The sequence below is a fragment of the Terriglobus roseus DSM 18391 genome (genome assembly GCF_000265425.1).
GTDB lineage: Bacteria > Acidobacteriota > Terriglobia > Terriglobales > Acidobacteriaceae > Terriglobus > Terriglobus roseus.
Genome location: NC_018014.1, coordinates 1,206,364 through 1,264,034 on the forward strand (window position 1 = coordinate 1,206,364; position 57,671 = coordinate 1,264,034).

General features: G+C 59.7%; 48 protein-coding genes and 1 tRNA gene (1 of these 49 running past the window's edge). 27 read left to right on the forward strand and 22 right to left on the reverse strand.

Annotated elements, in window-relative coordinates:
- The first annotated feature begins 234 nt into the window (after positions 1–234).
- Positions 235–486 (forward strand): hypothetical protein, encoded by a 252-nt coding sequence (locus tag TERRO_RS23070; protein ID WP_157178255.1) that lies wholly within the window; start codon positions 235–237, stop codon positions 484–486.
- A 427-nt stretch (positions 487–913) separates the two neighbouring features.
- Here TERRO_RS23070 and sdhB read toward each other — a convergent pair whose 3' ends face one another.
- From sdhB to TERRO_RS05270, 4 genes are all read right to left on the reverse strand, one after another.
- Entirely contained in the window at positions 914–1,723 is an 810-nt protein-coding gene (sdhB, locus tag TERRO_RS05255; RefSeq protein ID WP_014784962.1) for a succinate dehydrogenase iron-sulfur subunit, read from the reverse strand.
- 296 nt (positions 1,724–2,019) lie between these two features.
- Positions 2,020–3,798, reverse strand: a complete 1,779-nt coding sequence (gene sdhA, locus TERRO_RS05260) for a succinate dehydrogenase flavoprotein subunit (protein WP_014784963.1) — start codon at positions 3,796–3,798, stop codon at positions 2,020–2,022.
- 131 nt (positions 3,799–3,929) lie between these two features.
- The gene (locus TERRO_RS05265) at positions 3,930–4,820 is read right to left on the reverse strand and encodes a succinate dehydrogenase cytochrome b558 subunit (protein WP_245536218.1); all 891 of its coding nucleotides are present in this window, start codon (positions 4,818–4,820) and stop codon (positions 3,930–3,932) included.
- 183 nt (positions 4,821–5,003) lie between these two features.
- Positions 5,004–5,612 (reverse strand): non-canonical purine NTP pyrophosphatase, encoded by a 609-nt coding sequence (locus TERRO_RS05270; RefSeq protein WP_014784965.1) that lies wholly within the window; start codon positions 5,610–5,612, stop codon positions 5,004–5,006.
- A gap of 51 nt (positions 5,613–5,663) precedes the next feature.
- On the opposite strand from TERRO_RS05270, the gene TERRO_RS05275 reads away from it, so the two are divergent.
- Complete coding sequence (locus tag TERRO_RS05275; RefSeq protein ID WP_014784966.1) at positions 5,664–6,806, forward strand: acyltransferase family protein; 1,143 nt, start codon at positions 5,664–5,666, stop codon at positions 6,804–6,806.
- A 120-nt stretch (positions 6,807–6,926) separates the two neighbouring features.
- Here TERRO_RS05275 and TERRO_RS05280 read toward each other — a convergent pair whose 3' ends face one another.
- Positions 6,927–7,883, reverse strand: coding sequence for a carbohydrate kinase family protein (locus tag TERRO_RS05280; RefSeq protein ID WP_014784967.1), 957 nt, complete (start codon positions 7,881–7,883; stop codon positions 6,927–6,929).
- A gap of 197 nt (positions 7,884–8,080) precedes the next feature.
- Here TERRO_RS05280 and TERRO_RS05285 point away from each other — a divergent pair, with 197 nt between their 5' ends.
- From TERRO_RS05285 to TERRO_RS05295, 4 genes are all read left to right on the forward strand, one after another.
- Positions 8,081–9,415: an inositol-3-phosphate synthase gene (locus tag TERRO_RS05285; RefSeq protein ID WP_014784968.1), complete on the forward strand. Its 1,335-nt coding sequence runs from the start codon at positions 8,081–8,083 to the stop codon at positions 9,413–9,415.
- 89 nt (positions 9,416–9,504) lie between these two features.
- Positions 9,505–9,819, forward strand: coding sequence for a hypothetical protein (locus TERRO_RS05290; protein ID WP_014784969.1), 315 nt, complete (start codon positions 9,505–9,507; stop codon positions 9,817–9,819).
- Positions 9,816–10,148 (forward strand): type II toxin-antitoxin system RelE/ParE family toxin, encoded by a 333-nt coding sequence (locus TERRO_RS23900; protein WP_014784970.1) that lies wholly within the window; start codon positions 9,816–9,818, stop codon positions 10,146–10,148. The genes TERRO_RS05290 and TERRO_RS23900 overlap by 4 nt, the downstream gene beginning before the upstream one ends.
- 76 nt (positions 10,149–10,224) lie before the next feature.
- Positions 10,225–11,475 carry a M48 family metalloprotease gene (locus TERRO_RS05295; RefSeq protein ID WP_014784971.1) on the forward strand — a complete coding sequence of 417 codons (1,251 nt, stop codon included), beginning with the start codon at positions 10,225–10,227 and terminating at the stop codon, positions 11,473–11,475.
- 97 nt (positions 11,476–11,572) lie between these two features.
- Here the strand turns inward: TERRO_RS05295 and TERRO_RS05300 are convergent, their stop codons facing one another.
- The 3 genes from TERRO_RS05300 to TERRO_RS05310 are packed head-to-tail and all read right to left on the reverse strand — an operon-like array spanning position 11,573 to position 13,271.
- On the reverse strand, positions 11,573–11,776 hold the full coding sequence (locus tag TERRO_RS05300; RefSeq protein WP_014784972.1) for a hypothetical protein: 204 nt from the start codon (positions 11,774–11,776) through the stop codon (positions 11,573–11,575).
- An 11-nt stretch (positions 11,777–11,787) separates the two neighbouring features.
- Entirely contained in the window at positions 11,788–13,083 is a 1,296-nt protein-coding gene (locus TERRO_RS05305; RefSeq protein ID WP_014784973.1) for an Nramp family divalent metal transporter, read from the reverse strand.
- Positions 13,083–13,271 (reverse strand): hypothetical protein, encoded by a 189-nt coding sequence (locus tag TERRO_RS05310; RefSeq protein WP_014784974.1) that lies wholly within the window; start codon positions 13,269–13,271, stop codon positions 13,083–13,085. The genes TERRO_RS05305 and TERRO_RS05310 overlap by 1 nt, the downstream gene beginning before the upstream one ends.
- Before the next feature lie 349 nt (positions 13,272–13,620).
- On the opposite strand from TERRO_RS05310, the gene TERRO_RS05315 reads away from it, so the two are divergent.
- From TERRO_RS05315 to TERRO_RS05345, 7 genes are all read left to right on the forward strand, one after another.
- Positions 13,621–13,896: a metal/formaldehyde-sensitive transcriptional repressor gene (locus tag TERRO_RS05315; RefSeq protein ID WP_014784975.1), complete on the forward strand. Its 276-nt coding sequence runs from the start codon at positions 13,621–13,623 to the stop codon at positions 13,894–13,896.
- 100 nt (positions 13,897–13,996) lie between these two features.
- Positions 13,997–14,890: a TIGR03435 family protein gene (locus TERRO_RS05320; protein ID WP_157178257.1), complete on the forward strand. Its 894-nt coding sequence runs from the start codon at positions 13,997–13,999 to the stop codon at positions 14,888–14,890.
- A 324-nt stretch (positions 14,891–15,214) separates the two neighbouring features.
- Positions 15,215–15,658, forward strand: a complete 444-nt coding sequence (gene queF, locus TERRO_RS05325; RefSeq protein ID WP_014784977.1) for a preQ(1) synthase — start codon at positions 15,215–15,217, stop codon at positions 15,656–15,658.
- Positions 15,659–15,746: 88 nt separating this feature from the next.
- Entirely contained in the window at positions 15,747–16,097 is a 351-nt protein-coding gene (locus TERRO_RS05330) for a hypothetical protein (protein WP_157178258.1), read from the forward strand.
- Between the two features lie 18 nt (positions 16,098–16,115).
- On the forward strand, positions 16,116–17,369 hold the full coding sequence (locus tag TERRO_RS05335; RefSeq protein ID WP_014784979.1) for a spinster family MFS transporter: 1,254 nt from the start codon (positions 16,116–16,118) through the stop codon (positions 17,367–17,369).
- 37 nt (positions 17,370–17,406) lie between these two features.
- The gene (locus TERRO_RS05340) at positions 17,407–17,790 is read left to right on the forward strand and encodes a nuclear transport factor 2 family protein (RefSeq protein WP_014784980.1); all 384 of its coding nucleotides are present in this window, start codon (positions 17,407–17,409) and stop codon (positions 17,788–17,790) included.
- A 71-nt stretch (positions 17,791–17,861) separates the two neighbouring features.
- Positions 17,862–18,881: an LLM class flavin-dependent oxidoreductase gene (locus TERRO_RS05345; RefSeq protein WP_014784981.1), complete on the forward strand. Its 1,020-nt coding sequence runs from the start codon at positions 17,862–17,864 to the stop codon at positions 18,879–18,881.
- A gap of 68 nt (positions 18,882–18,949) precedes the next feature.
- On the opposite strand, the gene ispG is transcribed toward TERRO_RS05345, so the two are convergent.
- Entirely contained in the window at positions 18,950–20,194 is a 1,245-nt protein-coding gene (gene ispG, locus TERRO_RS05350; RefSeq protein ID WP_014784982.1) for a flavodoxin-dependent (E)-4-hydroxy-3-methylbut-2-enyl-diphosphate synthase, read from the reverse strand.
- A gap of 62 nt (positions 20,195–20,256) precedes the next feature.
- Between ispG and TERRO_RS05355 the strand changes: the two genes are divergently transcribed.
- The 3 genes from TERRO_RS05355 to TERRO_RS23385 all read left to right on the forward strand — a co-directional run bounded on the left by TERRO_RS05355 (position 20,257) and on the right by TERRO_RS23385 (position 23,907).
- A tRNA-Arg gene (locus tag TERRO_RS05355) sits at positions 20,257–20,333 on the forward strand.
- A 555-nt stretch (positions 20,334–20,888) separates the two neighbouring features.
- Positions 20,889–23,561: a hypothetical protein gene (locus TERRO_RS05360; RefSeq protein ID WP_014784983.1), complete on the forward strand. Its 2,673-nt coding sequence runs from the start codon at positions 20,889–20,891 to the stop codon at positions 23,559–23,561.
- Between the two features lie 142 nt (positions 23,562–23,703).
- A complete protein-coding gene (locus TERRO_RS23385) occupies positions 23,704–23,907 on the forward strand; it encodes a hypothetical protein (protein WP_014784984.1) in 204 nt (67 codons plus the stop codon).
- 143 nt (positions 23,908–24,050) lie between these two features.
- Here TERRO_RS23385 and TERRO_RS05370 read toward each other — a convergent pair whose 3' ends face one another.
- From TERRO_RS05370 to TERRO_RS05400, 7 genes are read right to left on the reverse strand one after another with little or no spacing between them, the layout of a single operon-like run.
- On the reverse strand, positions 24,051–26,279 hold the full coding sequence (locus TERRO_RS05370; protein WP_014784985.1) for a glycoside hydrolase family 3 C-terminal domain-containing protein: 2,229 nt from the start codon (positions 26,277–26,279) through the stop codon (positions 24,051–24,053).
- 26 nt (positions 26,280–26,305) lie between these two features.
- Complete coding sequence (locus tag TERRO_RS05375; RefSeq protein ID WP_014784986.1) at positions 26,306–27,181, reverse strand: NAD(P)-dependent oxidoreductase; 876 nt, start codon at positions 27,179–27,181, stop codon at positions 26,306–26,308.
- Between the two features lie 34 nt (positions 27,182–27,215).
- Positions 27,216–28,238: an AraD1 family protein gene (gene araD1, locus TERRO_RS05380; protein WP_014784987.1), complete on the reverse strand. Its 1,023-nt coding sequence runs from the start codon at positions 28,236–28,238 to the stop codon at positions 27,216–27,218.
- 10 nt (positions 28,239–28,248) lie between these two features.
- Positions 28,249–29,421, reverse strand: a complete 1,173-nt coding sequence (locus TERRO_RS05385; RefSeq protein WP_014784988.1) for an L-rhamnonate dehydratase — start codon at positions 29,419–29,421, stop codon at positions 28,249–28,251.
- Positions 29,418–30,659 (reverse strand): MFS transporter, encoded by a 1,242-nt coding sequence (locus tag TERRO_RS05390; RefSeq protein WP_014784989.1) that lies wholly within the window; start codon positions 30,657–30,659, stop codon positions 29,418–29,420. Before TERRO_RS05390 ends, TERRO_RS05385 begins: the two co-directional genes overlap by 4 nt.
- Positions 30,660–30,679: 20 nt before the next feature.
- Complete coding sequence (locus TERRO_RS05395) at positions 30,680–32,437, reverse strand: GH39 family glycosyl hydrolase (RefSeq protein WP_014784990.1); 1,758 nt, start codon at positions 32,435–32,437, stop codon at positions 30,680–30,682.
- Between the two features lie 33 nt (positions 32,438–32,470).
- Positions 32,471–35,794, reverse strand: coding sequence for a carboxypeptidase-like regulatory domain-containing protein (locus tag TERRO_RS05400; RefSeq protein ID WP_245536219.1), 3,324 nt, complete (start codon positions 35,792–35,794; stop codon positions 32,471–32,473).
- A 281-nt stretch (positions 35,795–36,075) separates the two neighbouring features.
- Here TERRO_RS05400 and TERRO_RS05405 point away from each other — a divergent pair, with 281 nt between their 5' ends.
- The gene (locus TERRO_RS05405) at positions 36,076–36,891 is read left to right on the forward strand and encodes a FadR/GntR family transcriptional regulator (protein WP_014784992.1); all 816 of its coding nucleotides are present in this window, start codon (positions 36,076–36,078) and stop codon (positions 36,889–36,891) included.
- Between the two features lie 62 nt (positions 36,892–36,953).
- On the opposite strand, the gene TERRO_RS05410 is transcribed toward TERRO_RS05405, so the two are convergent.
- A complete protein-coding gene (locus TERRO_RS05410) occupies positions 36,954–38,828 on the reverse strand; it encodes a heavy metal translocating P-type ATPase (protein ID WP_217164453.1) in 1,875 nt (624 codons plus the stop codon).
- Positions 38,829–38,981: 153 nt separating this feature from the next.
- Between TERRO_RS05410 and TERRO_RS05415 the strand changes: the two genes are divergently transcribed.
- From TERRO_RS05415 to TERRO_RS05430, 4 genes are all read left to right on the forward strand, one after another.
- The gene (locus TERRO_RS05415; RefSeq protein ID WP_014784994.1) at positions 38,982–39,830 is read left to right on the forward strand and encodes a universal stress protein; all 849 of its coding nucleotides are present in this window, start codon (positions 38,982–38,984) and stop codon (positions 39,828–39,830) included.
- Between the two features lie 19 nt (positions 39,831–39,849).
- Positions 39,850–40,425, forward strand: a complete 576-nt coding sequence (locus tag TERRO_RS05420) for a hypothetical protein (RefSeq protein WP_014784995.1) — start codon at positions 39,850–39,852, stop codon at positions 40,423–40,425.
- A gap of 69 nt (positions 40,426–40,494) precedes the next feature.
- Positions 40,495–43,224: a cation-translocating P-type ATPase gene (locus tag TERRO_RS05425; RefSeq protein WP_014784996.1), complete on the forward strand. Its 2,730-nt coding sequence runs from the start codon at positions 40,495–40,497 to the stop codon at positions 43,222–43,224.
- Between the two features lie 93 nt (positions 43,225–43,317).
- A complete protein-coding gene (locus TERRO_RS05430) occupies positions 43,318–44,343 on the forward strand; it encodes an AI-2E family transporter (RefSeq protein ID WP_014784997.1) in 1,026 nt (341 codons plus the stop codon).
- Positions 44,344–44,435: 92 nt separating this feature from the next.
- Here the strand turns inward: TERRO_RS05430 and TERRO_RS23075 are convergent, their stop codons facing one another.
- From TERRO_RS23075 to TERRO_RS05450, 5 genes are all read right to left on the reverse strand, one after another.
- Entirely contained in the window at positions 44,436–44,612 is a 177-nt protein-coding gene (locus tag TERRO_RS23075; RefSeq protein ID WP_014784998.1) for a hypothetical protein, read from the reverse strand.
- Positions 44,613–44,651: 39 nt separating this feature from the next.
- Positions 44,652–45,518, reverse strand: a complete 867-nt coding sequence (locus TERRO_RS05435; RefSeq protein WP_014784999.1) for a sulfotransferase domain-containing protein — start codon at positions 45,516–45,518, stop codon at positions 44,652–44,654.
- Entirely contained in the window at positions 45,503–46,348 is an 846-nt protein-coding gene (locus TERRO_RS21850; RefSeq protein ID WP_014785000.1) for an HPr kinase/phosphorylase, read from the reverse strand. Before TERRO_RS21850 ends, TERRO_RS05435 begins: the two co-directional genes overlap by 16 nt.
- Positions 46,345–46,941 (reverse strand): adenylyl-sulfate kinase, encoded by a 597-nt coding sequence (gene cysC, locus TERRO_RS05445; protein WP_014785001.1) that lies wholly within the window; start codon positions 46,939–46,941, stop codon positions 46,345–46,347. Before cysC ends, TERRO_RS21850 begins: the two co-directional genes overlap by 4 nt.
- A gap of 79 nt (positions 46,942–47,020) precedes the next feature.
- Positions 47,021–48,916: an asparagine synthase-related protein gene (locus TERRO_RS05450; RefSeq protein WP_014785002.1), complete on the reverse strand. Its 1,896-nt coding sequence runs from the start codon at positions 48,914–48,916 to the stop codon at positions 47,021–47,023.
- A 501-nt stretch (positions 48,917–49,417) separates the two neighbouring features.
- Between TERRO_RS05450 and TERRO_RS21855 the strand changes: the two genes are divergently transcribed.
- From TERRO_RS21855 to TERRO_RS05480, 6 genes are all read left to right on the forward strand, one after another.
- Entirely contained in the window at positions 49,418–50,866 is a 1,449-nt protein-coding gene (locus tag TERRO_RS21855) for a DNRLRE domain-containing protein (protein WP_217164455.1), read from the forward strand.
- A 146-nt stretch (positions 50,867–51,012) separates the two neighbouring features.
- Positions 51,013–51,276, forward strand: a complete 264-nt coding sequence (locus TERRO_RS05460; RefSeq protein WP_014785003.1) for a PqqD family protein — start codon at positions 51,013–51,015, stop codon at positions 51,274–51,276.
- Between the two features lie 247 nt (positions 51,277–51,523).
- Complete coding sequence (locus TERRO_RS05465) at positions 51,524–53,932, forward strand: TonB-dependent siderophore receptor (protein WP_014785004.1); 2,409 nt, start codon at positions 51,524–51,526, stop codon at positions 53,930–53,932.
- A gap of 3 nt (positions 53,933–53,935) precedes the next feature.
- Positions 53,936–55,081 carry a PepSY-associated TM helix domain-containing protein gene (locus tag TERRO_RS05470; protein ID WP_014785005.1) on the forward strand — a complete coding sequence of 382 codons (1,146 nt, stop codon included), beginning with the start codon at positions 53,936–53,938 and terminating at the stop codon, positions 55,079–55,081.
- 146 nt (positions 55,082–55,227) lie between these two features.
- Positions 55,228–56,796 carry a PAS domain S-box protein gene (locus TERRO_RS05475; RefSeq protein WP_014785006.1) on the forward strand — a complete coding sequence of 523 codons (1,569 nt, stop codon included), beginning with the start codon at positions 55,228–55,230 and terminating at the stop codon, positions 56,794–56,796.
- Between the two features lie 92 nt (positions 56,797–56,888).
- Positions 56,889–57,671, forward strand: the beginning of a protein-coding gene (locus tag TERRO_RS05480; RefSeq protein WP_014785007.1) for a glycosyl hydrolase. 1,911 nt of this gene lie beyond the right edge of the window; 783 of the gene's 2,694 nt are visible here — the first part of the coding sequence; it begins with the start codon at positions 56,889–56,891; its stop codon lies beyond the right edge, outside the window.

The window sequence follows — 57,671 nt, forward strand, 5'->3', positions numbered from 1 at the left end:
TGCGACGCCGCCAACCGCACCCAACGATGCCCGATCGAGCGGCCACGGGTCAAAGTGGCAGGCGCGAGCTCAAAGCCCTCCGTGTCCCATTTCACGCTTGAGCAAAGAAAGCGAACACGTCCGAAGCACGCGTGCCGCCCGTGAAAACACACGCTGGGAAACATATCGCCACACAATCTCGCTTGTGTCGGAGAGCTGACGGACATCCCCCAACCACCAGGCTAAGATCGAGCGGTGTCGCGCGGCCTTCACTCTCTCTTCAGTTATTTCCTGGTCACAACTCTGCTGACGGTAGCCGGCCTCGCACTCAAACCGCAGGACGCGCCCCCCTGGGAGTGCGAAGACGACCTCCCGCTCAAACCCGCCGACGCATCCAACACGATCGCCCCACATCCTGCCGCCACACCTCATGCCGAAGACCCGCAAACAGTGCGCGACGAGGAGCTGGTTGCGCTGAGTTCTCCGGCGTCTTGCCCTGAGTTATAACCGCGCAGCGCCTCTCAGGTTTGGCCCTCAGCGATCAGGCTGCACCGCATCCCTCCGAAGTCCTCATGGCCAGAGGCGATGTAAAGCCCTTCTTCGAAATGAACCTGCAACGCACCAGTCGGCATGCCGAAAGACTAGGGCCCACCAACAGCAAAGGCAAGGCTCACGCCCTGCCTTTGCTCACGACACCGCAGCGCTCGTAGCCGACCAACGGAAGGCCTAGTCACACGGTTGAAGATGGAACCAAACACCGACGCTTGTTGATCGGAAGGGCACAGCTTCAGCTGTGCCAGAACGACTCCCAACTTTGGAGCTCGGCTTTAGCCTCTGAGGCTTAGCTTTCTTTAGAGGCGGCTCGAGCGAAGTCATACCTCAGAGGCTAAAGATCGGCTTGCGAGTCCGACGATACCGACGAGGCTGAAGCTATCTACCGTACGAAGAAGTCCTTCACCTGCTGCAGGATCACGTCACGGCTGATGTCGCTGATCGCTTCCGTCAGCGGCAACTGCTTCGGGCAGGCCTGCACGCAGTTCTGCGCATAGCCACACTCCTGCACACCGCCGTCACCAGCCAGCGCTCGCAGACGCTCTTCCTTCAGCACGGAACCCGCAGGGTCCATGTTGAACAGGCGAGCCTGCGCAATGGTTGCAGCACCAACGAAGTTGGTGTCGTCATTGAACTGCGGGCAGACCTCCATGCAGATCGTGCACGAGATGCAGTTCGACAGCGGATACCGCTGCTCCTGAATCTGCGGGAACTGCCGAGGTCCCGGCCCCAGGTCGTAGCTGCCGTCGATCGGCACCCAAGCCTTCACAGCCTTCAGGTTCTCAAACAGAACGCTGCGGTCGACCGCGAGATCGCGCACCACGGGAAACTTCGACAGGGGAGCCAGCGTGATCTCGCCATTGCCGCTCTCCGCCAGCATCGTGTCGACCAGGGCACTGCACGCCATGCGTGCCTTGCCATTGATCAGCATCGCGCAACTGCCGCAGATCTCCTCCAGGCAGTTCGAGTCATACGCAATGGCCGTCGTCGACGCGCCCGATGCATTGATCGGGTTAGCGGCGATGTCGCCGAGCACGCTGGTAATGTTCAGGCCGCTGCGATAGGGCAGATTGAAGACCTCGGTCGTCGCCGCCGCATCCGGCGTCGCCTGCCGCTTGATCGTCACCTTGTAGGTCGAACCCGTGTACGCCTTCGCCTTACCGCTATGCCCGTTCTTCGTCTTCGTCGACATAATTCCTCGCTCTGCCCTGCGATCCGGAGAAGGCAGTGGCCTTCAGGCCACTGATAACGCCGGTGTTCAAAAGGGGCTTTAGCCCCGATACTGCTGCCGGTCGGGGCTAAAGCCCCGCTTGCGGCAATGTTTGTTTCAGCGATCCGAAGCTCGCTGCTTACCGGAGAAGGCAGTGGCCCTCAGGCCACTGATAACCGGGTGTTCCAGAAGTGCTTCAGCCCCGGTGCCTTCCGGAGAAGGCAGTGGCCTTTAGGCCACTGATCACACCGGTGTTTCAAAGGGGCTTTAGCCCCGGATTACGAACTCGTATAAACCCGTGGGCGCGGCTTGATCCACTGCGTATCCACTTCTTCGTACCCAATCACCGGCGCATCGTTCGCCGAGTCATAACTAGCCATCGTCGTCTTCAGGAACTGCTCGTCATTACGATCCGGGAAGTCCGGCTTGTAATGTGCGCCACGGCTCTCGTCGCGCTTCTCCGCACCCTGCACAATCACGCGTGCCAACTGCAGCATGTTGTAAAGCTGCCGTGTGAAGGCGAACGAAGTATTCGCCCACTGGCTCTTATCGGTCAGGTTGATGTTGCGATAGCGCGCCAGCAGTTCGACGATCTTCTCGTCGGCCTCGCGCAGACCCTTGTTGTAACGAATGATCGTGGCGTGCCGCGTCATCGTCTCACCCAGCTCGCGCCACAGCTTAAACGGATTCTCAGTGCCCTGGTTGCTCAGCAGGATGTTGTTGAACTCCATCTGCCGAACCTTCTCGGCAGCGTGTCCGCCATCACCCGTCTGCGCCGGCAGGCTCTTCGCATACGTCATCGCCTGCGGCCCGGCAACAAAGCCGCCGTAGATGCAGCTCAGCAGGGAATTCGCACCCAGGCGGTTCGCTCCGTGGATCGAGTAGTCTGCCTCACCCGCGGCGAAGATGCCGGGGATGTTCGTCTGCTGGTTAAAGTCCACCCACAGGCCGCCCATCGTGTAGTGCACACCCGGGAAGATCTTCATCGGAACTTCGTGCGGATCTTCGCCGACGAACTTCTCGTAGATCTCGAGGATGCCTTCGATCTTCTTCTCCAGCACCTCGCGCGGGATGTGCGAGACGTCCAGGTAGACCATGGGCTGTCCGTCGATACCCAGGTCCTGCTCGTACACAATCTTGTGGATCTCGCGCGTCGCAATGTCACGCGGCACCAGGTTGCCGTACTTGGGATACTTCTCTTCCAGGAAGTAGTAGCGGTCGGCCTCGGGGATGGTCTTCGCCGGGCGAGGATCGCCCTTCTTGCGCGGCACCCACACGCGGCCACCCTCGCCACGAGCCGACTCCGACATCAGCCGCAGCTTGTCTTCACCGGGGATCGCCGTCGGGTGAACCTGGATGAACTCGCCGTTCGCATAGAACGCGCCCTGCTGGTACAGCGCAGACTGCGCCGATCCCGTGCAGACGACGGAGTTCGTGCTCTTACCGAAGATGGCGCCGTTGCCGCCGGTGCAGATGATGATGGCGTCCGCAGCAAACGTGCGCACTTCCATCGAACGCAGGTCCATCGCGCAGATACCGCGCGCAACGCCCTGGCTATCGAGCACGGCCGACAGGAACTCCCATCCCTCGTACTTGGTGACCTTGCCCTCTGCCTCGAAGCGGCGAACCTGCTCGTCCAGCGCGTACAGCAACTGCTGACCGGTCGTCGCGCCTGCATAAGCCGTGCGCTGGTACAGCGTGCCACCGAAGCGGCGGAAGTCCAGCAGACCTTCCGGCGTGCGGTTGAACGGCACACCCATGCGGTCCAGCAGATCGATGATCGCCGGGCCCTGCGCCGTCATGTTCTTGACGGGCGTCTGGTTCGCGAGGAAGTCGCCGCCATAGACGGTGTCGTCAAAGTGCTTGTCGACCGAGTCGCCTTCGCCCTTCAGATCCTTGGCCGCATTGATGCCGCCCTGCGCGCAAACCGAGTGCGAACGCTTGACCGGAACGATCGAGAACAAATCGACCTTGCCACCGGCCTCAGCGATCTTGATAACCGCGGAAAGACCGGCAAGACCGCCACCGACAACGATGATTCTTGGCACTGCTGCCATCTTCGAAACTCCGTTCTTGTCAGAGGGTGAATGGAACCACCGCTCTCAATTCTTTCGGAAGGGCACAGCTTTAGCTGTGCCGAAAATCCTGCATATAGCCAGGGGCCTTAGCCCCTGAGGTACGCTTTCAACTACTGTTGCGGCACCGCACTCGGCTGCACCGGCTGCCCGGCTGAATCATTCTGAAGCTGACCATTGCTGCCATTCGGCAAGCCATTGTCCGCGGGATACTGTGCTCCCGGTCCGGGCTGCGCAGGCAGCACCACACCCGTCGGCTGCGCCGGCATCACGTCCACCGGGCTATAGGGAATCGCATAAGCCACCCAGAAGATCGAAACCAGGCCCATCGCGCAGAGCACTGTGCCAAACAGACCGCAGACATAGCCAAACTTCTTGCGCGCCTGATCGCCGGGCGTAATGCCCCACTTCGCCGCAAACAGCCAGATGCCATAGCTGAAGTGCCAGCAGGTAGCGATCATCGCGATCACATAAACGGCCAGCATCCACGGGTTCAGCAACTCATACTGCACCTTGGCATAAGCCAGTCCCGGATGCTCCGGGAGCGACACACCCGCGAAGCGCTGACGCCAAACATGCTGAATGATGTAGACGAACGCGATCAAACCCGTCACGCGCTGCGAGATGTACATCCAGTTGCCGGCCCACGGATAGACGTTCACATTGGCGCGACCGCGGAAGGCGATCCATACGCCATACAGTGCATGGAAGGTCAGCGGAATAAAGATGAACGCCCACTCCAGCACGCGAGCCAGCGGCAGCCCGTTCAGGAACTTCACCTGCTGCGCGTAAGCCAGCGGTCCATGCACGATCTCAAAGTTCGAGAGGATGTGTTCGACCAAAAACGCGCCGATCGGGATGATGCCCGACAGCGAGTGCAGCTTGCGCCAAAGGAACGAGTGACCTTCGCCCGCGCGCAGCGGTTTCACGCCCTTGCGGCTGCTGTTATCGGGTGGTGCGACTGCTGCTGCGCCCATGGGTACGCGCTCCTGCTCGTGCTGCAAAATGGTCTCCGTGTCATCTGTCGAAACGACAGCAGCACGCGGAGAAAGGCACGCACAGTATCCGGTGCGGCGAAAACGCTAGTCAATGCAACTTGTCGGCGGCGTTCGAATAACGGCCATTGCAGCCGATAAACGAAATCGGCCTACTTCTGCTCTGAGACGATTCAAAGCTGCGCAACCACCTCAGCAGGCGCGCCACTGACGCAGCAAAGAAGCCAGCGCACGGCCCCGATGACTCACACGCATCCGGTCCTCCAGACCCGCCTGTGCCATCGTGCAACCAAGCTCTGGAGCATAGAAAAGCGGGTCATACCCGAACCCACCAGCGCCCTCCGGATCGGTCAGAACCTCGCCCTCCAGCTTGCCGTGCGTCACCATCTCAACCCTGCCATCCACAGCAAGCGCCAGCACACACCGATACCGCGCCGTGCGATCCGTCTGCTCAATCATCGCCAACGTTAGCGCCAGATTGTTGTCCGCATCCAGTCCGTCACCACTCTCCACACCGCCAACATCCTGCGAAAACCGGGCAGAACGCACGCCAGGCCGCCCATCCAGCGCATCCACTTCCAGGCCGCTGTCGTCCGCAACCACCCACGCCCCCGGCGCAAACTTCGAGTAATACATCGCCTTGGCCCGCGCGTTTCCTTCAAAGTCAGGAGCATCTTCTGCAGGCGCCGGAATGTCAGCGAGGCCAGGAAGAGGCTCAATCGAAATGCCAGGAAAAGCATCTGCGGCCGAACGGAAATCGCGCAGCTTGCCAGGATTCGAACTTGCTACATAGACGATCAAAGGGTGTCCAGGCTTTCTATGTGGTACGTTGAGCAACCAAGTGTTTGAAATATGGAAGAGCGAACCCCCTCGCATCCGCACATTCCTGCATTGGACGGCCTTCGGGGCGTTGCGGTGTTGCTCATCATTGTCTTTCATTTCGGTGGCGGAGCCGCTGATTCCAATCCAGTCGTACGGTCGATCGGGCAATTGATTCGAATCGGATGGACGGGCGTTTCACTCTTCTTTCTGCTCTCAGGATTCCTGATTACAGGCATTCTCTGGGCAGGCCGCACCAGGGTGGACCGTTGGCGAACCTTCTTCGTGCGGCGGGCGCTTCGCATCTTTCCGCTGTATTACGCAATGATTCTTGTCTTACTTGTGGCTGTGCTGTGCGCCGGGCAGGCGAGCCAGGCCTGGCACCTGCTGATCTACGCAGCCTATGCGCAGAATCTGGTACCCGATGGCTCGCATCTGCTGGACGTGCCGGGAATCTTCCCCGTGTACCACCTGTGGAGCCTCGCGGTTGAGGAGCAGTTCTACCTGGTCTGGCCATTCCTGATCTGGCGCATGCGCACACTGGAGCAGGCTCGGAAACTGTGCCTCGCGGTCTTTCTCCTGTCGCTGCTATGCCGCATCGTGTCGGTACCACTCGGCTGGTATGACTACGGCTTCTCCTTGTCCCGCTCAGGCGAACTGGCAGTGGGCGCGTGGATCGCTTTGTCGGTGCGCGCACAGTCACCCCTGCTGCTGGTGTGGAAGCGCCAGGCCGGCTCCGTTCTACTGGGGTCCGCTATAGTCGTCGCGACGATCGCTGCAGTGGCAGGACCAAGCTCGAGCGGGCGGTTGATGTGGACCGTTGGCGTACCTGCGATCTCGCTCTTTTATGGTTCCTTGCTGCTGTTGGCTTTGGAGCCCGGTCGGGTGGCCCGTATCCTGTCTTCGGCACTGCTGCGCTTTTTTGGCAAGATCTCTTACGGGCTGTATCTCTTCCACGTAATGCTGTCGAGAGTGGCACTCATGGTGGTCCACCGCTTCGCACCCCATGCGACGCACAATCTTCACGATGGCCTTCGGCTGCTGATGATCTTCCTCATCTGCATACCAGCGGCCATCGCGTCATTCCATTTGTTCGAAAAGCCGTTCCTGCGTCTGAAGGAGAAGCTCGCCGGGCACAGTCCGGCCCCACTTCCTCTCAGCTACAAGTCGTCCTGAGCACAATTGGAGCGACAGTGCGTAGGTCACACTTAGCCTGCGCGTGTCTGCCGGCAAGCGCAGGCAGCCGCGAAGCTGCGCAGCTTGCTGGTTAAGCTTGCTACTTAGAGAACTCGAGCCTTAGGCGAAGATGGTGTTTTGCGGTGCCGGATACACGGCGGGATACAGAGTTCCCGTTTGCATCAGGTCTTCAATGACATCCACAGCCCGAATACCGCCACGAGCGCCAGACGCCGTGCAGTTCAGCGCCGCAGCCGCACACGCAAAGTCCAACTGGCGGTCCAGCTCCCAGCCGGCAAGCAATCCGTAGATATACGCCGCATGAAACATATCGCCCGCACCCGTCGTGTCCACCACAGGCACCAGGTATGCGGGGCGGTAGTGGAACTCCTTACCGTCCCATGCCAGCACACCGTCATGACCCAGCGTCGCCGCCGTAATCTTGCTGCCGTAGTCTGCACGCATCTTCTTCAGCGCCTTTTCCAGATCCGGCTCGCCCGTAAGCCGTGCAGGGAAGTCTCGCGACACGATCAGGTGATCGATCAGCGGCAGCAGGTCATGCACGCCAGGATAGATCTCATCCAGATCGGCGATAACCGGCACACCATCCTCACGAGCCCACGTAGCGGCCTGCGTCGCAGCGGCGGTATCAAAGCCGTCCACATGCAACGCACGAGAGCCGGCGATCCAGTTCCGCCGCAGATCCTTCGGCTGCAGACTGAGGCGCTCATCGCGCTTCAACAGCACCGTCCGCTCGCCCGATCCATCCACCAGAATGATTGACTGCGCGCTGGAGGTGTTCTCCGCCGTCAGGATCTGAGCCTCAACGCCGGCGCGGTCAAACGCCGCACGATGGATCGCAGCGGCAGAGTCGTCGCCCAGCTTGCCGACGTAGCGCGTCTGCAGACCCCACGTCTGGCACGCCACCACGGCAGACGCAGTCTGGCCGCCGGGCAGGATGTGGACAGTCTGAAACTCTACCTTTTGTCCAATGGAAGGGAACCGGTCAAGCGCGATCAAGGTGTCCGTAGCGTTCAATCCAACTCCGACCACGTCGACCGTTACAACATTTTGCATGCCTCCATGCTACGCCGTACCGTGAAAAAATCTGCAATTTCTCGACACCGCTAACTACATGGCAAGTTACCGGTAACCCCGAAAATAAGGGGTCAAATCGTTCTCTATGTATGGTTTACAGATTTTTTCCAATGCGTATGTTGAGAACTGCGGACGCGATTTACAACTCCACTCGCGCATCCTCCGCAGGAGAAGCAATGACGGAATCACCCACACCGCAGGCGGCTGCGATCGCACCGGCGCAAGGCAAGCTCGGCATCATGATCCCCGGCATGGGCGCCGTTGCCACCACCCTGATCGCCGGTGTCGAAGCCGTGCGCCGCGGCATGGCGAAGCCCATCGGCTCCATGACCCAGATGGGCACCATCCGTCTCGGCAAACGCACCGACGACAACACGCCGCTCATCAAGGACTTCGCGCCCATCGCGCAACTCGAAGACCTGGTCTTCACCGGCTGGGACATCTTTGGCGGCAACCTCTACGACGCAGCAAAGACCGCGCACGTACTGGACCGCGATCAGCTCGAAGAGATGCGCCCCTTCCTCGAAGGCATCGAGCCCATGCCAGCCGCCTTCGACCAGCGCTACATCAAGCGCCTGGAACCGAAGAAGATCAAGACCGGCAAGAACAAGTGCGACCTCGCCAACCAGATCCGCAACGACATCGCCGAGTTCAAGGCGAAGACAGATCGCCAGGTCATGATCTGGACCGGTTCAACCGAGATCTACATCACGGAATCAGCCGTCCACCAGTCCCTCGCCGCCTTCGAAAAGGGCCTGGTCGAGGATGACGAAAACATCGCTCCGTCCATGCTGTACGCCTGGGCCTGCCTGAAGGAAGGCGTGCCCTTCATCAACGGCGCGCCAAACCTCTCGTGCGACATCCCCGCCCTGCGCGAACTCTCCAAAACCATGGGAGCGCCCATCGCCGGCAAGGACTTCAAAACCGGTCAGACCTTCATCAAGACCGTCCTCGCACCCGCGCTCAAGGTCCGTCAGCTCGGCCTCGCCGGCTGGTACTCAACCAACATCCTGGGCAATCGCGACGGCGAGGTGCTCGACGATCCCGACAACTTCAAGACCAAGGAAGAGTCGAAGCTGGGCGTGCTCGAGTACATCCTGCAGCCCGACAAGAACCCCGATCTGTACAAGGACTTCTACCACAAGGTCCGCATCAACTATTACCCGCCGCGCGGCGACAACAAGGAGGGCTGGGACAACATCGACCTCTTCGGCTGGCTTGGCTACCCCATGCAGCTCAAGGTCGACTTCCTCTGCCGCGATTCGATCCTTGCCGCCCCGCTCGCGCTCGACCTGTGCCTCTACATGGACCTCGCAGCACGCACCCCGGCGCTCAAAAACCTCGGCATCCAGGAGTGGCTCAGCTTCTACTTCAAAGCACCAGACACCGCCCCCGGCGTCTACCCGGAGCACGACCTCTTCATCCAGAACATGAAATTGAAGAACACACTGCGCCACATCATGGGCGAGAGCCTCGTCACACACCTCGGCCTCGACTACTACGGCGAGTAGTTCCGAATCGAAACCGAACAGGGAAGGCCGCCAGCGCTGGCGGCCCTTCGTCCCTTGACTTCAGTGGAGGAAGGGGAGAAATTATTGCCATGTCGACGATCCTCAGCGCCGAAACGGAAGCCGCTCTTGACCGTATCGTTGCCCGCTCGGGCAGGTCGCGGGATCAGTTGGCGAACGATGCGTTAATGAGCTACGTCGCGTGGTACGAGACGGAAGAGACCGCGGACTCCGAAGCTCGCGGCCAAGAGGCGCAACGCGATAAGGAACGCTACGAGGCGAACTTTATCGACGCAGTCAAGACAGGGTTGAACGACGAAGCTTCCGGGCGTGTGATCGATCACGATGAATTCTTTGAACGGTGGCACGCAGACCGGCCCGATGGTCCTCGAACGCATACCGAGTGAAGATCCTCTGGACAGAGTCCGCTTCTCAGTCCGCGGAGCACTATTACGAGTTGATCTATGCAAGCAGTTGGGATGCCGCCGCACGCTTCCGTCGGCGTTTACAGAGCCATGTTGAGCGCTTGGCAGCCTATCCGATGAGCGGAAGAGAAGGACGTGTCTCCGGCACGCGTGAGATCACGCTTGCTCCCTGGCCCTACATTCTCGTGTACACAGTCCATCCCGACCGCATCGTGATCTCCGCAGTTCGTCACGGGGCTCAACTTTGGCCACCACACAGATATATTTCTCCGCAACGACCGGATCCCCGCTCCCCTGCAGTCCCACAATGACAACCCGTAACTTCCGGGCGTAACCTGCGTCTAACAAGCAAGGGTGAAGGTGCGTCTTCTCCCGGGAGCCATCCCCATGAATCTGAAAAATCTCGTTCTCGTCGCGACCCTCTCCGTGGCAGCTCCGTTCGCGTTGAGTGCCCCGCTGGTCGCCCAGCAGAGCCCGACCTCGACAACTCCGGGTACCAGCACACCTCCGTCGACCACGCCCGGCACCAGCAATCCCAACCAGACCAACCCGGGTGGCAACCAGCCCTCGACCACGTCCAAGACCGGCAACGGTCCCACCGGCGAAGGTCCGGTGACAGCGACCAAGGAAGACTTGGAAAAGGCGCGCCTCGAGGCTGCTAAGAGCAACAACGAACCCATCCCAGAGCCCGGCGACGACCTTCGCAAGGACATCAAGAAGGGCTCCGCGGACGACGTCAGCGCGTCCGGCACCCGCGAAATCGGTGGCAGAGGCATGGGCAACTGGTTCTCGACTGACTGGGAAGTCCGCAACGGCAAGGGCTACGCCGTTGAGATCGAGCGTTCCTCGCACCTGGTCACCGACCCCGTCATCGTGGAGTACGTGAACCGCGTCGGCCAGAACATCGTCAAGAACTCCGACGCAAAGGTACCCTTCACCATTAAGGTGCTTGACTCGGACGAGATCAACGCCATGGCCCTGCCGGGCGGCTTCTTCTACGTCAACAGCGGGCTGATCCTTGCCTGCGATGAAGAGGCGGAACTTGCCGGCGTCATGGCGCATGAGATTGCGCACGTCGCCGCGCACCACGCGGCACGCCAGATGACGCGCATGCAGTACGCACAGATTGGCATGGTGCCGCTGATGTTCGTTGGAGGGTATACGGGCTACGGCATCTACCAGGCCGCTCAGATCGCCGTACCACTCAGCTTCCTGTCCTTCTCTCGAACCTTTGAGGCGCAGGCGGACTGGCTGGGCGTGCAGTACATGTATCGCGCAGGCTACGATCCGCAGGCCTTCGTCCAGATCTTTGAAAAGCTGCAGGCACTTGAGAAGCGTAAGCCCGGCGTCCTCGCCCGCGCCTTCTCAGACCATCCGCAGACACCTGACCGCATCGCCGACTCTGAAAAGGAGATCGCAACCATCCTCCCGGCTCGCCCCGACTACGTCGTCAGCGGCTCCGAGTTCGATGAGATCAAGGCACGCCTCGCGCGCATCCAGAACAAGCGCAAGGTCGACGGCGGCAAGGACGGCAACAAGCCCACGCTGCGCCGCACCTCGGCCAGCAACAACGACCCCAACAGCACCACGCAAGATAAGAGCACAGACGATCGCCCCACACTGGGCCGACGCGAATAGCAAAGCGGGAAACCGCAGAGCAAAGGCCGAGCGAAAGCTCGGCCTTTTACTTTGTGTAACGAAGCGTAAAAACGATGCCATCCAAGGGCGACTCAACTCAGTGCGCCCGGTGTAATAGTCCAGATAAATCCAGCACGTGATAACCCAGCATCAGTGTCATGGCGATCAGGTAGGCCCGCAAGACACCAAGCGAGATACGCACCGCTCGAGTCATCCTGATCTTGCCAAGCCCATCCGTGGAGCATTTCTCTTCCTGCACGTCATCCAGCGGATGGACTACGCGATATTCAGTCGTTGTCATCACATCACTCCTCATTTCGGAAACAGATTCGGCAGGATCACCTGCGCTGCAAGTAGCAGTGACAGCGCGAATAGCACGACGATGATCGTCCAGTTAACGATGTTGTTCCACGGCCGATTGACCCAGCGCTCGCCCAGCAGTTCGCGGTCGTTCAGCAGCAGTTGAAGAAAGATGATGGCTGACGGCAGGATCAATCCCGCGAACACCTGCACGCTGATGATGACCAACTGCAGCGGCACATGCGGTATCAGCACGATCGCCGCCGCAGCTCCAACGCAGGCAATGTACGTCGCGTAAAAGCCGGGCGCCTCCCACAGCTTCTTATGCAGTGAGTGTTCCCATCCCTGCACCTCGCCATAGGCCCATGCACTCGCAAGCGAAATCGCAGTCGTGCCCAGCACAGCAGCGTTCACCATCAACAGCAACACGCCGTTGCGAACGAAGGTTCCCGCAATGGGGCCCAGCGCCAGTGCAAGCTGCGCCGGATCCTGAAACGCAATCTTGTGCTCAAAGCCATAGTTTCCGACCAGCATCATCGCGCCGGCCACACACACGGTGAACACCGCACCGATCAGCGTATCCAGCCGCGCCCACTTCAGATCGGCAAACCGCAAACGCTTCTCCGCGACACAGCTCTGCTGAAAGAACAGCTGCCACGGCGCAATCGTCGTCCCAACGATCGCAATCACCAGGAACACCAGGCTGCTGGTAATGCCACCGGCTGGCACGGTTGGCCGTATTGCGTTGCGCGCGACCATCGCCCACTGCGGATGCACCACAAACGCCAGAACGAACCACGTCAGGTCCATCAGGCACAGCGCGATGACGATCCGCTCCCAGCGCAGATAGCTGCCGGTCACCACCATCATCGTCAGGCCAACCGCAGAGCCCGGAACGGACACATAGGGGCTAATGCCAAGAGCACTCAGCGCAAGTGAGATCGCCGCAAACTCAGTAATCAGCGTGAGAAAGTTTACGGCGAGTAAGTCAATCAGGGAAAACCGTCCCCACCACTTACCAAACCGCTCATAGATCATCGCAGCGTGGCCTTTGCCCGTTGCGATGCCCAGGCGCGCAACCATCTCCTGGATGAAGTAGCAGATGGGTAGCAACACCACCAGCAGCCACAGCAGGTGTAGACCATACTGTCCGCCCGCCTGCATGTAGGTCGACACCGCACCCGCATCGTTGTCGGCCTCCATAACGATCAGGCCCGGGCCAAAGACCATCAGGAAAGTCATGATGCGCCGCTGCCACTCGCCTCGCACCACGACACCCTTCTCTTCGTTCACTGCTTCCGCTTCCATCACGCGCACAGTAATCCTCCGGCCTGCTCGCTCTTCTGCTCCGCAGTGGTCATCTCAATCGCCGCGGCATTGGCCATAACCCAGCTGCAGACCAGGGGAGTTCCAGCTCCGCCGGTCGAACGCCATACGCGGATCAGGTGGCTGGGCTTGCGGACAGCAAACATCTTGTTGTTCTGGACGTTGTTCATCGTTCCTCCTCGCACGATCCGGCCGCACGTTCGCACCGGCTGCGCACAAGGGCACAGTCGCGAGGAGGACGCTGCAGGATCATCGGTTGGGAGGGTGTAAGGCTGGCCCATCGCGGGCCCGTCTCACGCGCTCAAATCACAGGTCGTATGCTGGATGAGCGGCGTGGGATCGTCCCATAGCAAAGCTAAAGGCGGTCGTCCGTTCGTTCACCACAACACAGGGAAGCGCTCGTTCTACTCGGAGGCTCTTGTGCGGAATTCATACTCATAGGTTCTCGGGTTCTCTCACGAGAGAAACTCTCGTCTCTCACTTTGTACCATACCCCCCTAGGGTATACACAAGGAGAATATGGCCGTCGTTGAAAAGGAAAGACAGAAGCTTGTCGCACGCATCAAGCGGATTCGCGGACAGGTCGACACCATCGAACGCTCGCTCACCACAGGCGACGATTGTGCCGACGTTCTGATGCTGCTCGCCAACGTTCGCGGCGGCATCAACAGCCTCATGGCAGAGGTGTTGGAAGACCACATTCGCCACCACCTCTTGTCCAACGAACGCAGCTCAGCCCCGCCCCATGAACTGGCGGAGGACATGATCGACCTGGTCCGCGCGTATCTGAAATAGAGCGTGGAATCACGGAAGAAGGGGAAACTGGATGATCTCTCTCAGGCAAGCCAGACAGCAGCGATCGTGGTCCGCTGCTCACGTGATTCATCTCATGCTGATGCTTCCTCTTCTCGCGCCTCACGCGAGCGGTCAGTCGCAGCCGGCCACGCCACGGCTCAGCTTTGACACTGCATCCCTACACGAGACAAAACCCGGTTCCGAAGAACAGAACTCAAACGTGCCGCTCGGTCCCGGCAATGTCTACAGCCCGACGGGCGGCTTGCTCGTGATTCACAACTACCCTCTGGTGGGCCTCGTCTCCTTCGCCTACCGCATGACCTCCGGACAGCTGTCCACATTCGAAAACATGGCGCCCGCATGGGTGCGTGACACGCATTTCAGCGTCGTCGCCCGCACCGAGAAGACTGACGTCACCAAAGACGAATTGCGGTTGATGATGCGGTCTCTCCTGGCCGAACGATTCGCGATGGCTGTGCACTATGAGTCGCGCCAGACACCCGTCTTCGCCGCACAGCTCGTGAAGCCCGGCCAGCCCGGGCCACGTCTGCGGCCACATCCAGCAGACGGCTGCTCGCACGCCTTCCCGAAGGATGCGGCAAACGGTGCACTCCCACCACCGGACACTATCGCGGGCGGCTTTCCGGCAGTCTGCGGAGGCCTGCTGATGATGTCGTCCAGTACACCCACCCACTACCTCATCGGCGCACGCGATGTGCAGGTTGTGACCATCACCAACGCCATGGCAAGCTGGGGCGATCTCGGGCGGCCCGTTGTCGACCAGACCGGCCTCACCGGCAACTACGACTTCGCACTGGACTTCATACCCAAGCGCGCCGACCCACCACCCGGCACACCAGCACCGCCCACCGAAGGCGAAGAACCAAACTTCCTCTACGCGGTCCGGACACAGCTCGGTATGAAGCTGGAAGCGCAAAAGCAGCCGGTAGAAGTTCTGCTGCTGGACCACATCGACCATCTATCGGACAACTAGAGGAATGCGGCAGCTCTGCTGCTGGCCCTCTGCCCGGAGACGGAGCATTGTCGTCGGCGGAACCTGTCAAGCCCCCAAATCACGTATCTCCAACATTCCACGGCAAATACAGTTGGCGGGCAATTTCCACCGAAACAACTAAAATAGAAGACAGGGCACGGTGGTCCGCTCGTCTGCGCCGCTAAGTCCAATAGAATCTAATTTTTGCCCGTAACCCCAATAGAATCTAATTTTTAGCGGCAGGCAAAAAGCTAACTCCTTTCGAATCTAATTTTTACGATTTTAGGGGGGAGGGGTACCCCCTCCCGGCCAATAAGGAACACAATGAAGCCCATTCCCGATAACCGGATGAACAACACCAGCCCTCTCTACACGGACGAGCACGCGGCCGCCGGCCTTGACGTCGCCATGCCCGAGATCGAGACCTGGCAGAACCACTTCCGCAGCTACGAAATCCTGATCGACGATCCGGAATTCACCAGCGTCTGCCCGCGCACCGGCCTGCCGGACTTCGGTCACCTGACCATCCGCTATATGCCGAAGGATCGCTGCCTGGAACTGAAGAGTCTCAAGGAATATCTCTTCTGCTACCGCAACCTCGGCATCTTCCAGGAGAACATCTGCAACCGCGTCCTCGATGACATGGTGAAGGCATGCGAGCCGGTCTGGGCCGAGGTCAAAGGGGACTTCCGTCCGCGCGGCGGCATCAGCACCGTCGTCACCGCGACCTTCCCCCGTCCGCACGAGCAGACGACCCCAACCTGCTAGTCGACAGCGGAACACCAACTGCAACGGACTCGCTCAGGCGGGTCCGTTTCCCTTTGGTACCAGCACGCGTTGCGGTTACGATCAGAACATGCTCAAAGGCCTATTGATGACGCTCCGCCTGCTGTGGGTGGTGAACTTGCTCACCGGCGCGCTGTACTACTTCCACGTCGCCGTACCGCTCAACATCCACATGTACCTCGGCTTCGCCATCACGCTGGTAATGATCATGATCGGTGTCATGGGTCTTCGATCGGTCATCGGCCTTGCCATTGTGACGATCGTCGTTGGGATCTCGCTGCCGGTCATCGGCATCCTGCAGTTGAAGCACCTGGCCATGCCCGACCTGCCGTACGTCCAGATCACCCACGTGATCCTCGGCGTCGCTGCAATCGCATTGGCTGAAATCACCGGCAAGCGTATCCGGCTTTCCGCGGCCTAACCTGCTATCCTCCTCGCGATGAGCGTGGAAACGAAGCCAGCAACAGCCTCCAACGCAAAGGCAGCCACCGTCGCGCTGGTGCTGCTCACCGCGCTGAACCTGGTCAACTACATCGACCGTTACATCCTGCCCGGCGTGCAGGAGATGGTGAAGTCGGAGTTTCATGTCTCCGACGAACGGATCGGCGCGCTGACGATGTGGTTCTTTGTGACCTACATCGTCACCGCGCCGCTAACGGGCTGGCTCGGTGACCACTTCCCACGCAAGCCGCTCATCGTCATCGGCGCGCTCCTTTGGAGCGGGACCAATCTCTTCACGGCGATGGTGCACGACTTCGACGGCCTGCTCGTGCGACACGCAGCGCTGGGCATTGGCGAGGCCAGCTTCGGCATCTACGCACCGGCATTGCTCGCGGACTTCTACGGACCAGAAGCTCGCAACCGTGCGCTGACTATCTTCAACATCGCCATCCCCGTCGGCGCAGCCATGGGTTACGGCGCCGGCGCATACATCGCGCAGGCGCACGGCTGGCGCAACGCCTTCTACGTCTCGGCAATTCCAGGCCTCGTCATCGCCGTCATCATCCTCTTCGTGATGAAGGAACCCAAACGCGGCGAGACCGACTCCGCCCGCAAAGGCAAGAGCAAGGCCGCCGTCGCGGACCTCATCAGGAACCCCGCGTACCTCACCGCAACCATGGGCTACGCGATGAGCACCTTCACCATCGGCGGCATCAGCGCCTGGATCCCCAGCTTCCTGCAGCGCGAAGCAGGCATGACCGCAGCGCACGCAGGATTCACCGTCGGCGCCATCACCGCCGTGACCGGACTTCTCGGCACAGCCATCGGCGGCTGGTGGGCACAGCGCTGGCTAAGGACCGACCATCGCGCCCTCTACTGGGTCTGCGCCATCGGCCCGGCGATCTGCGTGCCCTTTGCCCTGCTGTGCTTCTTCGGTCCGAGAGCGACCATGCTGCCTGCGCTCGCCATCGCAGAGCTGGCGCTATTCCTCGGCAGCGGACCGGTCAACGCAGCCATCGTCAACTCGGTCAGCGCCCAGGTACGGTCAACGGCGCTCGCCGGCCAACTGCTGCTGATCCACCTCTTCGGAGACGTACCTTCGCCGCGCATCATCGGCTTCGTCAGCGACCGCAGCAACCTGCGCTGGGGCCTCGGCGTGACGGTCTTCGCCCTCGTCGCATCGTCGCTCTTTCAATGGTTCGGCTCGCGCTACGCGCCAGAAGATAGTGGTGTCAAAGCTGTCGCAGTCTGACGGTCCAGACAACAGCGGGACGCGATACTATTCCGCTATGTCTACACCTACTGAGCAGGGCGTCGCCGAGTACTTTGCCGCAATTCGCGCTATGGACGTTGAACGTTGTGTCGCCGTCTTCGCTCCCGAAGCCGAACAGCACGATCCTGTAGGCACGCCAGTAAACGTCGGCCACGAGGCCATCCGCGCCTTCTTCACCGGTATCTTCACCGGGTTTAAGACCGTCGGCCTCACGGAAGACCTGGTCTTTGTCAACGGCAACTCCGCCGCAGCGAAGTGGACGGGCAAGGGCATTGCACACAACGGCAAGTCCGCAACCTTCGAAGGGATCGATGTGCTGGACTTCAACGAAGATGGAAAGATCGTTCAGGCCCGCGCTTTCTGGGATCCCGCTCCAGTCATGGACGCGATCGCAGACTGAGCGCCACGCCTGAAACGTCCAAACTGCGCCATACGATGGTTCGAAGACTATCGAACCATCATCTAATCCGTATGAGCAGTCTTTGCGTCTCCGTTCTGGATCTGGTTGGCATGAAGCCCGGCGAAGCCGCCGGTCAAGCCATCGCACGCACCGTCGAAACCGCGCAGCACGTCGAGCAGTTGGGCTATGTGCGCTACTGGCTGGCCGAACACCATAGCATCGCCGGCCTGGCCTGTTCCGCAACGTCAGTGTTGATCGGCCATGTCGCGCAGCAGACCTCGACGATCCGCGTCGGCAGCGGCGGTGTCATGCTGCCGAATCACGCCCCGCTTGTCGTGGCAGAGCAATTCGGCACGCTCGCGTCCATCTACCCGAACCGCATTGATCTCGGCCTCGGACGCGCTCCGGGTTCTGACCAGCCGACGATGCGCGCGATGCGCCGCGACGTGCGCACGACGGGTGATGACTTCCCGGAGTTGGTGGCGGAGGTGCAGCAGTATTTGGGTGCGCCGCGGCCCGGACAGATCGTCCACGCAATCCCCGGCGAAGGTACGCGTGTGCCCATTACACTGCTCGGATCAAGCGGCTTCAGCGCGCAGCTTGCCGGGCAGATGGGCCTGCCCTTCGCCTTCGCCGCGCACTTCGCGCCGCAGTATGCGCAGCAGGCGATGGAGCTCTACCGCAGCAACTTCCGCCCGTCGGAATGGCTCGACAAACCATATGCAATGGCGGGTCTGCCGGTCCTCGCAGCCGATACCGAGGCGCAGGCAAAGCGCCTGCTGACGACGCCGCAGCAGCGCTTCCTATCGCTGGTGCGCAACCAGGCAGTCGAACTCAAGCCGCCGGTCGACAGCATGGACGACCTATGGAACACGGGCGAACGCGAGGCCGTGGAAGCCCGTCTGGCACTGGCTGTTGTGGGCGATGCGGCTGCGGTGCAAGCTCGCCTGCAGCGCATTGCGGATTGGCTGGGACTCGATGAGATCCTGGCGGTCACCGACACGTTTGAGCAGGCGGATCGTCTGCGGTCGTACGAAATCCTGGCGGATGTGGCGAAGGGGATTGCAGTGCGCGAGGCGGTTGCGGCGTAGTTCTTACGAGGAAATGGAAAGGGCGACTGCATTCGCAGTCGCCCTTTGTACTGCTCGAAATGAAGCGGTTATGCGCTGATCAGTTCTTCAACCTGCGCCTTGCCGTAATGGCTCTTCACATAGTCATCGAGGATGACTTTGAACTCGTCCACGATGTGATCGCCTTTCAGCGTCATGGCCAGTTTGCCGTCGATGTAAACAGGCGCCTTCGGCTCCTCAAACGTACCCGGCAGCGAGATACCAATGTTGGCATGCTTGCTCTCACCAGGGCCGTTGACGATGCAGCCCATCACAGCCAGCTTCATCTCCTCAACACCCGGGTACTTGACCTTCCAGTCCGGCATCGACGTGGTGATGTAGTTCTGCACCTGCTCCGCCAGCATCTGGAAGTAGGTGGATGTCGTACGGCCGCAGCCGGGGCAGCTTGTCACCTGCGGCGAGAAGCTGCGGATCGACAGCGTCTGCAGAATCTGCTGCGCGCAGCGCACTTCCTCGCTGCGGTCGCCGCCCGGTGTTGGCGTCAGCGAGACGCGGATGGTGTCGCCGATACCCTTCAGCAGCAACGGCGCCAGACCCGCAGTGGAGGCGACAACGCCCTTCATCCCCATGCCGGCTTCGGTCAGGCCAAGGTGCAGCGCAAGATTCGTGCGCGAGGCAAGCTCGGTGTAGACGTCGATCAGATCGTTCACGCCGCTGACCTTTGCCGAGAGGATGATCTGGTCGGGACGCAGGCCGTAGCGCTGCGCGGCCTCGGCATTGTCAAGGGCCGACCGCACCATCGTCTCCAGCATGACGTCGCGTGCGGGCAGGGGAGTGGCGGAACGGCTGTTCTCGTCCATCATCTTCGTCAGAAGCGCTTGGTCCAGCGAACCCCAGTTGACCCCGATGCGGACAGGCTTCTGGTGCTTCACCGCGACTTCAATCATGGTCCGGAAGTTGTCATCGTCCTTGCGGCCAATGGAGCAGTTGCCAGGATTGATGCGGTACTTCGCCAGCGCCTCGGCGCAGGCGGGATACTTTGCCAGCAGCTGATGGCCGTTGTAATGGAAATCGCCAATGATCGGCGTCTCCCAGCCCTTCGCGCGGATGCCTTCCACGATGTACGGCAGAGCCTTTGCGGCCTCGTCATTGTTCACCGTAACGCGAACCATCTCGCTGCCGGCGCGAGCCAGCGCAGCAATCTGCTGAACGGAACTTTCAACGTCCGCGGTATCAGTGTTGGTCATGGACTGGACGACAACCGGCGCATCGGAACCGACGCGAACGTTGCCAATCTTCACAGTCACAGCCTTGCGGCGGGTGATCTCGGGCATGGGAACCTCACCCATAAGTTTACCAAAGGGCGACACGCACACCGTTTACACTGTCAGGAAGTGGCCCGGTAGCTCAGATGCATAGAGCGGCGCACTCCTAAGGCGAAGGTCGCAGGTTGGACTCCTGCCCGGGTCACCACTTAAATCAAAATTCACGGTTCTCGAAGATCCTGCTCTGGGTCGGACGATACTGTTCTCGCAACCTTGGAACTGAGTCCGCGCCGCCGTTCCTTCGGACGCCGGTCTCGGAACGGCGGCACGATCCACACGAGGCGGCCGCCAATGTTACTGACATCCCCAACTTGCCGTGGAATGGCACTGGCTTGCGTTTACGCAGAAGCGGAGCGGTCCACTGTCTCTGGCATTGGGTGACTCATACCGTCGCCGAGCACTCAGCGTCGGTGTGGACCGGCTGTCATAGCTCAAAAGGTCTGCATAAGCGGAAAAAGATGACGATGTGCGCCCTAATGCAGACCTAAGGAAATCCTCACAGCCCTTGCATTGACCGCAGGCGATCCACCTGCGAAATTGTGCTGGGCAATAGACAGTCGTCCGCGGTTGTCTGAGCTTCGGCCTTTATGGCGCGATCTCCGCGCAACAGGCCGCTCCACCCTTTCAGTCCTGAGCATCGACCGGAACGGTCAATCGCCCAGTAGTCGACACTCGCTCTTCAAACCCTGCGTGGAAAGCAACGATGGCAAACACTCCCCTGATTCGTGATGTTCTTACTGTCAACCAGACAGTCCAGCAGTTCTATGACACCTTCGAGGGCGAGGGGCCCGTCTTCCTGCTGGGGCGGGTGGTTGAACATGAGCCGGGCTTCAAGCTCACCTTGAAGGACCGTGCCCTGATCATTGTTGCCGATACCTACGACGGCAACGGTGGCTCCATCGATGGGAGCGGTCACAGCAAAAATCCCGCTGCACCTGTCGCGGGCGGAAGGGGCGCGGACGGTGAGAACGCGAAAGTCCGGAAGGTCGGCGCTACGTGGGTTCCCGCTGGCTCCGGAAGAAACGGCGGCTCCGGAGGGAACGGCACGAGCGGATCACCAGGGACCGATGTCACCATCTTTTGCCGCACGGGCAGCGCGATTCGCATCGACGTCGCCGCAACCGCCAGTGCACCCGGGGGCGATGGTGGGAATGGCGGTGGCGGGGCAGACGGTTATATCGGCCACATGGACGACTCAGGTCAGATCGTCGATGCCTATAACGGCACACGTGGCGGTTGGGCAGGTAGAGGCGGCGCCGGTGGTAATGGTGCGAACGGTGGCACGGTAACCATTCTCTCGACGGCACCGCTACCAGCCCCTCAGCTCACCTTTGGAGGGACACCAGGATCCGTTGGAGGTCGTGGCGGAAGGGCTGGCCGAGACGGCAATAACAGTCCGGACCTTCCTGAGGGAGAGGAACCTAAGCCTGCGCGCGGCTCCGATGGCGCGCATGGGACAGACGGGACAAACCCGCAGCCCGAAATCGTTGTCCTCGCAGAAAGTGACTACGTCCAGCGCATGTACGCGCTTCTCGATTCTGACCCGGTCTGGAACTTCAATAACTTCTGGGCTCCTTTCCGAATCAACGCAGGCGAATACTATTTCCGGAGATTTCAGCCGGCGGACCCCGACGACACGAACGGTCAATTGGCCGCCCGCGAATTCGCGGCTGCGTTGGAGATGCAGTGGAATAACACTGAAGCGAGTCGTCTCCTGCGGTTGCTGCAATCTGGGAGCAATGCACTCGGCATCCCCCGGTACCAGGACGTCGTGCCGGACTTCAATCGGTATTCCTCCGCTTACAACAGCATCACGACGTTGGTCTCCAGCTTCTTCAATGCGGGTATCGCACAGATCATTGCCGCCGTTCAGTTGGGCGCGCTGCAGAACCTTCTGACGGCACAGAAAAGAGTTGCCGAAGATGCAGTCGCGACGGTGACCGCCGACCTAAGCTACGTCCAGGCGGAACAGGAGGGCGCTGAAGCTGAGGTCAAGTATCTGCAGCAGCAGCTTGACGAGGCCAACGCGGAGATTCAGAAGTCGCTTGAATCCATGAAGTCGGAAAGCTTCAGCATCACAGGCTTCATCGGAACGGTGGCTGAAGTCGGCGCGGCGATCGTAAGTGTTGTAGCTGCCATACCCACCGCAGGAGCCAGCCTGGTTGCACTGGTACCCGCAGTGATCGCTCTCAGCTCAACGGTTCTAAAGGATGCGCCTTTCATTCTGGATGCCGCAGTGGCCGGGCAGAAGCCTGATCTGGATGACATCGAGAAGGCATCGAAGCAGGTCGGCAAGAAAGTGCAGGAGGTCGTGGCAGCCGGCCAGACCGTGGTCAACTTCGTGAAGCTCATCGAGAAAATTTCGGCAGGCTCTACGCCTGCCAATGCTGAATCGGTGGCTTTGATCAAACACGGAGCAGAGCTTGCGCATCAGTTGCTGGTCGCAAAGAACAAGGTCGACCTGAATGCGCAGAAGATTGCAGCGACCGAGGCGCGTCTCGGCCGCACGCAGGGAATCCTGGACTACATACGCAGCACACCTGCACTCGACGCGTCGTCGGTTCGCACTGCAGGTCAGCAGGCGATTGCAGCCGCCCTGTTGCAAGTCGACACGCTGCTCACCTTCGCATTCCTCGCGCAACGCTCCTTCGAAATTTACACCTTGCCATCCGGTACGCAGCCGCTTCCGCTGCTCGATGCCGGCTCGGTACATCCCGACATAGTCGCTGCGTATCAGGATGGTCTGCCGAACACGGAACTCGCGATGGTGCAGGCCTACCAGAATGCCTGGAACACGTTGCTGAATCCCCTTGGCATACAGCGCGCGTACGTCGACTATCTGCAACGCGATATTCAGACTGAGGTTTTACGCAGGGAGTTCGCCGTGGCCGATTTTCCCGAGTTAGTCGAGCAGCTAAGCACCTCTCGTGTCCTGCCTTTTCAGGTCACGCTCGACTCCATCTCTCAGAAACGCAAGGAGACGAAAATTCGCGGAGTCGCTGTGGCGTTTGTTGGTGCGTCCTCCACCAGTTCCGTCATCTCGTGCGAGCTGTGGCACGGGACGCGCTACGACCAGGTGGGTCCGGCTTCGGTCAAAGCGGCAGGGTATCCCAATGGCATACCTGTTTCTTCGCTGCTGGATGCGAAGTCAAAGAACCTGCAGGCTCCTGTCACGCCGCTTGTGCTTGCGCCAGTACATTTCGGGGATGACGAACCGATCGATGCGCCGCAGCAGGTTCCGTACTGGGGCCGGGGAGTCTGCGGCGCCTGGGAGGTGCGTCTGCCTGAGCATCAGCCCGGGAATGAAACGGTTGATCTGGCAAACCTTCAAAAGGTGCAGGTCTGGATTGGCTATCAGTACGTGCCCAATCCTTAGTCCCAGGATGCCTCAAATCAAATCGCGGCGCGAGGGTAGGAAATGAACCTGTGCTTACCGCAATCCGACACCTCCAGGTGTACTCAACGAACGTGACCCGCGGTAAATCCCAAGAAAGAAGTTGCTCAAGGAACAGTTGATCATGTCCAACGTTGCCAAGACAGTGAAGGTGTTGTCAGTGCGAAACACCGAAGATTTCGTCATCGTTACATTCGACGACGGGCAGGAATTCGCATACCCCGCTTCCATCCTGCACTCCGTCATCCCTCCGAATCCGATAGTCGCGCGTCAGGTACAAGAGATCATGTTGCGCACAACTCGTGAGAAGACACAGTTTGTTCACTGAGTCCTACACAGGACAGCTCGGATCGACCGTGACGCATGTCCAGGCTGTGCTTCCTTACGTCGAGACGGTCGCCGATAAGTGAAGGGGCGGCGCTAGAGATAAGCAACTAGCGCCGCCCGGGAAACACCGACCGACATCGATTCTTACGGACGTCGTGTCGCAGTTTTTTGACGGCTGGCTTCTGGAGCGATCGTGACTGTATCGCGCAGCCTGATGTCTTCCGACGATGACCCGACCATGAAGTTGAATGCACCCGGTTCCACGCGGAAGTTGTGGACCGCGGTGTCGTACCAACCCAATGCTGACGTCGGGATGGAAATCGCGACGGCTTTGCTTTCACCGGGCTGCAGAGTCACACGCTCAAAGCCTCGGAGGGTGCGCAGTGGTTGCACCTCGGAGCTTTTCACCTGGTGCGAATAGAGCTGGGTTACTTCAGCGCCTGCACTTTGTCCCGTATTCGTGAGCGTAAAGCTCACCGTTACGTTTGCGTGATCTCCGGATGTCTGCGTCACCTTCAGCTTGCTGTAGTCGAAGTGTGTGTAGCTGAGCCCGTGACCGAACGGATACAACGGAACGCCTTTGAAGTACTGATACGTATAGCCACGCGACACGTCATATTCATTCTGTGGCGGCACACCATCCAGGTTTGCGTATACGGTGTACGGCAGATGGCCACCAGGATTGTTCAGGCCGAAGAGCGTGCGCGCAATCGCAGCGCCGCCAAGCTCACCGGGATACCACGCGCTCAGGATGGCCGGCACATGATCGTGCGCCCACGTGACACCCAGCGGCCCGGCGTTCATCAGTACTAAGGCCACCTTCGGGTTGGCTGCGTAAACGGCCTCGAGCAAACGCTGCTGCGCACCAGGCAAGTTCAAGTCGCGACGATCACGACCCTCCGCTTCCACCTGAAGATTCGTTCCAAGGCACAGCACGACGACGTCGCTCTTGCGCGCCAGGTTCGCAGCACGCTCAATCTCCTTGTCGTCTGCGAGATCAACGTAGCCAGCTCCCTTCTCGTATTCGACCTTCACGCCGCTGCCCAGCAAGGCACGCAGGCCCTCGGTGACGCTGGTCTTGACTGCGGGCGTGCCGTAGTAGTTTCCGGTCTCGTACGCTTCACCACCGGCGGGGCCAATCACGGCCACAGACTTCACCTGGTCGCGCTGCAACGGCAGGAACTGACGGCGGTTCAGCAGCAGCGTCATCGATTCTTCGGCCACACGCTGCGACAGATCCCGGTGCGCCTGGGAGCGCACCACATCCATGCCAATCCTGCTGTACTTGCTTGCCTGCGGCGGATCGTAGGCTCCTAGTCGGAAGCCGACACGCAGCACATTACGCAGTGCGCCATCCACGTCTTTTTCGGTGAGGAGTCCTCGTTGCACGGCGAGCGGCAGGTTCGTTTCGAACTCTACGTCATCACTGTCATTGCCAGCACGGATTGCTGCTGCGGCTGCGACGACGGGATCTTCTGAGAAGTGCTGGCCGGGCTCTGAAGTGTTGGTTGCTCGTGTGCCAGAGAGCAGGGCTACCGCTCCCAGATCGTCGGTGACAAAGCCGTCGAAGCCCCACTTCTTTCGAAGAACATCGGTCAACAGCCAGTGGTTCACCGCGTCGGGCATGCCATTGATGGCGTTGTAGCTCGACATGACAGATTGTGCGTGTGCTTCCATAATGGCGGCGCGCCAGTGCGGCAGCCAGAACTCGAAGAGGTTGCGCTCGTCCACATCCGCGTTCAGGTGTTGACGTCCACTCTCAACGTTATTCACTGCGAAGTGCTTCACAGTCGCTGCCAGCTTCAGGTGTTGCAGATCGTCGCCTTGCAGTCCGCGCACATAGGCCACGCCCATGCGGCCCGTCAGCAGGGGGTCTTCGCTGAATACCTCCTGAATGCGGCCCCAACGTGGATCGCGGCTGATGTTGATGACGGGCGAGCGGTAGACCAAGCCATGGGGTGTGCGTGGCCCCTCGGCATGCGCGTTGTAGAGGGCGCGCGCCTCATCGCTCATGGCATCCGCGACTGTGTGCACCAATTCAGGATCCCAGGTGGCGCCCATCGCTGTCGGGATAGGGAAGAGCGTGGTTGGCTGCTTGGACCACACGCCGTGCAGCGTCTGGTTCCAACCTCCCCACATCGGCAAGCCCAGGCGCGGCACGCCACGATTGGTGTGGTTCAGCTGCATCGCCTTTTCCTGCAGCGTGAAGCGCTTGATGAGATCGGTAATGCGATCCTCGATCGGCCTGCTCATGTCCCGATAGACTTCCCCGCCGGATGCCGGGGCGTTGCTCCCTTGCGCAGACGCAGACACGCACGAAGCCACGCTCAATAGAACAGCAGCCGTTGACAGTGCAACCGATCGCAGATGCATTACTTTCTCCTTGGTTCTGGTGCTTGTTATGACTTCGCGGCGCGCAGTACTTCCACTACGGACGACATGTCCTTTTCGCCAAAACCCTCTTGCTGCGCCCGCTCGAACAAGTGCTCTGCGGTTGCCGCCGTGGCCAGTGGAACTCCATAGGCCTCGGCTGCAGTCTGTGCGTAGCTGAGGTCTTTGCGCATCAGGTCCAGCGCAAAGTTCACCTCATAGGTGCGCTTGGTCATCCGTTCGCTCATGCCGACGAAGATGCCGCTGCCGGGAGCCGCGGTCTTCAGGAACTCCAGAGCAGTGGTGCGGTCAAGACCGTTGCGCTCGATCCATGTGAGAGCCTCGGCGAACGATGCAACCTGCACGCCACAAAGAAAGTTATTGATCAACTTCAGCTGCGCTCCGCTGCCCACCGGCCCCAGCGGCAATACCTGCTTGCTCATCGCGGCGAGTACAGGTCGCGCCTCTTCAATCGTTGCCGCGTCACCGCCGGTGAGGAAGACTAGTTGACCGCCCTCAGCCTGCACGCGGCTGCCGGTCACCGGTGCGTCCAGCAGTCGAACGCCGAACGTGTGTGCCGCCGTGTGGAGCTCCTCGATCCACGCGGGGCTGGCAGTGCTGCTCTCGACAGCGATGGCACCTTTGTCCATCCCTGCCAGTGCGCCGTCTTCGCCGAGCCAAGCCGCGCGACAGGCCGTATCGTCCGCAAGCATGCTGATGACAACTTTCGCGCCCTTCGCGGCTTCCGCCGGTGAACCCGCGGCAATGCCACCTTCCTTAGCGAAAGCTTCTGCCTTTGCAGCCGTGCGATTCCACACGGTTACATCGAAGCCTGCCTTACGCAGGTTTTGAGCCATGCCAAGGCCCATGACGCCCAATCCAAGAACTGTTACTTTCTCCGCCATCTCGATCTCCCTGCGAACTGCGAATGCGTTTGCGTTACTGCATGACCTTCACTTGAACACACGCGGCCAGCGCTTCCTCGGCATGAATGGAGTTTCGTAACGCGCGCCCAAAGCCTTCAAACTGCACCTCTGTCACATCGCCCTCAGCCAGCCTGATACCGCTGCCAAAGGACAATGCATCCGCGCCCAGAAAGTGAACGTGCACCATGCCCGCCTGCCGGTGTCCTGCAAACTTGAAGTGGTGATGCTCCATGTTCGCCAGGCTGTGTGCCATATTCGCTTCGCCGGTACGGATCTGCTTCTCCCATATCGTGCTGCCGGCGCGCAGTACCTTCACGTTGCCGGGTACGTCTTGAAAGTCAGCATTCAGGACAAGCTCCGGTCCCAGGCTGCACTCGCGCAGCTTCGATCCCGCCAGATTGAGGTAGTTCCTGCGCTCGAAGACGTGATCGGAGAACTCGTTGCCGGTGGCCATGCCAATGCGATGGGGTGTGCCGTCCGCAGCGATGACATACACCGTCGCGACCTCTGCTTCTTCACCGCCATCTTCTGCATGGCCAGGAATCGTCAACGCATCGCCGGGCCCTTTCACAACAGAGCCATCTCCCTTGTAGAACCACTCGGGTGCGATGCCGATCAGCCCCTCAGCGGGCCGGCCACCGCGGCGTCCCCACTCGAACATCCGCATGCTGTCCGTCATCTCTGCTTCGTCGACTTCGTCGGGCGTGGTGCCCGCTGCCGCGTGCATCGACTGCCGCTCCCGTGCGCTGCCCAGGTGCGTCAGGCCCGTACCGGAGACCAGCAGCTTTTGCGGATCTCCCGGTACGTCAATTGGAGCAAGCAGCTTCCAGGAATGCGTGCCTTCATACACCGTGTCGTAGGCCATTCGCTCTGTGCTTCGCAGAGACTCCGCCAGCCCGGTAATCTTCTGCCCACTCTCGATGGCACGCAACGCGAGCGCGTACGTCGACGTGACATCGTGTAGCAGGACCAGGTCTGGCTCTTCCACCATCGCAACGCGACGATCATCCCCATTGGCAATCTGTACCAACCGCATCCGTTGCTCCTTATTCGAAGATGCGGAACCGCTTCAGCGATTCCTCGTTGACGGTGAGACCCAGTCCGGGCAAGGTGTCGTCCAGGTTGATGGAGCCGTTCTCCGGCACCGGCTCACCATCGAAGATGTACCAGAACAGCTCATTGCCGACCTCGACATCCACCTTCGGAAAGAACTCAGCAATGGGTGAATTCAGACTTGCCATCACCACGTGATAGTTATGCATCTGCCCTGCGTGGGGCACCACTGGAATCTGAAAACTCTCGGCCAGCGCGGAGATCTTACGCGCCTGGCTGATGCCGCCCACACGATTGGTATCGAACTGGATGTAATCGACGGCGTTTGTCTCCAGCAACTCGCGGAAACCAAAGATCGTGAACTCATGTTCCCCACCTGCGATGGGAATACGGCCATACTCCTTCAACTTCGCGTAGCCGCGTGTGTCATCGGGAATCACCGGCTCTTCCAGCCAACGCAGGTTGAACGGTTCCAGTAAGGGAAGCATGCGTTTGGCGTAATCCAGACTCCAACCCATGTAGGCGTCCGTCATGATGTCGATGCCATCGCCCACCACCTCACGAACATTCCGCACCAGCTCAACATTCTTCTGCATGCCTGCGGCACCATCCAGCGGTCCCCATCCAAAGCGGAGCTTCATCATCTGATAGCCCTCGTCCTTGTACTTCTGCGCCTCGGCGCGAAGCTCCGGAATGGGCATGGCATACAAGCGGCTTGCATAGACAGGAATACGATCCTTGGTACGGCCGCCCAGCAGACGGAAGACCGGCTGCTTCGCGTCCTTGCCCAGCAGGTCCCACAGCGCAATATCAATCGCAGAGATCGCCGTCAGTGCAACGCCCTTGCGCCCAAAGGCGAGTGTGCGCCGGTACATCTGTTGCCACAGGTACTCCACGTCCCACGGATCGGCGCCCAGCAGCAGCGGCTTCAGATAGATGTCGACCAACTGCTTAGTCACCATGGGGGCAAGCGCGGCGTTGCCCAGTCCTACCAGGCCTGTGTCTGTGAAGATCTCCACCAGCAGCCAGTTATGGAAGGCAAAGTTACCCATGGAGGCCTCGCGAAACGACACCAAATCCATCGGGTTGGTGCAGAAGTGCGGGGGCAGCGGAACGGTTTCGCCTTCCCACTGGACGACGCGTGTGCGGACTTCTGTGATCTTCATGAGTTTCCTTCGATTGCACGGAGTTCGTTGGAGCGGAGTGGTTGTATCGGGCCCGCAAACATCGCAATGGCCAGAAAGCCGATCAGGTGGAAGCTGCCCACCAAGACAAACAGTGTTCCGTAGGTAAAGCCGTGCCCCAGCAGAAAGCCGGCGACAAGGCCGAAGATTGCTCCGCCGATTGCGCCACCGAAACCGATCAAGCCGGCCACGGTGCCGACCAGTGTCAGCGGAAAGATGTCTGTCGGCAGCGTCATGATCAAACCCGACCACGCCTGCTGACAGAAGAACGCAATGCTGAACAGAAGAATGGCGACGCGCACGGGCGACACCGAAACCAGCATCACCACAGGCATGCCTGCAGCGCACAGGCCGAGTGCGAGCTTACGTGCAAAGTTGAGAGAGTGACCCCGCCGCAATAAGTACGACGAAAACCACCCACCCAGAAAACTACCTACACCACTGGCCGCATAGGGAATCCACGCGTAGTAACTCACCTGCTTCACATCGAAACCGCGCGCGTCGTACAGGTACTTCGGTAGCCAGAACAACAGGAAGTACCACGCTGAGTCGCTCATGAACTTGGCGAAGACGAAGGACTGCACGTTGCGTTGGCGCACCACATCGAACCAGCTCATGCGATCGCCAACGATGCGTGCGTCGACGGTATTCACCGTCACCGTAGCGCCGTCCGTACGATAGGCGAACCACCACCACACAACCCATGCCAATCCCAGTGCGCCGGCACTGACAAAGACGGCACGCCATCCGCTGCGCAGCAGGATGAACCCAATGACGGGCGGCGCCAGCACGGAGCCGATCGCCGTCCCCCCATTGATCAATCCCATCGCAGTTGAGCGTTGGTGTGCCGGCACCCACTCCGCCACAACACGAGACGCAGCAGGGAAGGCGCCGCCCTCGCCGCCGCCCAATAGAAAACGGGCGATCAGCAAGAGTGTGAAGCCCGTGGCCAGACTGTGCAGCGCGCATGCCAGCGACCACCACAGCATGATCAGCAGAAAGCCCCTGCGCGTGCCCAGGCGATCCAGCATGCGGCCACCCACCATGTACAGTGCTGCGTACGACAGCAGGAAGGCCGTTTGCAGATAACTGAACTGCTGGTTGCTGATCGGGATCGTGCGCTGGATCGCCGCAATGGCGACGGGCAGCGTCTGCCGATCGAAGTAACTGATCGCAATCGCCGCCGCCACCAGCAGCACAAAGTACCACTTCCGTTCCATGCGCGCCCCGGCCCTTCCCACTACCACTTCAACGTGACAAGCGAGATGCTCTGGCGGGGCATCTCCGTCTTCAGCGTGATGGTCCCGCCGCTCGCATCCATCCACTCAGGCGATGTCAGCGTCTGCAGGCCATCCACTGCCTGAAGCTTCTGATATTGCTCGGTTGTCGGGTGCTGTGGCGATCCCATCTCCTTCCACACGGTGTACGCGTTGCTGTGCGTGTCGTCGATGCGGTAGTGCGTCACCAGTACGCGCTTCGCTGTTGCCGGCAAGCCATGGATCGCAATCGCGGCAGGTGCAACGGGACCCGCTCCATCGACATCGTGATAGTTCCAAAGCATGACGGCTGCTGTATTGTCCGCGGCCTTCGTTGCCATTGCGTCGACATCGGCCTCTTCGCGGACGCCCGTCTGCACGATCTTGTCCAGCGGAACCATACCGGTGCTCGTGGTAGTCACGCGCGTGCCGGACATCAGCGCCGCCATACGGAAGAAGTTCAGCACCGGCTTGTCGACGCCGTTTGTGGAGAGGGAACGGAAGCCTTCAAAGTACTCGCGATCCTCAAATTCAAACGACCAGCTCAGCATACTCAGCAGGTTGACCTTGTACTTATCCTGCAGATCGAACAGCCGCTTGTAAGCGGAGGCCGTGTAAGCCGGATACAACGTGCCGTTGCGATAGTTGTTCGCCGGATTCACCTTGCTGGAGCATGCCGCGCAACCTTCCGGATCGGCCTCGCTCAGGATGATGGGCAGCGAGCGAAACTTCGGGAACGTGGAGATCAGTTGGAAGCCACGGTCGACATCCATCAGCTCACCGGTAATGCCCATCGTCACCTTGCCTTCCAGAATGGTCGGCTTGCCCTTCGCATGGAATGAGATGAAGTCCATGGGCAGCGGCTTTCCGTTCGCGGCACTCTTGCCAGAGTTCACGTGCTCCAGGAAGTTCTTCAGATAGTCGTAGGCCTTGGGACTGCGCGGACTCGTTGTCGCCGGGCCGCCTACTCTCGCTTCGGGCAATGCCGCGCGCACGCCAGCAACGGCGTAGTCATACAGTTTCCAGTAATCCTCAGGCGTGGAGTGCCAGTAGTCGATGTCCGGCTCGTTCCACACTTCGAAGTACCACTGCTTCACCGTGTCGCGGCCATAGCGCTCCACAAAGTGCGCCGTCACCACGCGTGCAAGCTCGCCCCACTTCGCGTAATCCTTCGGCGGATTGTTGCTCTTGCCGGTGATGGCATTCTGCGGATAGTGCACTTGGTACGGCTCATGCCGATTCGGCAGATCCGCTGCAAGATCCTTGGGCATGAAGCCAAGCTCCACCATCGGCCGGACACCAGCAGCCTTGTACTCGTCGAAGATCTCGTCCAGGATCTTGAAGTCGTACACGGGCTTGCCGCTCGCGTCTTCCGTGTAAACGTTCGTCGAACTCCACTTCAACTCCGGCACACCGTTACCACTGGTCAACAGGTGATGCGCGCGAATGTATACGGGCACCGGGCTCAGGTCACGCAGTTCGCGCAGCAGCACCTTACCGTCGCGGCCTGTCGTGTAATTGCCCTCGTCATAGCCAAACCAGCTATAGATCGGCTTGTACTCACCAACTGACTTGTTCAGATCCACTGTGATGTTCACCGGCTTGCCTGTCGGTGCGGCTGGCGTCGCAGGGATCGTTCCCTGCGCCCAGGCTGCCGCGCTGCATAGGCCAATCGCACCGGCGAGCAGAACACCCGCCACTCCGTTGTGTTGGTTCTTCATCGTCTTAACTTGATTCCGCATTGACTGCATGCTCCCGCCCTTTGTTGTGGCCACTTAGAAGTTGTATTTCAACGCGAACTGCAGGTTACGCGAGGAATTCGAAGTATTCGTAATCGTCCCGCCGGCGGCTGCATCGATGGTGGCATTCGGTGCAGAGAAGCTGGGCGTGTTCGGCAAGTTGAAGAACTCGGCACGGAACGAGAGCGTGCTCTCATACGGCATGGCGAAGTTCTTGAAGACCGATGCATCGAATTGCCGATACACATCGGAGCGCAGCGTGTTGGCGCGTACCTGACCATAACGGAAGACGTCGTTGCCGGAGCGCGTGCCGCCACCCACCGTTCCGTTCGCCACACGGTTCGCCACAATATAGCGGCCCTTGTCGAACCACGAACTCAGTGTCTTCGCATATCCCGGAGTACTCACACCACTCAGGTCGGGCCGCTGCCCGCCTACGCCAGTGTTTGCAATATCACCCGACACAACAGGCGTGTACGGCGTTCCACTGCGCAGGATATTGATTGTCTGCAACTGCCATCCACCTACGAACGCATTCACAAAGCCGTTGGAGTGGTTCAGGAACTTGCGTCCGCGACCCACAGGAACCTGCACCGTTCCGCTGATCGCTACGTTATGGGGTGTGTCTGTGGCAGCCAGCGCATACTCATAGCCCTGGATGCCCCCGAGTGCCGGCGTCTGCGCATACTGCATCCACTTTGAGAAGGTGTAAGCCACCAGCATGCTGAAGCCATGACTAAAGCGATGATCGTACTTGGCTTGCAGCGAATTGTAGTTGTTGTTCATGTCCTGCGTCTGGAACGAGATGCCGCTCCATTGCGTGTAAGGACGACGCGCCTGGATCGAACCGGGTCCCGGCGTGGGATCGTTGAAGCTGTTCGAAGCGCTCAAGTGAATGCCGCGATTGGCAACGTACCCAATTTCGAAGACGTCTTTGTCTGAGAGCTGGCGCTGGATGTTCAGGCTGTAGTGGTAGTTCGCTCCCATGCTTGCGTAGATACGTGCCGGATTCAAGCTGGGGTTTGCCGTGATGGATCCAAGTGGATTGCCCAGGAAGTAGTTGGAAAGTGTCCGTGTCGGCGTTACGTTCTGCGTCTGGTTCTGAGTCTCCGTCAGCAGGTAGGGAAGCATGTTCAGGTTCACGCGGCCGCTGGTACCTTCCGGTTCGTAGAAGATGCCGAAGCCGCTGCGCAGTACCGTCTTCTTGTCGATCGAGAATGCAAGGCCGACGCGTGGCGCAAACTGCTTCCGGTCTGTGTGCGTAATGGTGGAAGGCAGTCCCGCTTCACTGGACGTTGTGATGTATTGCCCAAAGACCTGGTAAGCACGCGGTGCGGCGAACTGAGCGGTCAGATCCGGCACCGGCCCACTTCCCGATACGATGATCGGTTTAGCACGCGTTGGATCGAACGTGCCCACCTGACCCTTATAGCCATCCAGCCAGGGCGAGTACTCATACCGCAGTCCAAGGTTCAACGTAAGGCGATCGCTCGCGCGGAAGTCGTCCTGAAAGAAGAATTGCCGATAAAGACCCTGCCCGCCAAAGTTGTCTGCAGCGTACGACCGCGTAACCGCCGAAGGATATCCCAGCAGGAAGTCGGCATAGGCATCGCCAGAGTTTGCGGATGCCGATGACGTGGACGTCGCGTTGTTGCTCGCGTTACCGTTGAAGTTGAACTGCCCGGCGTAGTTGCGGCTGTCATAGCCCAGCCACTGGTAATAACGGATCAGCGCTCCGAACTTGAACGAATTGCGTCCATGCAGAAGCGTGAAGTTATCCGCAATTTCAAATGCCTTGCGGTCCTGCGACTTAGGACGCTGATCGAAGCCCTGACCCTGTACGGAGTTGTAGCCACTCCAGACGTAATCGGGGAAGGCGCCGCCCGCATCGGGGCGCAGCAGGTCGCCGAAGCCGCCCACACCGAACTGACCGTTGAAGTCCGTTCCCTGCAGGAAAGCGGTAAGGCGTACGTGGCTGGGAAGGAAGTGGGCGCGCAGTTCATTCACCATGTTGCCGCCAAAGTTTGACGTCAGGCTGGCCGCGATGTCCTGGCCCCACGAGGTCAGGTTGGCCGTGCCAAGCGCCGGTGCGAAGTTGGGATCCACCTCGCGCTGCTTGACGTACACCCAACGGGCCGATAGCCGGTTCCCCGGCGAGATCTGGTGGTCTAGCCGAGTGATGAATTGATCGAACCCAATAGTCTGATTACCCGCGTAGCTGAACGTGCCCGCGCCCGTGTTCTGCCGGGGGATGTACTGCTGAATCTTGAGCGCAGCTGCGGAAATCCGATTACCGGGAATGGTGTTGTTCGGGAACTGCTGCGGCACACCGTTGATCAAATTCGTGCGGTCGTAGATGTTGCGCGAGAAGACGCCGGCACGCTGCGCATCCGAAGCAACCGTTCCGGTGAACGGCTGACCGCTCGTCAAACGCAGACCCTCATAGTTAAAGAAGAAGAACGAACGATTCGATCCGTTGTACAAACCGGGAATTCGAATTGGACCGCCGAGATTACCGCCAAACTGGTTTCGCCGAAGCTTCTGCTTCTGCTGTGTACTCGGCAGAAAGTACCGCTTCGCATCGAAGGCATCGTTACGGATGAACTCGAACAACGTGCCGTGCAGTCGGTTGGTGCCGGATTTCGTAGTCGCATTGAAGAATGCGCCACCACGGTTGAACTCTGCCGAATACGGGCTCTGCTGCACGGAAAACTCCTGCAGCGCATCAATCGACGTTTGAATGAATGTGCCGCCCTGGTGCTGCTCGCTGACATCCACGCCGTCCAACAGGAATGAGGTGGCACTGCCGCGAATACCGCTGATGACATTGCCGTTCACTACCTCAGGACGGATCGCAAGCGAGTTGCCTGTAGGCGGCAGGAGTGCTGCACCCGGCGTCAGGCTGGCCAATTGGTAGAAGCCGCGACCGTTGAGTGGCAACTCTGTCAGTTGCTGATTTGTGATCACCTGGCCAGACGTTGCAGAGTCCGTCGAAAGGAGTGGTGCGGTCGTGTTCACCTCGACCACCTCTGTTGCCGAACCAATCGTCAGACCCACGTCCTGGCGAACAATCTGGCCGACCTGCACCTCGATGGTCTTGGTGTTCGCCGTGGTGAATCCCGGCGCATTGACGGTAAGGACATAGTTGCCGGCGGGCACCGGAGTGATCACATACTCGCCGGATCCATTCGTAACACCGGTCTGCGTGATGTTCGTGTCCAGGTTCCGCACCTGCACGGTCACACCGGGGACGGAAGCGCCCTGGGGATCGCTGATTCTTCCCACAAAACGCCCTTGTTCCACCTGCGCGTGAAGACCGCCTACGTGAATCGCCGCCAGGGCCAAAGACCCGATCAGCACTCGTTGAAATTTTGTTTCGCACCTTGCCTGCATAACCACCTCTGGGCACTGCTTCAGGCCGACGTCCGCCCGCTCGTTTTCCGAACGCGGGCAAAGGTACTACCAATTTTCAAATGTTGTCAACGTCATTGTGACCGGTATTTTGCGGTCACGGCGGGCATTGGAAGGTGTGAAAGTTCGAAAGGTACTACCAATGCAAAGGAGTCGTCAAGGCGGCCTCGGCAGTGTGTTGCTGCGTCGTTTTGGTCCTTTTTCAATCTTCGTTTGACCGGCGTCGACGCATGCCCGATGATGCCGACATGGCCAAGGCTTCGTCTTCTCGGAAACCCGTTACTCTCACACGTGCGTCCACAGGGAAAGATGATGTCACCCAGGTCCTCATCACACAGTTTCAGCAGATGCTGCGGGATGGCAAGCTAAGCCAGGGCGATAGGCTGCCACCGGAACGCGAGCTGGCAGCCCACTTCAACGTGGCGCGTTCCTCCTTGCGACAGGCGCTCAAGGTGCTGGAGATCCTCGGGGTCATCACGCAGCGTGTCGGGGACGGCAGTTACCTGAATTCAGACGTCGCCGCGATCCTCGCGGTCCCACTCGAGTTTCTTTTTCTGCTGGACGATACGACCGTCGAAGACCTAACAGAACTGCGTCTCCTGATGGAGCCCGGCCTCGCTCGTCTTGCGGCGCAACGTGCCACGCCAGAAGACATTGCAATGTTGCATCAATCCATCCTTGACCTGGAAAGCAGCTCCAACGACAAGCTGAAGCTCGTGTCTTCCGATCTCTTGTTCCACCGTGCGATCTTTCTGGCATCGAAAAATCGCACTGCCGCAAACCTCTTCCACAACATCCATCGGGCCATGGCAAAGATGATGTTGGTAACCTCGCAACTGGTCGACTTGGAGCACACGCTCGCATTCCACAAACCAATCATGCAGGCGATCGAAAAGGGCAAAGGCGATCTCGCAGCCCGACTGATGAAGGAACATCTCGAGGACGCGCGCGAACTTCTGATCAAGGAGCGCGATCACCAACCCAAACCAAGGTTAGGGAATGCCCGGCGGCACGTGCCGTCTTTAAGGGCACCCGTCAATCACTGACGCTGAGGCGTTGCATTAAACCTTTGTCACAGTTGCCGCGGATGTCCGTCTTTCACTTCGGACTACAAGGGACGTGACTCAAAGTCACTCAGCGAGCCCGTCGGCAGAATCATCCGTAAAGAGTTAAGAATCGAGAGAAGATCGATGATCTCTTGTGCGATCGCGCCTTGGATAGGGCTTAACCATCCGCACGAAGCTGCGGCCATTCCAAGCAGACTCAACCCCATCCCGCCAACGGCGCTGATCAGCGCGATGCCACGCATGCGCCGGCCGATGTGCATCAGTTCATCCACGCTTACAAGCGACGACTGAAGAATGACCGCACCTGCTGCCTCCGATGTGATGTCGCTGTTGACGCCAAGCGCGACACCGGCAGTAGCGGCCATCATGGCCGGAGCATCGTTGATGCCATCGCCAAGGTAGAGGGTGTGTTCCTTCAGCGTGGCCTGGCGAACGAATTCAACTTTCTCTTCTGGGCTCTTACCGCCGTAGGCTTCGGTGATGCCCATGCCAGATGCAAAGAGCGCGACCTCCGCAGGGCGATCGCCTGAGAGCAGGACCACGCGAGTGATGTGGTGCCTGGAGTCGAGGTGTTGTAGGAAAGGCTTACTCTCAGCCCGAGGCTGATCCTGAAAGTGCATGACGCCTGCAAGCTTGCCGTCGATAAGCAGCACGCATTCAAGCCCGGGTGCGACTGGGGGCATGGCTAACAGTTGCTCCCGGGAGAGCTTGCCGCGACCTGTCACGGTTACGAGCTTTCCTGCAACGTGCCCCGTCAGCCCCGTTCCGGGAGCCTCAGAGACATCTTCAACCTTGAGGCGAACCAATCCCTGCTGCTCTGCCGCAGTGACCACGGCGCTTGCAAGCGGGTGCTTTGAGTAGCGCTCAACGCTGGCGACATACTGCAGTGCCATGTCGCTGGAGGTATCGCCGAAACAGTCGATCGTGGTGAGGCTTGGTTTGCCGTAAGTCAGCGTTCCCGTCTTGTCCACAATGAGGACATGACAGGTTTCGATGGTTTCGAGAATGGACGGATCTTTGATGATGATGCCGCGCTTTGCACCCACGGAAATGGCGCCGATGATAGCAACGGGGATCGAGATCAGGAGCGGACAAGGCGTCGCGATGACGAGCACAGCAAGGAAGCGTTCTGAATGGCCACTGAAGTACCAGCTCGCCAGCGCGATCAGGATGGCGGCCGGGGTGTACCAGGAACCAAGGCGGTCTCCGAGGCGCTGTATCCGTGGTCGATTCTCTTCGGAAGCGTGCAGGACTTCGACAATCTTTGCGTACCGCGAGTCACTTGCGATCTTCGAAGCGCGGATGGTAAGTGCGACGTTGCCATTGATCGCACCGGATAGGACGGTCGTTCCCGGAACCTTGGCAATCAGGAAGGGCTCGCCCGTCAGGTAAGACTCGTCCATGCTGCCCTCACCGCTGACGACCTGCCCATCCACCGGGCAAATCTCATGGGGGTAGATGATCAGTTCGTCGCCGACGGCAATGGTATCGATGGCAATGTCTACCACTGACTCACCGGCTCGATGAGCGGCCTGTGGCATCCGTTTGGCTAGCGCGCTAAGTACGGAAGATGCACGTCCTGTCGCGTAACCTTCAAGCGCTTGTCCGCCGGAGAGCATCAGCACAACGAGCGCGGCGACCCAGTATTGCCCCAATATCAGAGATGCGACAATCGACATCAACGCAAGAATATCGACGCTGAAGTTACCCTTGATGAGTTGTTGAACAAGCGCGATCGCCAGGGGGATGCTGGCGCCCGCAACGGCAACGAGCAGCACGATGTTGAGAAGGGCCCCGTCGTGCAGGAGCAGCTTCACGCCCAAGGCCCCTAACATCCCGGCAACGATGAACGCAGCGATCGAGATATGTGTTGCGGGCCTGTCGAGCCATGTGCTCAGGGCGTTCGGCTTATCCAAGGTCTTCTCCGCATTAACAACAGTAGTGACCTTGAGTGGCGGGAATTTGTGACGCTCGTCACACATGCTGCCAACGCAAAGGCCTATGATCGGTGCTCGCCAGCGATCCAGAAAATTCTGGTTAGCATCGGTGAACGAAAGGCCTGCTAATCAATGGTTCCTGACCAAATCATCTTCGCTACGGACTTCTCTCCTGCTTCTCTAGCCGCACGATCCATCGCAGTGACAATGGCTAAGTTGTTCCACTGCAGGATTCAGATCGTTCACGTCTTTGAGTATGTGGCCCGGCATCCCTATCGGATTCCAGTCGAGTGGATGATCGGGATGATCCGGACGGATGCGGAACGCCAGCTGTTAGAGGTTCATCAGGCAATCACCATGTTGGGCGTTGAGGCCACGACACTTCTCGTGGAGGATGGCATTCCAGAGAAAGAGATACTGAACTGTGCAAAGTCGTATAAGTCTCCGATGATCGTGATCGGCACGCACGCAATCGGTGGCATGGACAGGTTCCTGCTGGGTTCAACAGCAGAATATGTTCTGCGAGAAGCTGATTGCCCGGTCGTCACGGTCGGGCCACACGTTCAGCCTGTAAGTGCGACAGGCTCGTTTCGTCAGCTGCTGTTTGCGACTGATTTCCGTCCGGACTCGTTAAAAGCCGCCCCCTTTGTCGCCACATTGCGCGAGGCCACTCCCTGCAAACTTGCGGTCCTCAATGTACAACGGTCCGATCAACTCCCCGTCGCGACAACGTTGTTTGATCCGCTGCGGCTTATCTTGGATCGACTTGGTGCCAGTCACACTTATCCAGAAACGGAATATCTAACCCTGCATGGCGATGCGGTAGCACAGGCCATCAGTAATGAGGCGGAACGTCTTCCGGCAGACCTTCTCGTGCTCGGCGTCAAACGAGCCTCCGCGTTCATAACTCATCTCGCGCCGAAGGTGGCATTTCAGGTGATCGCCGCTGCGCCGTGTGCTGTTTTGACCATCTCGTCCTGAGTATTGGGAGGATCATAAGATGCGCTATGAACTTCGGCTCCATCGTTCACTTGCCGCGATTGTGTCAGGGTTGCTGATTGGATTTGTTGTGCTGTTTGTCTATCTGGACCATCGGGCGCCAAGCGCCTGGGTCGAGGCGAGCGTGGCTCTCTCTCTGGAGATTGCTGCCGCGACAGGTCTTGTCGCTGTGGGAATCGCCGAGGGGATACTTGCGTTCGAATTCGGAGCGACACATCGGCGAGAGATTCTTACTTACCTGGTGCTTGGCGTCACATCTGTTGTCTGCGGACTTTACCTTACGTTGACTCAAAGTTCTTCCTTGAAGACGGTCGCGTTGGTTGTTGCACCGCACGCGCTGCTGTTTGGAGTGGCGCAATTACGTGTTTCGCGGCACTTGGGTCATCATCCGGTCGTGAGGACTGCGCTCATAACCTGGGGTCTATCGGAAGTGTTGATGGCCTTAGCCTTGATTGTGGTATCGAGAGTCTCAGACGCTGCCTCCGCTGGCTTGTTGGCTTATGTGGCAGCAATGACGGCACTTCAACTGATCGGCTTTCTGATGTACAAGAGAGCTCCGCAAGAGCAGGCGGTCTAACAGGGCAAGGTCAATGGCCATCATGGGCTTGGCTGCTCTGGTGCTTGAGAAAAGAAAGGCCGGCCACGCTTGCTTCAGACAGAGACTGCAGAGTCACCACACACCCAGAGCGAAGCAGAGATTCTTCGGACCTATCACTCCGATGAAGAAAAGGGGCTGACCAATGCTCAGGTCGCCGAGCGATCTCTGAAGTATGGCAGCAACGAACTTGCGGTAGCCCCATCGGAGCCTTGGTGGAAGCGCTTTGGCCGTCAGTTCGCCGACCTGCTGATCTGGATTCTGATTGCGGCCGCGTTGATCTCTGGCGCACTGGGCGAGTGGGTCGATGCTATCGCCATCTTGGCGATTGTGCTTTTGAACGGCTTGCTTGGATTTGTGCAGGAGGGGCGTGCTGATGACGCTCTCGTTGCGCTACGAAAACTGTCTTCTCCGCAGGCGAGGGTAATACGCGAAGGCAAACTCACAAGCGTTTCGGCTAAGACTCTCGTCCCTGGTGACAGGATCGAACTGGAGACGGGCGATCGCGTCCCCGCAGATCTTCGGCTGCTCGGGGCGGCGGGGCTTCGCGTGGAAGAGGCCGCGCTGACAGGGGAGTCCGTTCCATCAGACAAGGATCACCGGGTGGTTCTGGATGAGGCAGTGCCACTCGGTGAGCGATCGAACATGGCGTATATGGGAACGTCCGTGGCCGCTGGCACTGCCAGTGCACTGGTGGTTGCTACAGGCATGAGCACCGAGATCGGCAAGATCGCAGGGATGCTCGAACGCCATGAGATCGAACCGACTCCGTTGCAGGTACGACTCTCTCAATTAGGCAGGACGCTGCTGTATGTGGTCGTCGGCATCGTCGCGGTCATGTTTGTCGCGCAGGTCGCGCGAGGTGGTCGACTCGTTGATGCGTTCTTGCTTGCAGTGAGCCTTGCTGTGGCGGCTGTGCCGGAAGGGCTATCGGCCGTCGTCACGGTTGCATTGGCGCTGGGCCTTCAGCGTATGGCGGCGCGCCATGCACTCATTCGTCGACTACCCTGCGTGGAAACACTCGGCGCAGTCACGGTCATCTGCTCAGACAAGACAGGCACGCTGACCCGTAACCAGATGACGGTGCAAGAGATTGAGTCGGGTGGGGAGCGCTACGAAGTTACCGGGACCGGTTACGAGCCCGTTGGGCAATTTCGCATGGCTAACTCCGAAGGGCAGTCGGCAGAATCGTGGACCGTGGTCGATCCCATGCAGCAGCAAAGTCTGCTGGAGGCCCTCAAGGTCGGAGCGTGGTGCAGTCACACGCACGTCGCGCAATCGGACAAAGCAGGTGGAGGCTGGGAGGTGGTCGGCGATCCCACTGAGGCCGCACTTCTCGTTGCTGCTTCCAAAGCGGGCCTTACCGTGAACGATCGTTTGGAGCGAATCGTCTTCGAGATACCGTTCAGCTCGGATCGAAAGGCCATGTCGGTAGTCGCTCGCGTGGATGACACAAAGCTCTTCATGTTTACCAAAGGTGCGCCAGAAGTTGTTCTGGGCAAGTGCACCCAGGAGTACGTCCGTGGTGGGTTACAACTGCTGACGGATGACCGCCGAGAGGCAATCATCACCGCCGCGAATCAGATGGCACAACGATCGCTAAGGGTCTTGGGCCTGGCGTCGCGAGAGGCTTTTGAGAGTCACAAACTGGGAGAGACAAACCTTGTCTTTGCAGGCCTCGCTGGCATGATGGATCCTCCGCGGGAGGAAGCGGCAGAGGCAGTCAGCCGGTGCCGTTCTGCCGGGATAAGGCCGGTCATGATCACCGGCGATCATCCGGATACAGCAAGGGCCATCGCATTGAGCCTCGGCATCATGCGTGTAAAGGAACAGGTAATGCTTGGTTCCGATCTGAATCTGCTGGACGATGCGGAACTTGGTGAGGCCGTATTGAAAACCTCCGTCTATGCGCGTGTCACTGCTGCGCATAAGCTACGCATCGTCATGGCGTGGCGTGGACGAAGCGAAATCGTCGCGATGACTGGGGATGGCATCAACGATGCCCCCGCGATCAAGGCGGCGAATGTAGGGATTGCCATGGGGATTTCCGGGACGGATGTAACGAAGGAGGCTGCTGACATGGTGCTGGCCGATGATAACTTCGCCAGCATCGTCAATGCGATCGAAGAAGGTCGAACAATCTACGACAACATCCTGAAGGTCGTTCACTACTTACTGGCAACAAATGCTGGCGAAGTCCTTTTGATGGTTGGAGCTGCCATCTTTGGTCTCCCGGTACCGTTGGTTGCAATCCACCTCTTAGTGATCAACCTCCTCACGGACGCGTTGCCCGCGATGGCGCTGGGAGTCGAGCGGCCCGAACCCAACGTGATGCAACATCCACCAAGGCCACCCAAAATACCGATTATCAGTCTCCGAAGTGGGCTACACATCGTGTATCAGGGTGTATTGAATGCTGGAGTAAGTGCAGTCGCATTCTGGTGGGTCTATCGTGGCCAGGCGGTAAACCTGCTGGCGGCAAGGACCGCTACCTTCTGCACGATTGCCTTGGCGCAGATGCTCTTTGCTTTGGGCTGCCGCAGTAATCGCTACACGTTTCTGCAACTGGGCTTGTTCACAAACAAGTGGCTGTTGGCGGCGTTTGCAGTCTCTTCAGGTCTGCTCGCTGCGATCGTCACAATTCCGATCCTCCAGCCGGTCTTTCAAATCGCTGCCTTGCCGTTCTTACGTGACTGGCTATTGGTCTTCATGCTTGCGCTTCTTCCAGTTACATTTCTGGAACTGGGCAAGTTACTGCAAAGCTATCGCGCAAAGGCCTGAAGATCGTTAGAAAACCGGCAATAAGAAGGCAGGAGGTGGCGCATCGATACGCAAGAACCCTCGGCAAAACCCGCTTCCACCCAGGGGTTGAGCGTGTCCTTCAACTGGAAGCAGCTCACACTCTTCCTGTCTACCGCCGTTGCTCTCGTCCTTTGCTGCATGATCCTGTGGCCGTTTCTCTCTGCAGTGGTTGGTGCGATCACTCTCGCAGTCGTGACGTACCGGCCCTACTGCTGGCTGGAAAATCGAGTGAAGCATCCCACGCTTGCGGCAGCGCTGGGCGTTCTGACCGTGACGGTGAGCATCATCACGCCTGCGTTCTTCCTGGTGCAGGAACTCATCCGGCAGGCTCTCTCCGGCGTCAACATGCTTCGCGCCGGACAGCCACAACACAGGCTGATGGAGTTGCTCGGAAGGCATCCCACGATAGCCACCCGGCTGGAGAATACCGCAAGCCAGATTGATCTGGGGCAGGCCAGTCAGCGCACAGCAAGCTATGTCGCAAGTCATCTTGCGGGACTGTTGGGAAATACCCTCGGCGCACTGACACAGCTCGTCGTCATGGTCGTCATCCTGTTCTTCCTGTATCGAGACCACGAACTGGCGACTACCAGTCTGCGCGCGTATCTCCCTTTGGACGCTGCAGAGACCGATCTCTTGCTCGACCATGTCGACGACACAATCTACGCCACGGCACTCGGTCGAGTAGCTGTAGCAGCTGTACAGGGAATAGTTGCTGGCTTGGCGTTTTGGATACTCGGCGTGGACAGCGCGGCACTCTGGGGGCTTGTGACGGCATTAGTCGCAATCATTCCCGCAGTCGGAGCAGGCTTGGTCTGGATACCTGTTGCGGTCGTTCTCGGTCTAACGGGCCACTGGATTAAAGCCGGCGTGCTGGTCGCCTGGGGAACCTTCGTGGTCAGCACGATAGACAATCTGCTCTACCCGGTCCTGGTAGGCTCGCGTCTCCGGCAGCACACGGTGATGGTGTTTCTCTCTGTGATCGGAGCGATCGTGCTCTTCGGCGTCCCCGGGCTCATCCTCGGCCCAGTCATTCTCACCGTCTGCGAAGCGCTGCTAAAGATCTGGGCTAAGCAGAGAGGAACCGTCTCGACGTAAGGAAGGAAGCACCCCCGGACCATCGGCATAACCGATCAGACGGGAAACTATGCGGAAGGCTTGCAGTAACGGGAAACTGAAGCGAACGACGCTTAGGAGGCGTAGATCGTCGAACCCGTGCTGCCGTCGTACGGAGTGTTCACCGTGCCGCTCTTCGTAACGTCGACCACATTGGAAACAATAGCCACAGGCGCAGCCCACTTGCGAAGAGTCGCCGGAGCCTCAAGCTCCTGCTCATCTGAAATGTTTTGAAAATTCGGATCGATCATCAGGGGGCTCCTTGTGCTGCTTATAAGTCGGAGTATACCTCAGCCATTGGGCGTCGTTGTTCCGTCCACCAGATACCCAAACCGCTGCATAGCCTCAGCATGTCGCTTGCAGATGCGTCTTTGCAGGTCTTCCGGCAGCTTTCCTTCCCAGCTAAAAGCCTTTCCGGATCGGAAAAACTGTGGCGAGCTGGCAGGCCGCTCTCGAAACCCCTTACTTTCCTCCAGGCTCCGCAGCTTGTCGAAACTCGCCGCTGTTACGGAGCGCTGTAAATCGGTCTCCGTAAATACAAATTCTGCAAAATGCGCAATACTCCGAAAGAGTGACATGCTGTCCAACAGCAGATCCTCATAGCGCACCGTAATGCAGCGGTATGGTTGGTCCGGGCCAGTCCACCCAAGTACGTTCTCACTCCACGTACCAACGGCTTCAGGAAAGGGCAAACTCAACTTGTAATCCTGCGACGAAAAGCGAAACGCTGAACCCATCTGCACGACCGCCTGTTCCACGGTCCAGCCCATGTGATGCGCGAAGGAGACAGCCACATCGAACGGGTGTCTCACCACATGGAGAACAGCCTTCACCTGCTCCGGAGCGTACATCCACGCACCCGCACGGTTGCGTCGCGCCAGCTCATGAGTCTTCACGATCGCTGGCGACTCCATCAGTGATGTCATCGAAGTATTCACTGACGGCAGGAAATCGTCGATCTCTTCCGCTGTCAGGTCCGAGGCCTTCGCAGGTGCAAGCTCATCAAAAAGGTTGCGCCTCTGCTGGCCGTAAAAGGCTCCGTCCAATGCATTCAGATCACCCGCGCGGTCTGCATGCATTAGGCCCTGCAGCACCAGCCGAACCCAGGTGTTACCTGACTTTGGATAACTTGCAACGAGGATTATTTGCTTTGCCAAGCTGCCGTTTCCTCTACGCTGTCAGCCAGCGCCGAGACAGTCGCCACTCGCGCCCCGTGCAGTTGCCACAGGTTGCAGGCAGTCGCGACCGTCGCGACCGTCTGCATGTGTTGCGCCTGCACCTGCAGAGCGGCAATCTGAAATGGACGAAAGGCATGCTTGCTCAGTAGGCTCATGCGCTCGGGCAGGGAAGTCACTCTCTCCAATCCGCCTTCCGTCGTAAGTAACTCGACGACGCTCCCCAACACAACGGTCTCAGGGTGAACCGGCATCTCGAAGTAAAACTTATTCATGTCTTCCCGAACACGACGAAGCCCTTCGACCGGCACATTGAAGTTGTCACACGTGTCGTGCCACAGCTTTACGCTTGGGTGACTCGGCCACGCCATCGGTGTGCCATCTTTACACTGCACGCGAGTCGTGTCATCTGCAACCAGCGTCCATCCTCTTCGTGACAGCTCAACGGCCAGCGTAGATTTCCCTGCGCCGGAAGGTCCGCACAAGGCAATTGCTCGATCGCCGCCTGGCGGTACCAGTGACGATGCATGCAGCGGTAACTCACCGCGTTGATGCAGCAAAGCTGCGCGAGCCGCGCCGTACAGGTATAAGTCCAATGCAGCAGGATCAACGCCATCGATCGGGCACACTTCAATAGTGTCGCCATTGGTGACGCGATAAGCCCCCACATACGGCACACGCAACAGCAGCGTTCCGCGGCGAGCCTGCCAGAACGCCGCAAGTCCCACAGCATCTTCCAGGTGCTCCGGTAACGACTCTACCCAGACTCCCTTTGCATCCGGCACGCCGGTTATTTCAAATTCGTTATTCACCGACCCTCCGCACTAAGTTGGAGATGATTCCAGGCGCGCATGCCACCGTAGCGCCCCATGAATGCCTTCATCACTTGTCCCGCGCTGTCCTCAATCGTTTGGCGGTCTGTGTGGCAATGTACTTCAGGCTCCAGCGGTGTCTCGTAAGGACTGTCGACACCACTCAGGTTGCGGATCGCACCCTCATGGAACCTGCGATACAGGCCGATCGGGTCGCGCTCTCTGCAAACCTGCAGCGGCGCATCGACGAAGACCTCCATAAAATTAGGCAATGTCTCGCGAGCCAGCTCCCGCATCCGGCGCAGGGGTGAGATAGCAGCAACCAGCGTCGTAATGCCATGGTGAGACAGCATCTCCGCCACGTACACCAGTCGCCGAATGTTCTCGTGTCGATCCTCGTCGGAGAAACCAAGATCGGGGCACAGATGCTTGCGCACCCGGTCCGCATCCAGCACCTGGTGCTGGATCGCCGACTGCATCATCTTCGCAGCCACGGCGGCTGCAAGCGTGCTCTTGCCAGAACCGCTCAGACCGGTGAACCAGATCGTGGGTGCCGAGATCTCTGTGTGATGAGGAAGGGGAGTGGCGTCCATTCAAGATTCCTGTTCCCGGAGCAACGGACAAAGTGCATGCTCCACAGTGATCGTATCGCGACGCGTCACACGTCGAGTTTCAAACCTGCATCCGGCGAATGAATCTACCCATCGAAAGCGCGCCTCCAACGGTGTAATTGAACCGGCGGTCCATTGCGTTCTTGTCGCCATTCGCGCCTTCGGTCCAACTCTCCAGGGCATCACGCATGCGTTTTAGATCCAGAATACGAACAGCTGCCGGCGTGTCTTCGAGGCGATCGAGTTCCTCCAGGAAGAGCGGTACTGCTTCATGGAACGTCTCCAGAAAGTCACCGCTCTGCAGGCCACGAGAACGTTCCTGCAACAGCTCCGTGGGCAGGTCATGACGGAAGGCAATGCGGTACAACTCACGGCGTATCCCGTTTGACACAAACGCTTCGTCGGGTATCGAGAGAACCAGTTCCACAAGGCCGCGGTCGGCAGTCGGGTCTTCGCGGCGCATGTCAAATGCGCGCCGCATCCCGGCGTTCACCATGCCCAGTTCGCTTTGCAAAAGCAGGTGCAACCGCCAGCTTCGACCATCCGCATGGTCCATCGCCGCGGCGCTGCCCACCGGAGATTCCTGCAAAGCAGGTAAGCCCGTTGATTCGTAAAAATCTTGCCGCATCATGCTATTGCTGTAGAGACTCGGCGTCGCACGTGCTCCGCGCATGCGACGCAGGTAGGCCAGCGTCTTGGGCCGCGGCATCCATGCGCTGGTGATCAACCGCGGCAGCTTTTCGCCTCGTCGACGACGTACCCGCATCGCCCGCAACAAAGCCAGCCACTCCCCGCGTTTGCGAAGGTCATACAAACCAAATTGGCCGGTATAACTTCCGGTTTGGTTACCGGCCTGCCCCTCTAACATCGTGCCCACACCACGGCCCTGCGCATGCTTGTGAATCGCGTAATACCAGCGCGCGTTGCGGATGAATCCCTGGGGTGCCTCAAATGCGTCCCCAAGCCCATCCAGCGCATCCCACCAATCCGCACCATTCGTTGCGATGCGGATGTGTTCCACGTTCTGATACATAGCGGCCACCTTCGCTGCCAGCGGCCATTCATCGGCAAAGCGATTCTTGACAACATTGCTTGCGTCGACTGCGTACACAGGAGCGGAAGTGTATGCGATAAGCGGACGGTTCTGTTTCGCAAGAGCCTGCGCTGCAAGTGCGGTAACGCCTGAGCTGTCGAAACCTGAGCTGAGATGAGACGCGACGAGTCCCTCTGCCGGAAGGCGCAGACTCACCGCCCGAACCATGGCGGCGCGCAGCGCCTCGGCATATCCCTCGGGCTCGCGCAGTTGCAGCAGCGGCCGGCGAAGCGGGAACCAATACGGCACGCGTTGGGGCGCTTCGCCTTGGCGAAACAGCAGAGTCGCTGCGCCCGGCACGCCACGGATGCCGCGGTAGATCGTGCGACCCCGCTCCTGCTGCAGACTGAAACGCCGGGCAACCGTGATCTCGTCCAGACTGCTATCAACACCAGGCCAGCCAACTAGGCCCCGCGCTTCACTGCTGAACAGAAGATCGCCGTTCGCCTGGCCATAGTGCAACACCCCGCGAGACATCGCATCGCAACTCATCAACAGGCAACGCCGTACGCTGTCCCAGACAATGACCGCATACTCCCCGTCCAGTGCATCCGGAAAGGTATCGCCCCAACGTCGATACGCCAGCGCTGCAAGCTCCGCATCGTTCGCCTCGGCATGAACTCCGCCAATACGATTGCGCAACTCCTGCGTCTCAAACAACGGGCCATCGAAGACTGCGAACAAACCTTCTGTATCGCCCCGGCCATGATGCATGCATCCACCGTTGACCGCGCCGAAGACAAAGCCGGGGCCGCGTAACAACTGGCGACTGGCGGTCGCGGTGTAGGCCAGCCGAGCGAGGCTGGCACCGACTTCTTCCTCACGAACCCCTCCCTGAAATGAGAGGGCACCAGCAATCGACATACAGACCCCGCCTTCGCGATTCTAACCGGCGTAACTGGTATCGATCGCCGCGCCATGGCGTCGTCCAACGCATGCTTCCGAGCGACGATGATCGATGCAGCACAGAGCCGCGAGCGAGTAAATCACACGATCGTTGGATAGTCGTGAAGTTGGTCCCGGTTTGCCAGCTGCGATTCGCCTTAGAGCTACTCATCGAGCCGCGGATCGAATAGGACAGGGCATATCAAGGCTCTGAAACCCACAGTATCTATCGCCATAATTGAAGCTGCGAGCCGATAGGACGCATTGCGAAGACGGCAATGGATGTTATTCGACCGAATAATCGATCCCGCATTTGAAAGATATCTTGACATGGCACATCACAGTGCCTACGCTGAATTCGCTCCCCAACCCCCAAGTCACGTGCATCCCGCGCGTCACCCTTACTTTCACTTCGCCTTCAGCGCTTTGCTCGCCTAGGAACTCATGCCTCGTCATTGTTTACGCTCTGTCCTCCCCGCTGTGGTATTGGGTGCAGTCGCACTTACAGCGTCCGCTACAACAGTCCCCACATCCGCAGATACCTACTACACCTCGGCAACCCCCGCCACGACCTACGGCGGCTCCACAACGCTCGCCGTAAACGCCAGCAGCAGCACATTGCTGCAGATCAACACGGGCGCTGTCCCGGCTGGAGTTACTGGCGCAAACATTCAGCGGGCAACACTCATCCTCTTCGAAAATCAATTAAATGCTTCCGGCACCTTCACCGCCAGCCGGGCCACTTCGTCGTGGACTGAGCCAGGGACTAACTACAACAATCGCCCGAGCGCCGACATAGCCTCAGCAGTCACCTTCAATTCGGTGCAGCCGCAAAGGTTCATCTCGATCGACGTAACTTCCATCGTTCAGTACTGGTTCAATAATCCCGGCACGAACTTCGGCATCCAGATCAGCTCAACGGGCGGCGATGCGGTCTTTGACAGCAAGGAAAATGCTCTCACTGGGCACGTCGCCATGATCGACATCACGTTGGCAAACACAGGAGCAACCGGTGCAACAGGCGCCACCGGAGCACCTGGACTGAACGGCGCGCCTGGCCCACAGGGAGCCACGGGCGCAATCGGACCTGTCGGTCCTACCGGAGCTACCGGAGCTACCGGTCTCACGGGAGCAACTGGAGCTGTCGGAGCTACGGGCGCGACTGGCCCCATCGGAGCTGCGGGCGCGACTGGCCCCATCGGTCCCACCGGCGCAACCGGACCCATTGGTCCCACTGGAGCTACTGGAACCGCCGGTGCGACGGGAGCAATCGGAGCCACGGGCAGCACGGGCGTAACGTACCTTGGCGCCTACAGTGATGCCACGTCCTACGGCGCGACGAACGTTGTGCTCTTCAACAACGCGCTCTACATTCACAACAATCCGGTCGTCTCCACGGGCATCGCTCCCACCAATACTGCCTACTGGACGCTTCTTCTGCCGCAGGGCGCAACGGGCGCAACCGGCGCTACAGGCGCCGCCAGCACCGTCCCAGGACCCAGCGGACCAGCTGGACCCCAGGGTGCAACCGGCGCCACGGGTACATTCAGCACTGCCCAGTCGAATCAGTTGACCGCAAACACGACGAAGTTGCAGAACTTTAACGGCTACACCGGGTCCGCTGGCCTGACGGCTCTCAACAGCGTCAACCCATACGCTTCCGCCACGGTCGGAGACAACTGTGGGAACGGATCGTTCTTCATCGGTCAGATCATTCTGACCACATACTCGAATAACTACCCTTTCGACATGCCTGCAGACGGTCGGTTACTTCCCATCAACCAATACCAGGCATTGTTCGCTCTGATCGGGACTACCTACGGCGGCAACGGCGTCAACAACTTCGCCGTTCCCGACATGCGTGCCATTACACCTGCCGGCATGATTTATTCCATCTGTACGAACGGCATCTTTCCAACACGACCGTAGCAATCTCTAGCACCACTTACGGCCTGCCTCTTCCTTCGAAGCGGCAGGCCGTCTTTTTTTGCCGCAGACGCAGCAGAACAGCCAAACCCAGAGGGCAAGCCGCAGAGCTTAAACTCTAAGACGGACGTAAGGATAGGAGCGGGCAGATGACTTACCAACGATCGGTGTCCGTTCTTCAGCAGGACGTCGAAGGAAAACTCATCCTCCTCCATACCACCCGCTGGGAATACATGGAGTTCAACGCACAGGGTGCGGCCATCTGGGAGCTGTTCAACACACCCCAATCGTTAGAAAGCCTCGTAGCGAAGCTCCGCGCGGACTTCGACGTGGACGAAGAAACCTGCAGGCTCGAGACAGGACGTCTGCTCGATCAGCTGCTCAGCAGTGGCTACATCGTCCCCGCAGCCTGACGCACCGGCCCAGGACCGGCAAAAGGCAGGGAACAACAGCGCCAAGCGCAGCAGTAGCCCGTCGGCCCAGTGTCCGAGTACCGTTCAGCACGTCAAAAAACTAATGCCGACCAGTTAAGTCCGAGTTATAGTTGGGTAACGTCTATTGTCGCCTGCGCGTTCTCACGCGTATGTGCTCCCGAGCGTGTTTCCTTCCGCAGAGCGGGAGAGTCACGGCGACGAAGTTCAAGGACGTTTGCGAGTTGTGATGAAGAAGTGGATTGTCGAATCAGTGCGCGCTGCGGCGCGTACCCATGAAGTGTGCCTGCCGTTCATTGCGGTGGCGGCAGTATCTGCAGGAACGTTGATGGCACAGGGGCCGTCAGCCTGCTCAGCGGTACCGGCAAACGCCCGGCGCGCACTACACGGCGTCGTAACGGACACCATGGGAGCGGCCGTCCCAAAGGCTCAGGTGACGCTCCGCTGCGGCAGCCTGGCAGAGACGGTAGTGACCGACGCCGCAGGCAGCTACACCGCCTCGGTACCCGCAGGGTCCTACGCTCTGACCGTGGAATCGCCGAACTTCGAGACCATCTCCCGCACCGTCGACGTTCAGGATCAAGCGGCGGGCACGGTAACGAACCTGCGCCTGCCGGTCGCAGGCGATCGCAACTCCGTCACTGTAACGGCCGGCAACATGTATGCCACCCCCATTAGCAGCGGAGGCAGCAAGCTCGATATGCCGCTGAACGAGCTGCCGCAATCCGTCACCGTCGTAAACCGCGAACTCATGAACTCCCAGGGCGTAGTCAAGCTCGACGACGCCTTGAAGAACGTGGCCGGCGTCATGCCAGGCGGCTACTACGACAACTACGACTTCTATCGCATCCGCGGCTTCGACGGCTCCTACAACACCTTCATCGACGGCCTGCGCAGCGGCAACGGCCTAGGAGAAGAGACATGGGGCGTCGAGTCGGTCGAAGTTATCAAGGGACCATCCTCCGCGCTCTACGGGCAGGCCCCACTGGGCGGTCTCATCAACCTCGTCACGCGCAAGCCGATCCCCGATCGCTTCGCCCACATCCAGATGACCGGCGGCACCTTCAACTTCCTCGACCCCGCCGTAGACCTCGGCGGCTCCCTCACGCCCAACCGCAAGCTCTACGGCCGCGTCGCCGCCATCTACCACTCCGCCGACACCTTCGTCGACTACACCTACCGCCATCGCTACTACGTAGCACCGTCCCTCACCTGGAAGCCGCGCAACGGCACGCAGCTAACCCTGCTCGGCCGCGTCCAGCGCGACAACCTGCGCGTCGCCATGCCGCTCCCGGCGGTCGGAACCGTGTTGCCGAATCCCAACGGCCCCATCCCCGTCAACGTATTCACCGGCGAACTCGACGCCAACAGCAACAAGATGTCCCAGGCAAACCAGGGCTTCGGTGTCCAGTTCCAGCACGTCATGTCGGAGAACTTCACCCTCCGCGAGAACGCCCGCGTCACCTGGTACCAGCAGGACTGGAATCGCCTCTACTACCCCAGCTACCTCGGCGCAGACAACCGTACCCTCTACCGCTACCCGCTCAGCTGGCACGAGAACTTCGGCGCCCAGCAAAGCGACACCAGCATCCAGGGCAAGGGCACCCTCTTCGGCATGGAGCACAACGTCCTCCTAGGCGTCGACTTCTTCCGCAAGCCAAGCGACGCCAAGGGCTACTCCATCGACTTCGCCGACCCCACACAGTACGAGGGCCTAGACCTATACAAGCCCGTCTACGGCCAATCCCCGGTTCGCCCGTTGCAGCTCTACACCGCCAGCAACACCGCCCTGCAATACACCGGCGTCTACCTGCAGGACCACATCCGCCTGCCGCACGACATCACCATCACCGGCGGCGCGCGCAACGACTGGGCCAAGAACGTCAGCAAGGGCTCGCCCAACCAGAACGCCCTCGGCCTCTCCCCACGTCTCGGCGTCACCTGGCAGGCAATCCAGCCCGTCACCCTGTACGCCAGCTTTGGCAAATCCTTCATGCCGCAGTCAGGCTTCGTCTTCGACGGCAGCCTCTCCGGCCGCTTCGTCTCGCCCGAGCGCGGACAGCAGTGGGAGGGCGGTGCCAAGACCAGCTTCCTCAACGGCAAGCTCCTCGGCAACGTCGCACTCTTCCAGCTCGAGCGCCGCAACGTAGCCACCAGCGACCCCGCCCACCCCAACTTCTATCTCGTCACCGGCACCCAGCGCAGCCGCGGCGTCGAGCTGGAGGCCACCGTGCACCCCATCGCCGGCTTCAACCTCAGCTCGTCCTACGCCTTCGTCAACGCCATGGTCACCAACGACAACACACTGCCCGCCGGCACACCCACCGTCAACGCCCCCAGGCATCTCTTCAACCTCTGGGGCACCTACGAGGTTCCACGCGGCCGCGCTCGTGGCCTCCTCATCGGCTTCGGCGGACGCCGCTACACCAGCCAGTCCGGTGATCTCGCCCACAGCTTTGACATCCCCGGCTACGGCCTCATGGACGCCTCCGCCGGCTACACACACGGCCACGCCCAGTGGCGCGTCAACGCCTACAACCTTGCCAACACTCGCTACTTCCGCGGCTCCTACAGCAACGTCTATGTCAACCCCGGCGAGCCGCGCACCGTCCGCGCCACCATGAGCTGGAACTTCTAACCCATGCTCAAGGCCCTGCTTCACGCTCCACGCAAAATCTTCCTCCGCAGGGCGCTCTTCCAGATTCATCTCTGGTTGGGCGTCCTGCTCAGCCTGTACGTCGCCGTCATCGGTCTCAGCGGCTCCATACTGGTCTGGGAAGATGAGCTACGCAAAGTCTCGCTGCACGGCGTCCACTTCGACCCCGCGCACGCAGCCTCGGTAGATACGGCGATCGAGCAGACGCAGAAGCGCTACCCAGGCACCAGGGCCTCGTACGTAGTCCTGCCGTCCGAAGGCGATCCACGCTGGGGCATGTACCTCAGCACCAGCCCCGGCAAGTACCGCTACGTCTACGCCGACTCCACCACCGGCGTCCCTTTTCCTGAAGGTCCGCAACCGCTGCTCGACCGCGTGCAGGACCTCCATGTGAACCTGCTCGCCGGCCAGACAGGCTTCGTCGTCAACTGCGTCTGCGGTATCGGCCTGCTGGTTCTTGCCATGACTGGCCTCATCCTCTGGTGGCCCGGGCTGCGTCAGTGGAAGCGCGGTTTCTTCATTTCGTTACGCGCACGCTGGCGCCGCATCAACTACGACGCGCACAACGCCGTCGGCATCTGGACGCTGCTCATCGTCAGTTGGTGGGGCATCACGGCGGTCTACTTCCTCTTCCCGAAGCAGGTGACGTCCGCCATTAACGCCGTCTCTCCGCTCAAGGGCATGGCCGAGCCGCCGGCGCCAAAGATCGCACACCCCCAGGCCGCATCCCTGCCCATGCAGACCATCGTTGACCTGGCCCGCAAAACATCCCCTGGTCATGTCAGCGGACTCTTCCTCCCCGCCACACCCGGCGCCACCGTCAGCGTCGACGTGCAACGTACGCCCGGCGACTTCACCCACCGCGATCAGGACATCTTCGACAGCGGCACAGGCCAACTGCTCTCACAGTGGCACTACGGCCAGAACCACTCACTCGGCGATTGGATCGTCTGGCTCATGTACCCGCTGCACTTCGGCACGCTGTGGGGCACCAGTGTCAAAGTGGCGTGGTGTCTCTTAGGTCTCAGCCTGCCCATCCTGAGTGTGACCGGCCTGCTGATGTATTGGAACCGCTTTCTGAGCAAGCGCTGGCGCTCCATCACCGACGGAACCCTGTCGCACGACCAGTGAAATGACACTTCAGATTGACCTCCTGCACACGCGTCTCCTCGCCACTGCCCTCCAATCGCTCGCTTCCATGCATCTCACATAGCGCGTGAGAACTCCCTCGACAGGAGTTCCGCAGGTAGAGCACATCAAAGGCGGGTCGCAGGATAGTGGGACAGATAGATACGAGTGCAGCAACGCCGGTCGAACCGGGCCACGCAGAAAGGCCGACGCCGCAGGTTGCGGGCATCATGGTCCGCGATACGGCCAACCGCCGTCTCTTGCAAACGATTGCCGCAAGCCTGGACCTTCAATCGGTGGTACTCGAACTTGCAGAGTTCGACCCGGACCGCCTGGCCGACTTCGAACTCATCATTGCCGACGAAGAGAAGGCGCTCCGCCTCCGCCCCTTGATCACCGCTCAGTTGATCGAGAAAGAACAGATCAGGCCGGCCCTCGTCGCCGTCGTTCCCGCGCCCATCGCTGCGGTGCCGCCGGACGAGGAAGCGGACTCATTCGACGCGGTCCTCGCCCTTCCAGACAATCCTTCAGTGCTCAGCGCGCAACTCGGCGTCGCCCTCTACGCCCATCGGGCCTTCGCGCGGCGTTACCGGTCGGCACTGGAAGAACTCAACCTGAATCGCAATATCTTCCGTTCGGTCACTAGCGGCATCAGCATCGCGAACGCTCAACTCCCGGACATGCCGCTGATGTACGTCAACCCAGCCTTCGAAGCCATGACCGGCTACAGCCTGGAAGAGGTAGAAGGGAAGAACTGCCGATTCCTTCAAAATGGTGAGACCGACCAGCCGGGCCTCACACTCATCCGCGAAGCACTTTCAAAACAGCGCGAGACCGTCGCAGTCCTTAAAAACTATCGGAAGGACGGTCGCCTCTTCTGGAATGAACTGGCACTCTCTCCCATCCGCAATCGCGACGGAGAATTGACACACATCGTAGGCATCCAAATGGATGTCACCGAACGCGTGGAACTTGAGACAGCACTGCGCGAGTCCGAAAAGCTCGCAGCCGTCGGCCGCCTCGCATCCGCCATCTCGCACGAGATCAACAACCCGCTCGAAGCGGTCATGAATCTTGTCTACCTCATGGATCAGGTTCTCCCGGAAAGTGAGCAGAACACGGAGGTCCGTTCGTACATCCGTCAGGCTGATGAAGAGCTTAAAAGGATGAAGCTCATCACCGCGCAGGCGCTCCGCTTCTCAAAGCAGTCCCACGGTCCAGAGGCCGTTACCTGCGAAGATCTGCTCTCGCCGATCATCGAAATCTACGGACCTCGTTTCAAAAACTACAACGTCACCGTCGAACTCAGGAACCGTACGGACCAGCACATCGTCTGCATGGTCAGTGAAATCCGCCAGGTGCTCACCAACCTCATTACCAACTCCGTACATGCCATGCATGCCGGAGGAGGACGCCTGCTGGTACGCACACGCGAGGCGATGGACACACGCAACGAACGCCGTGGCATCGCCATCACCATCGCCGACACCGGCGTGGGCATGGATTCCGCCACCATGACCAACATCTACAAAGCCTTCTTCACCACCAAGGGCCTGCAGGGCACCGGCCTCGGACTCTGGATCAGTGCAGAGATCGTGGCAAGACATCACGGACACCTCGACGTCCGTAGCTCTCGCGCCAGCCAACGCCACGGTACTGTCTTTCGTCTCTTCCTCCCCTACCAGGGCGCTGCAGGGGAAGATCCAGCCAAGGCCTGAAGCGCCGGGTGGCGCGCTGCTTCGATGCGGTCAGTAGCCCGTCCCGTCTAAGATGGTCGGGACCCCAGACGCTATGGGTGCGGAGTCGTGGCGTGACAAGTAGATCCTCGAAGAAGTACTGTGTCGCTGCGGCGGCTCTCTGGTTTGCAGCCGTTGGCTGCGCTGCAATGCTCCCGGCACAGGATCTCCCTGCGCTGCGCAAAGGCTTTGCGGCACCGCCGAATGACGCGAAACCCATGATGCGTTGGTGGTGGTTCGGACCATCCGTCACCCGCGAAGAGATCATGCACGAGATCGACCAGATGCACGCCGGCGGCATCGGCGGCTTTGAGTTCGCGTCAGTCTATCCGCTGCTCTTGGACGATCCAGCGAAGGGCATCCATAACCTCCGCTACGCCTCTCCTGAGATGGTCGAGATGCTGCGTGTCGCGCAGGAGCATGGCCGCGCCCTCGGCATGCGCGTCGATCTCACACTGGGCAGCGGATGGCCCTTCGGCGGCCCGCACATTCCGATCGATCAGGCTGCTGCGAACCTGAAGGTCATAGCACTGCCCGTTGGCGCACCACACCCCGTCATGGCAGCGGGTGAGAGCCTGATCGCGGTCTACTCCGCCGGAGGAACGCCGCAGAAGTGGGACGCTGCAACCGCCCATCGCGAGGCGCTCACCTTCAGTGGCACCGGATCGAACGCAGGCGTCGCGGTCTACTTCATCCTCAGCCACACCAAGCAGATGGTGAAGCGTGCATCGGTCGGCAGCGAAGGCTATGTGCTCGATCACATGTCGAAGCAGGCCATCACGACGCATCTGACCGCCGTCGGCGAACCGTTGTTGAAGGGCTTCAAAGGCGCTCCGCCATACGCCATCTTCTCCGAC

Bases quoted from the DNA above. Each gene is read 5' to 3' on its own strand.
- sdhB (WP_014784962.1), bottom strand. From the start codon at position 1,723: ATGTCGACGAAGACGAAGAACGGGCATAGCGGTAAGGCGAAGGCGTAC.
- sdhA (WP_014784963.1), bottom strand. From the start codon at position 3,798: ATGGCAGCAGTGCCAAGAATCATCGTTGTCGGTGGCGGTCTTGCCGGT.
- TERRO_RS05275 (WP_014784966.1), top strand. From the start codon at position 5,664: ATGGAAGAGCGAACCCCCTCGCATCCGCACATTCCTGCATTGGACGGC.
- TERRO_RS05280 (WP_014784967.1), bottom strand. From the start codon at position 7,883: ATGCAAAATGTTGTAACGGTCGACGTGGTCGGAGTTGGATTGAACGCT.
- TERRO_RS05285 (WP_014784968.1), top strand. From the start codon at position 8,081: ATGACGGAATCACCCACACCGCAGGCGGCTGCGATCGCACCGGCGCAA.
- TERRO_RS05290 (WP_014784969.1), top strand. From the start codon at position 9,505: ATGTCGACGATCCTCAGCGCCGAAACGGAAGCCGCTCTTGACCGTATC.
- TERRO_RS05295 (WP_014784971.1), top strand. From the start codon at position 10,225: ATGAATCTGAAAAATCTCGTTCTCGTCGCGACCCTCTCCGTGGCAGCT.
- TERRO_RS05300 (WP_014784972.1), bottom strand. From the start codon at position 11,776: ATGACAACGACTGAATATCGCGTAGTCCATCCGCTGGATGACGTGCAG.
- TERRO_RS05305 (WP_014784973.1), bottom strand. From the start codon at position 13,083: ATGGAAGCGGAAGCAGTGAACGAAGAGAAGGGTGTCGTGGTGCGAGGC.
- TERRO_RS05310 (WP_014784974.1), bottom strand. From the start codon at position 13,271: ATGAACAACGTCCAGAACAACAAGATGTTTGCTGTCCGCAAGCCCAGC.
- TERRO_RS05315 (WP_014784975.1), top strand. From the start codon at position 13,621: ATGGCCGTCGTTGAAAAGGAAAGACAGAAGCTTGTCGCACGCATCAAG.
- TERRO_RS05320 (WP_157178257.1), top strand. From the start codon at position 13,997: ATGCTTCCTCTTCTCGCGCCTCACGCGAGCGGTCAGTCGCAGCCGGCC.
- queF (WP_014784977.1), top strand. From the start codon at position 15,215: ATGAAGCCCATTCCCGATAACCGGATGAACAACACCAGCCCTCTCTAC.
- TERRO_RS05330 (WP_157178258.1), top strand. From the start codon at position 15,747: ATGCTCAAAGGCCTATTGATGACGCTCCGCCTGCTGTGGGTGGTGAAC.
- TERRO_RS05335 (WP_014784979.1), top strand. From the start codon at position 16,116: ATGAGCGTGGAAACGAAGCCAGCAACAGCCTCCAACGCAAAGGCAGCC.
- TERRO_RS05340 (WP_014784980.1), top strand. From the start codon at position 17,407: ATGTCTACACCTACTGAGCAGGGCGTCGCCGAGTACTTTGCCGCAATT.
- TERRO_RS05345 (WP_014784981.1), top strand. From the start codon at position 17,862: ATGAGCAGTCTTTGCGTCTCCGTTCTGGATCTGGTTGGCATGAAGCCC.
- ispG (WP_014784982.1), bottom strand. From the start codon at position 20,194: ATGCCCGAGATCACCCGCCGCAAGGCTGTGACTGTGAAGATTGGCAAC.
- TERRO_RS05360 (WP_014784983.1), top strand. From the start codon at position 20,889: ATGGCAAACACTCCCCTGATTCGTGATGTTCTTACTGTCAACCAGACA.
- TERRO_RS23385 (WP_014784984.1), top strand. From the start codon at position 23,704: ATGTCCAACGTTGCCAAGACAGTGAAGGTGTTGTCAGTGCGAAACACC.
- TERRO_RS05370 (WP_014784985.1), bottom strand. From the start codon at position 26,279: ATGCATCTGCGATCGGTTGCACTGTCAACGGCTGCTGTTCTATTGAGC.
- TERRO_RS05375 (WP_014784986.1), bottom strand. From the start codon at position 27,181: ATGGCGGAGAAAGTAACAGTTCTTGGATTGGGCGTCATGGGCCTTGGC.
- araD1 (WP_014784987.1), bottom strand. From the start codon at position 28,238: ATGCGGTTGGTACAGATTGCCAATGGGGATGATCGTCGCGTTGCGATG.
- TERRO_RS05385 (WP_014784988.1), bottom strand. From the start codon at position 29,421: ATGAAGATCACAGAAGTCCGCACACGCGTCGTCCAGTGGGAAGGCGAA.
- TERRO_RS05390 (WP_014784989.1), bottom strand. From the start codon at position 30,659: ATGGAACGGAAGTGGTACTTTGTGCTGCTGGTGGCGGCGGCGATTGCG.
- TERRO_RS05395 (WP_014784990.1), bottom strand. From the start codon at position 32,437: ATGCGGAATCAAGTTAAGACGATGAAGAACCAACACAACGGAGTGGCG.
- TERRO_RS05405 (WP_014784992.1), top strand. From the start codon at position 36,076: ATGCCCGATGATGCCGACATGGCCAAGGCTTCGTCTTCTCGGAAACCC.
- TERRO_RS05415 (WP_014784994.1), top strand. From the start codon at position 38,982: ATGGTTCCTGACCAAATCATCTTCGCTACGGACTTCTCTCCTGCTTCT.
- TERRO_RS05420 (WP_014784995.1), top strand. From the start codon at position 39,850: ATGCGCTATGAACTTCGGCTCCATCGTTCACTTGCCGCGATTGTGTCA.
- TERRO_RS23075 (WP_014784998.1), bottom strand. From the start codon at position 44,612: ATGATCGATCCGAATTTTCAAAACATTTCAGATGAGCAGGAGCTTGAG.
- cysC (WP_014785001.1), bottom strand. From the start codon at position 46,941: ATGGACGCCACTCCCCTTCCTCATCACACAGAGATCTCGGCACCCACG.
- TERRO_RS05450 (WP_014785002.1), bottom strand. From the start codon at position 48,916: ATGTCGATTGCTGGTGCCCTCTCATTTCAGGGAGGGGTTCGTGAGGAA.
- TERRO_RS05460 (WP_014785003.1), top strand. From the start codon at position 51,013: ATGACTTACCAACGATCGGTGTCCGTTCTTCAGCAGGACGTCGAAGGA.
- TERRO_RS05465 (WP_014785004.1), top strand. From the start codon at position 51,524: ATGAAGAAGTGGATTGTCGAATCAGTGCGCGCTGCGGCGCGTACCCAT.
- TERRO_RS05470 (WP_014785005.1), top strand. From the start codon at position 53,936: ATGCTCAAGGCCCTGCTTCACGCTCCACGCAAAATCTTCCTCCGCAGG.